Genomic DNA, 57,671 nt, shown 5'->3' with positions numbered 1-57,671 from the left:
TACACTGATGGTTACAGAGATTGCCATTGGCCGGAAAACCGGTCTGAGCGCAGTCGGAGCTTTCAGAAAGCTGGACAAACGATTTGGTTTCGTCGGATATCTGGCCTGTATCGTTCCGTTTATCATCACACCTTACTACTGTGTTATCGGCGGATGGGTGATCAAATACCTGATCACTTTTGTCAGCGGCAATGTATCTGCTGCTGCCGGGGATGACTATTTTACCGGATTTATTACCCAGGCCGGTTCACCGGTGCTGTGGTTTGCAATTTTCGTTCTGCTGACTTCCATTGTCGTGATCGCCGGCGTGGAAAAAGGAATCGAAAAAGCCAGCAGGATTCTGATGCCTGTGCTGATCATACTGACACTGGGCATTTCTGTCTTCTGTATCACAAGACCGGGTGCAGGTGCAGGTGTGAAATACTATCTGCTGCCTGATTTCAGCCGTTTCTCAGCTACCACAGTGCTGGCTGCCATGGGACAGTTATTCTACTCCATGTCACTGGCTATGGGTATTATGATCACATACGGTTCCTATATGAAGAAGGACAACAGCCTGGAAAAATCTGTCCGCCAGATTGAAATATTCGATACCGGAATCGCCTTTTTGGCAGGTCTTATGATCATTCCGTCCGTATTCGCATTCTCCGGCGGCAATGAAGAGGCGCTGAGCAAGGGGCCATCCCTGATGTTCATCACTCTGCCTAAGGTATTTGACAACATGACACTGGGCGGACTGATCGGTGCAGTCTTCTTCCTTCTGGTGCTGTTCGCGGCACTGACCTCCTCCATCTCACTAATGGAGACCAATGTGTCTATCATCCGCGACAAACTGGGCTGGAGCAGAAGGAAAACTACCATTGTGGTCACCATATATGTACTGCTTCTGGGCGCGCTGGTATCCCTCGGTTTCGGACCGCTGGATTTCGTCCAGATCATCGGACTGGGACTTCTGGATTTCTTCGACTTCCTGAGCAACAGTGTGCTGATGCCGATCGTAGCCATTCTGACCTGTATCAGTATCGGTTTCTTCATCAAACCAAAAGCTGTGTGTGATGAAGTGGAGCTGAACGGACCGTTCAAAATGAAAAAATTCTATACAATAATGCTGAAATGGATCGCACCTATCTGCCTGATCATGATTCTGATCTTTGCAGTTTCTGAGGCAATGGGCTGGATCAAAGTCTGAGTAAAAGAGAGCCATACCTGTGAATTTCTCCACAGGTACGGCTCTTTTTCATATCTTATCGTTTTTCAAAGCTTCCGCATTTTGTCTCGTCACAGCGACAGGCACTTCCGCCTGTGATGGTGATCTTGTCTGCATGGCATTTCTCTTCTTTGTTGAAGGTACAGGTACATGCGCGGCAGTCCACATCAATGGTACGGCATCCGCAGCTTTCAGCAGCGGCTGAATTGGATGCAGATTCTCCTCTCTCCTCAAAGCTGCGGCAGCAGGTCTCGTCTGCAACCTTTGCATCGCTTCCATCTACCAGAATGTCTCCCTTGGAACAGTATTCATCTTTGTTATAAATACAGGTTCTTGCAGTACAGCTTAATAATGGCATAGTCATTTCCTCCTTTAAATTTCGTCGGAAATAGTATGCGTCCGGCTGTACTTTTTTATACCATTGATTTTTTTATAAATTTATTTCTGCTCTTCTGCTTTCACTTCACGGATTTCCCTGCTTTTGATCTCTTCTTTGATGGCTGTGATAAATCCGCCCAGGTCTTTTTGTCCCTCATCGCCCAGGAAACGGCTTCTCACGGACACAAGGCCCTCCTCCTCTTCTTTGGCGCCTACAACCAGCATGTACGGAATCTTTTCCAGTCTGGCCTCACGGATCTTGTATCCGATCTTCTCAGCCCTTGTATCCATATCCGCACGGATTCCCGCCTCCTGAAGCTCTGCCAGGACTTTTTTGCCGTAATCCATATATTTGTCGGAGATTGCCAGAACACGCACCTGGATTGGTGATAACCAGGTCGGGAATGCACCTGCAAAGTGCTCAATCAAAATACCGATGAAACGCTCAATGGAGCCGAATGCGACCCTGTGGATCATGATAGGACGGTGCTTTTCCCCGTCAGCGCCAATGTATTCCAGCTCAAAACGAAGGGGCAGCTGGAAGTCAAGCTGAATCGTTCCGCACTGCCAGGTTCTGCCGATAGAGTCCTCCAGATGGAAGTCGATCTTCGGTCCGTAGAAGGCACCATCCCCCTCATTTACCACATAGTCAAGTCCCAGGTCATCCAGAGCGCCCCGCAGAGCCTCTGTTGCCATCTCCCAGTCCTCATCGCTTCCCATGGAGTCCTCAGGGCGTGTGGACAGCTCCACATGGTATTTGAATCCGAACAGGCTGTAAACCTGGTCAATGAGACTGGCAACACCCTTGATCTCATCCCTGATCTGGTCCGGTGTCATGAAAATGTGGGCATCGTCCTGTGTAAAACAGCGCACACGCATGAGTCCGTGAAGCTGGCCTGATTTTTCATGGCGGTGTACCAGTCCCAGTTCGCCCATGCGCAGGGGCAGGTCGCGGTAGGAACGCGGTTCAGACTGGTAAGCTAGAATGCCGCCCGGGCAGTTCATGGGCTTAATGGCAAAATCCTGTTCGTCAATGACGGTTGTGTACATATTCTCTTTATAGTGATCCCAGTGACCTGAGGTTTCCCACAGATGGCGGCTCAGCATGATCGGAGTGGAAATCTCCACATAGCCGGCTTTTGTGTGGATCTCTCTCCAATAATCCAGAAGGGTATTTTTCAGCACCATGCCTTTTGGCAGGAAGAAGGGGAATCCGGGTCCCTCATCCCGCATCATGAACAGGCCCAGCTCTTTGCCCAGCTTTCTGTGGTCACGCTTTTTGGCCTCCTCGATCCTTGCCAGATGTTCCTCCAGATCTGCTTTCTTAGTAAATGCCGTGCCGTAGATTCTGGTGAGCATTTTATTTTTCTCGCTGCCTCTCCAGTAGGCACCTGCAAGGCTTGTGAGCTTGAATGCCTTCACCGGTTTTGTAGTCATGAGGTGGGGGCCTGCGCACAGGTCTGTAAATTCTCCCTGTCTGTAGAAGCTGATCACAGCATCCTTTGGCAGGTCTTCGATCAGTTCTACTTTGTAAGGCTCCTCCTTTTCTTTCATGAAGGCAATGGCTTCCTCTCTCGGAAGTTCAAAGCGTTCCAGGGGCAGGCCTTCCTTCACGATCTTCTTCATTTCCGCTTCGATCTTTTCCAAATCCTCCGCTGTCAGGGGGATTTCCCTGTCAATATCATAATAGAAGCCGTCGGAAACGGATGGTCCGATCGCCAGCTTGGCATCCGGATACAGGCGCTTGATCGCCTGGGCCATGATATGGGATGCGGTGTGGCGGAATGCTGCCTTGCCTCCCTCATCCTGAAAGGTCAGAATGCTCAGCTCACAGTCGCTGTCCACAACTGTTCTCAAATCCACTGCCTGTCCGTCCATTTCTCCGGCACAAGCCATTCTTGCCAGACCTTCGCTGATATCAGAAGCGATATCAATCACAGACATGGCATGATCATATTCTTTCTTTGACCCGTCTTTTAATGTGATAATCATAATTCCTCTGCTTCTCCTTTTCTCTCTGCATTTGCTGGTTCCTGCGATGACGGCGGACTCCTTTGCCGCTTTCCCGCGCAGCAAAAAACCCGTCCCATGCAGCCATTTCTGACTGCAAGGGACGGGTAACTGTCATTACTCGCGGTTCCACCCTTGTTGTACACTGTCTTCTTCTCAGAAGACCGGTTCACCACTCATTTGATGATAACGGAATCACCGGGCCGGATCGGGGCCGCTCGGAGGTAGTTTTCAAATGCTTCCTGAACAGGCTGCTTCCAGCATACGCAGCCCTCTCTGGGAACTTCCGCATTTTACTCGTCTCGTCATCGCGTTTTCTGTATGAATCTACTTTTCATTATAACGGCAGAAATATTTTTGTCAACCATTTTTCTCTGAGAGAACACAGGGACTCTGCCCGCATCCGGCACTATTTTAGCAGCTCCAGAAGATCCTCCCTGCTGATCCTGTGGTCTGCCACTGCCTGCCCTTCCATAACGTTTTCCGCAAGGCGGGCCTTCTTTTCCTGGAGAGACAGAATCTTCTCCTCTATGGTATTCTTCACCACTATTTTCATGACTGTTACAATATTCTCCTGTCCGATGCGGTGGGTCCTGTCTGTAGCCTGGTTCTGGGCTGCCACGTTCCACCACGGGTCATAGTGGATGACAACGTCCGCCTTTGTGAGATTCAGCCCCGTTCCCCCTGCTTTCAGGGAAATAAGGAAGACCTGGGCATCCCCGTTCTGGAACTTTTTCACCATCTCCCGGCGCTGTTCTTTTGTATTCTTCCCTGAAAGATAGAGATAGGAAATTCCCGCCTTGTCAAATTCCGCTGCAAGCAGTTCCAGCATGGTGGTAAACTGGGAAAACAGCAGAATCTTGTGTTCCGCCTGTACTAAATCCTGTACCAGCTCCACACAGCTTTCCTGTTTTGCGGAGCCGCCTCTGTAATTCTCGTAGCAGAGCAGGGGGGAGCAGCAGATCTGCCGCAGCCCTGTCAGCTCTGCCAGATATTTCATGCGCTGGCTCTGGTAATCCTCCTCGCTCTGGCCTGACAGCTCCATCTGCACTCTGGCAACCCTGGCGTCGTAGAGCTTTCTCTGCTCCTCCTCCATCTTCACATAGATGGTCTTCTCCAGCTTGTCCGGCAGGTCTTTTAACACATCCTGTTTCTTTCTGCGCAGAATAAAGGGGTTCACCATCCGTTTCAGCCGCTCCATGGCGTTCCTGTCCTCATTCTGGACAATGGGCTGTTCCAGCTCTTCCCTGAATTTTTTGTAGCTGTACAGATACCCCGGCATAATGAAGTCAAAAATACTCCACAGATCGCTGAGCCGGTTCTCAATAGGGGTTCCCGTCAGTGCCAGACGGTGTACCGCCGGTATCTCCTTCACAGCTTTTGCAGCCTGGGTGGCCGGATTTTTGATGTACTGTGCCTCATCTATGACCATATATGGAAAGACCTTCTCTTTGTACAGATCCAGATCACGTTTCAGAAGATCATAGGAGGTCACCAATATATCTTCTTTAGACGCATGTTCTATGATTTCTTCCCTCTGCCGACTGTTTCCAACCGCCACTTTTACTGTCAGGTCAGGCGCAAACCGGAGGATTTCGCTTTCCCAGTTATAGACCAGGGAGGCAGGACAGACGATCAGCGCGCCCTCCTTCTTCATTTCCAGCAGTGTGATGACCTGCAGTGTCTTGCCAAGCCCCATATCATCCGCCAGAATGCCGCCGAAACCCCACTGGGACAGCATAGCCAGCCAGCGGAATCCGTTCTTCTGATATTCTCTCAGTTCCGCGTTCAATTCTCCGGGGATTTCAAAATCACTGTCCTGATAGCTGTTCATATCTCGGATGAGCTGTTTGAATTCCGTGCTTCGTCTGGCATCCACTTTGCCGGAATGTGTTTTCAGGGTTTCCGCTATATAGGAAGCCCGGTATTTTGGAGCCTGGAAACTGCCTTCCCCAAACTCTTTCTCGTCAAAGGAAAGTCCCTGGGAGAGTTCGGATACCAGGGAAAGGCCATTGTCTTCCAGGCTGATAAAATCACCGCTTTTCAGACGGTAATACTTTTTCCGTCTGCGGTATCCCCGAAGGATATGTTCCATTTCTCCCGGATCCATGTCCTCCACCCGGATATCCAGATTCAGCAGATCTCCGGACAGACCAATGCCCACATTGACCTTCGGAGAAGGGAGAATGCGCATTCCACGGATCTTATCATCTACAAAAAGCGCTGCCAGTTCACGGATTTCATGGAATCCCATGTCCAGAAGCTCATACATTTTCTCTTCTGAGGTACACAGGCCGCAGTGTTCCCCTGTACCTTTACAGATGTCAAAATACTTTTCTAGGCATCTTTTCAGGTCCCCCTCCCTCTGCATATCGCGGTACTGGCTGGAGGGGTCCACGTCGTCAAAAAGATCATAGACCGTGGTTCCGTAAGCGGCTTGTGCACGCATACAGATGGCGTCCCGGATCTTCTCATCCACACTGAGGTAGACGCTGCACTCTGCCTCCTGGGGCTGGTATTCGTCAAAATCAATGTCATTCATCTGGATATCCGCATACTGTTCCAATATAGGGAGCAAAGCTGCGCAGAACGCGGTATAATCCTCCCGATTGAGAAAAATGGTGCGGTCCCTGTGCTGATATTGGTAATACTGTATACTGTCCGTATTCAGCGCTTTGATGATGGGCATCATATCCCTGGAAAACTCCGGCGTACACTGATAGATCGTATCCTCTGTCTGCAGATAGTCATGGACCGTACCCCTGATCCACTTTGGAGAATGCAGGTAAATACTGGCGCCCTCCTCCTCTGTCTTTACGATTTCCATTCTGATCACCGGATTGCCGCAGATGACCTGATAAGGCTTTCCGTCTATCTCTATGGTTCCGCCTGTATATTTCTGCAGGACCCTGTCCATGCCGTAATTGCTCAGACCGATTTTACGGAAATTGGAACTGTATACCTGGCTGCTGAACTCCATGTTGTGAAACTGCGTCTTCAGGCAGTCGGTCAGCAGGTCGATCCAGGAAAGAGCCTCCGGAGTAAAGGCAGAGCGGTCGTGGATAAAGCCCAGGTTCTTTCCATAGGAATCATATTTTCCCTTTTCCACGCAGTCCAGCATTTTACAGATATTTTTTAAGACATACAGCTTGCCGGCACCTATTTTAAATTCAATGTGAAACTGGTTATAAGAAGAGGTGATGATCGGTTCCAGGCGTACCTGTCCGTAATACTCCCCCAGCAGATACGCATTGTTCCTCACCGCGTATTTTGCAATGGTATCCTTCAGGGTATCAGATGTCCTGCGGTTTGCGGGGGTTTTTGAAGGAAAATCAACGGTACCAAGAGAATCTGCCGGCATCTGGGTCTCCCGGTAGGCAAGCGCCACTGCCACGCAGTGTTTGCACATACCCAAATACGCTCCGGCTGCCGGACAGCTGCAGATATAATCCGTGATCTCATCCTCTGCATCAAAGACAACTGTTGTCTCATACCATTTGCCTTCGCTTCCCTTCACCTGGGCACTGACTTCTTTGTCGTCTTCCAGATAGTCCTCAACCAAAAAACTCTTATAGGCTTTTTTGTCAAAAAGTGCTTTCCCACGTTGATACATGGCAGGAAAACAATTATCTTTGATCGTACTGATTTTTAACATTTCTTCTTCTCCGATTGCTGAAAATTAACGTTTTTACTGCCTCTTACATATTTCCCACTGCTTTGTCCTTCAGGACCCCGAAAAATTCTCTCACAAGATAATTCACCTGTAAAAACGCGTTGCTTTTTGCCGGGATTCCTTCCACATGCCTGCATCCCAGCTTTTTCCCAAGGCTGACACCTCTGTACACATGAAAATTGTTGGTAACTACCCCGATGGATGCCTCTTTTCCTCTGTTGTCTTCCTTTTTATCAATGATCTCCAGAGAAAATTTCAGATTCTCGCTGGTGTTTGTGGAATGCTCCTCTTTCAGAAGGCGTTCCGGGGAGATGCCCTTTTTCTCCAGATAGCGGTACATGGCCTCAGCTTCTGTGATATCCTCCCCTGTTCCCTTTCCCCCGGAGAGGACTGCTTTTGTTTCAGGGTTTTCCTCCAGATACTCCCCGGCACGCTCCACCCGGAGTCTCAGGGAGTTGCTCAGCTTTGTACCGTTTACCTGGGCGCCCAGCACGACCAGGTAGTCCAGATTTTCCGAAGGATGATGGAACATCCCCGTAAATATCAGAGCCTCCACTGTCAAAAAGACAAGGATGCAGAGGGCTGCCAGAACAATCAGACTGTTTTTTATAACCGGCGGAAGTGAAAATCCGGCCAGCACGCCGTGTCTGCTGTTCAGATGGAGAAGTACGGCGATTCCATAGAAGAAAACACCGCCTGCTGCCCAGATGCAGGGAAACAGGGAGGACAGGCCCGCATAGACTGTGATTCCTATAAAATAGAGGGAACAAAGGCTCCCCAGGATCATGCATAAAGTCTTCATTCGTATCCTTTCTAAACACAAAGGGGCGGTTCTCCACCGCCCCTCTGAAAATACTGCATCTTATTTGATTATTTATTTCTGCCGCAGCAGTGTTTATATTTTTTACCGCTTCCGCATGGACATGGATCATTACGTCCGATTTTCGGTCCTTTTACGACGGTACCGGATTTCTTCTGCTCCTTGTACAGCTCTTTTTTCTGCTCCTCTGTGAAGATCTCGTCCCACTGGGGAAGCTCATACAGCCAGTCTGCTTTTGCGTCTACCATATTCTTGTAGAGCATTTCCTTATCGAATCCCAGGTTTACCTCGGTATTCTCGTCCATCTCCTCAATCGGGTTCTGTACTTTCAGACTGTCATTGATGCCGTCCAGGAATCCGACCATGGTCATAACGTCAACTTCAAATTTATCAGCCAGGTCTTTCACTGTGCCGCGAACTACTTCGTCCGGATTGGTCAGAAGTTTCTCATAGATTCCTTTTTCGATCAGAAAATAGTTGGTCCAGAATTTCTGCAGCTGCGCTTTGTCTGCTTCCTGAGAATAAGCAACATCTCTCCATTCCTGTAATAATGCCATGTATCTTTACCACCTTTTACTTATTATCGTATTTTTGAGGCGTCCCGAAACGCCTGACAGATATAGTATATACGATATGGCGGATTTTTTCAATCCTTACTTTTATCAGGCGTATTCGCGGTTTTCCCCTGCCAGGATCCATTTTCCATTTGTAAAGTCAGGAATTGCCACGGGATGTCCGCCAAGGGCAATGGACTCTTCTGCAAGGGCAGTGACGGACATCCACGCCGCTGCATCGTACACATCAATGGGGCATGGTCTGTGATTTCTCACACTGTCAAAGAATGCTTCAAACTCCAGCCAGTCCATGCCGTCATGACTGCCCTTTATACCCTCTGCGAGAAATTTTTTCCATGTGGGATGCTCGTAATCTTTTTCATATTCAGCGGCATTACCCCATTTTTCTTTCCATTTAAAATCATACGCCGCGTCTATTTTATCCAGAAAAACGGAATCTGTCGCTTCCTCATACATGCCCTTTGTCCCCCAGACTGTGAAATCGCGGCTGTAGAATCTGGGCAGGGTGGTGTTGAGTGTGAGAAGAATGGTTTCACCTCCGGCACATTTTATTACGGTGTTCACCACGTCTCCCTGAGCAAATGCGGATGTGCTGTCTGATAAATATTCCCTAAGGCCTTCCGCTTTGGATACTGTTGAAGTGAGGGTAAGCATCCGATTGCCTCTGTTGATATTCAGGATCTGGGCAATGGGACCTAATTCGTGGGTCGGATAGTTCTCCGCGTTTCTGTGTATGTAATTTCTCAAGCGGTAATGACGGTTTTCTTTTCCTCCGGCAATCTCTTCCCGCAGGTCGTGGAGATAGCCGCCTTTGCAGTGGATGATCTTCCCGAATATTCCTTTTTTTACCATGTTCATGGCCATCATTTCTCTTCTGCCATAGCAGCAGTTTTCCAGAAGCATAAAGGGAACCTTTGTGGCTTCCCAGACATCCACCAGATCCCAGCACTGTTTTACACTGTAGGCACCGCCTACCTCCATGCCCACTGCCTTCCCGGCATGCATGGCTCTCACCGCAATGGGAATGTGGCTTTCCCAGGCAGAAGCTATAACCACAGCGTCAACCAGGGGGCTGTCAAGTACCTCCTGCACATCAACTGCCGCCAGGGGCGGCTTACCGCCTACTTCCTCTGCAAGTTTTGACGCTGCCAGTACTCTGTCCTTATATTCATCGCAGACTGCAGTCACCTCCACATCCTGCATTCTGAGAATGACATCCCGCATAAGGCTGTATCCTCTGCATCCTAATCCTATGATTCCGACTCTCAGTTTCTCCATTTGACCGGCTCCTTTTCTGTCTGTGTGATGTATTTTGCTATAGAGTGTTTTAAATTTTTAATATGTTTTAGTTGTAACATAGCCGAATACAAATTTCTATAGGTATTTGGGGATATTATATTTGATATCGGATAACATTTTGTGCAGATATATTCTGTTGAATTTTTCCGCGGCTTTTTTGCTGCTGTTTTCTCAGATAGTTTGCGGGAGATTCCCCGGTAGTGCGTTTGAAAACTGTGCTGAAATAGTTCCTGTCACAGAAGCCCAGAACTTCCGCGGTTTCATTGATGCCGCATCCTTCTTTCAGCAGCTCCATGGCACGGCGTATCTTCATCTGTGTAAAATATGTCATGATGCCGATCCCGGCGTATTTTGAAAATGTTTTTTTCAGAGATGCCGGGCTCATATTGCAGAGTCCTGCAATGTCTGCCTGGGTGAGATGCTCTGTAATATGTTTTTCCAAAGTGCGGACAATGGATCGGTAATTGTCTGCACTGACGGAAACATAGGCATCCATCCCGGGAGTTTTTTCGGTGAGAACGGACAGAAGAAAACTCTCAAAGGTATTAAAAAAGATCTGGGACTCCGCCTCTTTTCCGGAATGGACCCCTTTTACAAGAATTTCCCGGTCTCTGTTAAAAATACTGCCCGCTCTTTCCATAAGGCCGGATATGCTGTTGTATTCTTCTTCGGTCAACTGAAACTGCTTTTCTTTTATCTGAGGCATAACATCCGCGGCAAAAGAGATCACACAGATATGAGGCTCTGTCTTTTTTTCCGACCAGAGACGGTGGAATTCCATGGGACGGTGCAGAACGGACTGGCCTCTTTCCAGAATACATACATCTTCCCCGGCCGTCACGCCCAGTGAGCCGTCCAGTACACAGACAAATTCCCAGAAGTCGTGGGATTCGCCGTCAAAATAATAGGTATCTTCAAAGATTTTTTCGTATATGGTGAATACGGATGTGATGTTGACATACTTGTTCACTGCACATCCCTGGAAGTATTTTTTCATGATTTTGCTCCCTGGATAAAAAAAAATAATTTTTTTCATTTCTTTTGTATAGCTTGTTTGATACCGGTCATACTATAAGTAGTCCACGGAGGGAAGGCACAAAGATGTGACGCTCTTCGAGGATTACAAAAGAAAAAGTAGAAATACTTATCCTCCCCTTTGAAGCCTCTGTAACCAGAAGAAGCCCACTGGTTACAGGGGTTTTACATAATGTGAAGTGGTAAAGCGGGGCTGAAACCCATGACTTCAGATACATCGCTGATGGCAATACCTTCTGTATGGTCTGCCATAGGCACATCACGATTTAATCTCATCTTTCCAAATTCAGTTCCCTGTATCTGTTTTCTAAAACATCCATAGTATTTGTCATATGTGGTGTCTTCTTTCACTTTTTTTAGTTTAACTCATAAAGAGGGGTTATGGTATCACAAAACTTTCTGCCAATAAAAAACAGCTAAATCACTAAAAGAATCAGCTGTATTTCAAACAGTAAATTTTTACTTTTAAGAGTTTCACTTTTCGCTCTGCCGTCAGACTGTTGTCATCATCAATAACTCCAACTTTCACGCGGCCCTTTTATTATAGTCAGTAACAAACACTTCACTCGCCAACTCTTTTGCTTTATTTACAATAATTTCTAATCGTTCCATAACCTCATCACTGTAATATTTTTCTCCACACTGCTCGCATTCTTCACATGGAACATTCCGTACTAAAATAACACACATACCATAGGTTACCACATGGGTAGCAAAACTTGGAATTGTCGTATTACATTTGCAATAAAAACACATAATTAATGCTCCTTTCTGGTTTTCATATCTTCCTGAAATTTATTTATATCATCTGCTCAGCCTATACCTCTCTCTCGGATTCTCATTGTAACATGAGCAGACCGCTGTACCTATATCCTTAACTTCTCCTTAAAAGTATGTCTTATCCTACTATGATTTTATCACTTCCACAATCTTTCAGCAATGTGCGGTTCTAAAAGTTCTATAAATCCTGTTCTGCCATTTACATTTTATAAGGATATGGTAACTTTTACTATCTAAAGGAACTAATTTTAATAGAATTCAGCACAAGAAAAAACAGCGGCAATTTCACCAATAAGGAGGTACATTGTCACTGTTTTTCCCATATTTGCACTGCCTGACTAAAGATTATGATACCGTTGCATTACGCCGCCTATAGCAATCCCTCAAATCCACGTCCTCTCATCCCCTGATTGCATCGCCAGGCAATCACCGGGTCCACGGAAAGAGGATATGTGGTATTAACCACAGGCTGAAAACCCACGGCCTATTATGTAACTACATACCACACCGAGACAAGCTTAGGCGTTTTTACCTGCTTTACGTTCTGCAATTTCCCTGATAAACTGCGGATTCTTCTTTTCAACATCCAGCATAAGAATATCAATCAAAAGGATAATGGCAACAACCAGCGGACCGTATTTAAAGAATGCATCGATACCGGAAATGGTGCCTGCAGCCTGAACTGTCAGGGAACCGTCATAAGCGATAGCTGAGAGGACGAAACCGAATGCCGCGGTCAGCGCACCCTGGCCGACTTTCGCCCCAACTGAAGCTGCGGAGAAGAGAACGGACTGAACGCGCACTCCTGTTTTCCATTCACCGTAATCGATGGTATCACCAATCAAAGCACCTGCTATTCCCATAGCAAAGCCCATACCAATGCCTCGAAGCAATGCGGTAAGGAAAAGCATGGTCGTCGTAAACGGCATGAAGATAAATGCAATTTGTGCAGCAAGCATACATCCTGCACCAAAAATGACCATCTGCTGTTTCGTAAATTTATTGAGCAGAAACGGGGCAACTGCTGAAATGATCACACCCGGAAGGTTGGAACAGGCAACAAACGTGCCCATCAAAGCGATATTGCCAACAACGTCCTTCAAATAGTACAAGGATACCGAAAGGTTGAAAGTCAGGATAAAGTTTGCCATCAAATTGACAATAAACGCCATCCACCAGTATTTATTAACAACTGCACATTTCACACCAATCAAAATGTTTTCTGCCGGAGCGTCATTTTCCACTCGCTCTTTCACAAAAAAGACGTTCAGCGCAATCGGAATCAAACCGATAACACCGAATACCATGATGGCTTTGATCCATGCAGATTGCATCTGCTGACCGCCAAAGTATTCCACCATGGGAATCATAACCGATGCCATGATGGTCTGGGTAGCGGCTGCAAACATCATCTTAAAAATGAGCATCTGGGAACGGTCCTTGGAATCATTCGTGACATACGATGCAAGCGACCCATGGGCCATACCGACATAAGTGTATAATATCGTGTTAAAAAGGTTGTAAGTTATAAAAATGTAAGCAACACGAAGCCCTACACTTCCATCCGGCACGGTAAATACCAGAATAACGGAAAGTACCATCGGAATTGCCCATTTCATCAAAACCGGAATACAGTGACCGTATTTATTTTTGTGTTTGTCAATCAACTGACCTGCGATCAAATCAGAAATACCGTCGAAAATTTTTGAAATCATGATCACGGTACCGATCAATGCAGCATTTATCATCAATACGTCCGTATAGAACATTAAAACATAGGAGCTGAATAAAGTATACATTGCATTCAGACCCACATCACCGGATCCATAGATTAGTTTTTCAAATAAGCTGATTTTTTTCATTTCTGTAGCCATTTCAATATCCTTCTTTCCTTTTTATAGGTCCCTCAGTATAACAGTTCAGACAGGTCTGTGCATTTACTGCGCTGACCGTATGAAAACGTACCGGAGACAGACATCCAGCCCATCGTGAAGCGATTCTTAATGGCTGGATGTATTCTGACTATCGCACTGCCTTTTGGATGAAGTCCTCCATGATGTCCAGAACCTGTTCCATCCAGAATTCGTTGCCGCTGTGGTCCGCTCCTTCTATCAAATACAGCTTTACATCCTTTCCGCATGCTTTCATGCGCCGATAAAGAATCACGCTGCCTTCACAGTTTACAACACGGTCTTTTGTACCATGAAATATGATCGTCGGCGGGATCACACTGTCTTTCTCTATGTTGCATTCCACAGAAAGCCTGCGGCGCAGCTCCTCGCTTTCGCGCAGGTCCACATGCCCCATCACCATACCTTCCGGACTGTCCGGCTGACAGTGGAGAAGCTGGGTTGGATTTGAATCTTCCTTCATGACACTGCAGCTTCCGTAGAAATTCAGAATACCCTTAACCTCCGCAGAAATACCCGGGAAGAGATTATTTTCCACATCATCGTGGATCATGCCGGCAAACATGGCAGTGTGCCCACCGGAAGAGTCGCCTGCAACAACGATTTTTTCAGGATCGATCCCGTATTCTTCCGCATGTACACGCATAAAGCGTACGGCATTTCTGGTATCCATAATTTGTGCGGGGAAAGGTGCAATGCCTGAATGACGATATTCCACCACAGCCACTACATAACCACGTTCCGCAAGCTTTGCCACTCGCGGAAGCTGTATATATACGTCCTGCTTAAACCATGCGGAACCCTGTACAAACACTACGCATGGACAGATCATGTTCGGCCGGTTTCGGGTCAGCGGGCGTAAAATCTGCAGATGCAGTTTTTCACCGTCAATCTCCGCGTACTCCACATCATGTTGATAAAAAACCCCGATTTCGTCGCCGGTGGTCGGAATCCTTTCCGCTCCTTCCACCTCTTCTGCAAATTCCGGAAACTCTTCATAGGTCCATTCTTTTACTTCCATAAGATCACCTCGTTCAGTTATTGTTTTACAAATTGTATCATACGTTTTGCCCGGCTTTCTCTTGATTCCTCCGCAGGTTTTATTCATTTTTCGCCCACATTTTTTGAAAAAATGACATTCACAGATCTTTTATCATGAAATAAATCGTGATTTATTGTACTGTAAATCGTGATTTTTGACAGCAAAAAGGGAAATGCCGAACATTTCAGCATTTCCCACTAAATAATCACTTTGCTATTTTCCTTAACGCTTTTCCAGCAATATCAGCCGCACTTCATGTTCATCCAGTACGGTGGACAGATTGAAGCTCCCGCTTTTTCCGATCAGGACATTTTCATAAAGAGCGCCATAGGTACTGATCTTCGTCAGATACAGCTTTTGTGTACGGTTCTGCAAATCCGGCGCGCCCATTGTCATCCATTGGTCATAACTGCTCCCATGCTCACGGTTTACGGAAAAGCTGCGTTTCAAATAATTGCCGGGGATCATATTTTGCAGATGAAGGGCAAAGCTGCGTGTTCCTTTCTGCACAAATCCCATATAGCGGTCAATTGTTCGCTGTTCCTCCAGCGGAATCCATTCCGTCAGATGATTTTGTTCATCATAGTGACAGTAATGGTACAGCAGAATCTGCAGTTTCCTGCCCTCCCCGGAACGAGTAACTATATATCCGTCCCCCTCAGCAAGAATTATATCGCCGTGGTTCTTTAAAAGCGTCAGAAACATCATGGCATAATAGGCCGCCTTTGGTATCCCGTAATAGTTTAAAATACCATAACCGCCATGATAGGGATTAGAGTTCATGACACGGCGTTCCGAGTTATCTGTCAAATGTGCCATTGCCATTGCAGTGACCAGATTACGACTCTCCAGGCAGTGCTTCACTACTGCGGCTGCCTTAAAACAGGTATCATTCCCCAAATCATTCTGCCACAATGTGGTATTCCAACCGAAAACAGAGATCGGCAGATCCGAATACCCATACTCATCCAGACAGGAACGGAGTTTCTGCAGACGGTGCTGCAGTACACTTTCATCAGCACTGATCGGCGCCGGCTCCCCCGGCTGTTGGTCCATCTTTGCCTGAATACGATTCTCGGTGACGGCACGGTCATATTTGGCATGATCCATGCAGAAACTCTGTACACTCAGCTGGGTGGGAAGGCAGCTCTTTTGTCTGCAGTAGTCTAAAAATCGATAAAGAATGTCAAATCCATCCACAGATAAAAAATCAATATCGAACACAGGTGCCTTCCACATGACCCCCGGTAGCTGCTTCTGCAATATCTTCCAGGTGGTTTCGTAATAATAAAAATAGTCCTCCAAGGAGAAAACACCATACTGTACAAACAGGAGCTGTTCCGGTGTGAAACTCCACAGCGAAACCAACTCTATTCCATAACGGTAAACAAGATGCTCTAAAAAACCACTCACTAAAAATTTCCACTTTTCCAGATTATCCGGAAGCCCAATACAGGAATTCCCAAAAACATGCTGACGATCTTTGGTCAAAAGTTTCGGGGTATAACCCAGTTGGATCTGCAGGGTAATATTAAGATCCACCAAAAAGTCCAGAATTAAATCAATATAGGTAAAACTCAGCCATGGCCTGCCGTTTTTGTCCTCATGATAAAAGTCCAGAGAATCGTCAAAAATACCGAAAAACAATACACTCTGAAAGCCGATTGTTTTCACAGAATCGCGGACTGCATCACGGACCTCCTCGTGCAAGAGCTGTTCTGCCCAGCCAAGTGACGTGGAATCGTTGTGATGAAGCTGCAATTTACCAAGATTTTCCCGGGCATCAATTTCAATACGGGTTGGCAGAGTGCTGCGTTTGTTTAACGGCAGCACTGCTTCTTCTTTTGCCGCATATTTTAAAAGATTCATATAAGACAGTGTACCGGAAATAGCGGCGATTCCCTCCTGCGGCTGCGGGGATGCCTGTTTTTCATAACATCGGCGATAGTTTCCGGGCGTAATGTGGTATTGCTGCCGAAAGTTCAATATAAAAGTGTTGGTATTGGAGAAACCGCATTCCAATGCAATGTCCGTCACGCTCTGCCGTTTCGTGCGCAAAAGATACTCTGCTTTATTTAAACGCAGCTGGCGCAGATAATCTGAAAATGAGATGCGCAGTATTTTATGAAAATCACGGGACAACTGGCTTTTGGAGAGATGCACCAGATCCGAAACCGTCTGTAAACTCAATTCCTCTGAAAAATGTTGTCCGATATAGATCAGGACTTTCTGTATTCGTTCTATTTCCTGTGTCGGGTGCAGTTCGTATGACTCCGGTAACTCAAACTGTGATTTCAGGATAGCCAGCAGTCCGAAAAGGTGACTTAAGATCTGCAGCCGGCGCAGATCAGGCGAATCGGTAACCTCTTTGAACACCACCGCCAGGTTCATGCGAATCATGGAAAGATAATCGGCTTGATCCGGCTGCAATTTACTGCAGCACTTAACACGTCCTAAATTTGCCTGCTGTAAAATCGGCAGCGAAATATATGCCGAAACAGTATGCGCACCCGCTTCGCGATAAATCTCATGGTGTTCATACGGGTTATATACAGCAAAGTCCTCACTGCTCAAAAGATAATTGTTTTTTGCCGTCATCACAGCACACCGGCCGGTCAGCACATAAAGTATTTCCAGCTCCCCATGAAAATGCGGAACGGATGTGTCGCAGTCAAATTCAAAACGAATTTCATCCATGTGAAATCACCCCTTTTTTAATTATACCGATAAAAAAGGTATCTGTCGAATTCTTTTTCAGACAGTGGGCGATACCACATTGACATTCCTGCGAAGCAATCAGCGGACTCCGTACTGTTCCATATGTCTGAGCATCCTTTCTTTCTGAGCATACGGACGGGTAAATCCCTGGTATAATCCCTTTGCTCCAATCTCTTTTGCGATTGCCGCGAAGTCAGTTTCATCTCCCAGAATCTGCATATTTTTTCCGGATTTACGGATACTCCTATAGACATCCATCCATTCTTTGCAGCTTGGCGCCATATCTCCCGGACACCACTGGATTGCTCCCAGAGATTCGATCGCCATCAGCTGTGGAAGATGATTTAACTGTCCTTTTCCATCCAGATGATATAATGTATTAGTCATAGTATTACATAGGTTTGTCAAATCATCTACTACAAATTCCTCAAACATATCCGGTCCGATCATATAGGCAAAATCATCCTGTACAACATAGGATGGCTGGCTGCTGTAAAGACCGCTCCAGTCTGAATATCCGGGGTTCACAGGCTGTAAAACCTCTTCCAGTTCTCTGTAATAACGGATCCATAAATCCTGAATCTCTTTACTTACGCGCTTTACTTCATCTGGTTCATCATAAAGATCCAGTAACAGATCATTTGCACCTCTGACACAGGAAAGAATATCCATGACACCGCCAAGATCCGGCATACCCATCAGCACATTTCCCTTCCATTTTTTGTGAGCTGCATTGTAAATATCCTTGATGCGGTTGAGCCATACGTTATCTTTTTGGTATTCAAAATGCATATCCTTCAGTTCCAGTTTTTCCGGAAACGCCAGCCATACTTTTCCTGTGGAATTATCCAGTTCTGCACCTAAAAATGCGCCCACCAGACCAGGACCGAAAACGTCAAAATTGAACATTGGGAATGCATCGCCATAATACTCCTGATTTTCAAGATCCAGATTGATTCTTTCCACAACATCTTCTGCGCTGATATCAAGGCGGTGACAATTGTCCTGTGCCAGCAGAGGAATGTTTCCGCTGTAGCTGTATTCTTTCTGTAAGGTAAGTTTGATCACCGGACGGTCCAATTCTTTGCTCCACCACTTATCATAGGTTTCTCCGATTCTTGCCCAGTCTTCACTTGTAAATTTTATTCCCATATTCTTATACCTCTGTCTTTCTGTTTTATTATAATATTTTATTCGATTTATTTCTCCATCTGGAATTCCGAAGGGGAACATCCATAATACAGCTTGAACCGTTTGCTGAAATAATACTGGTCACAGTAACCAGTCATTTCTGCAATATCGCTGTTTTTATAATGCTTCTCCATCAACAGCTGTTTTGCTTTCTCCATCCGGATTTCTTCCAGCCTTTGAATGATGGTTTTATGAGTCTGCAGTTTATATACCCTTCTTATATAACTGTTCTCAAAAAATAATTCATCTGCTATCTGATTTACAGACAGCGATTTTTCGGTATAGTGATCCTGCAGATATTTTTCTATTTTTGCTACAAGCAATTCTTTTTTATTTCCCACCCGCACATTGATGCAGTCACTGAATACTTCATAAACGTAGTTTCTTACGATTTCCAGTATCTGATGAACATCAGAACACAGTCCGATTTCAGTAATCAGATTATTCTGGTTTCCCATAAGCTGAGTCAGATCATTATCTTCCTTATAATGATAATAACTGTAAATACCGGTTACCAGTGAGTAATAAGCCGCGATCACATATTGAAAAGAAAGCATCTTATTTTGAGATAATCCAAACATCTTTTCAATTATGGAGTCAGCTGTATCATATTCCTTCATCTCAAACGCTTTAATAAGGAGACTTACATCGCTGCTGTTAAAAAATGTAACATCCTTATCCAACTGCTGAATGTCGTCATAACCGCAGATTTTTCCTGTTGTTCTGATTCTGTTTTCCCGGACAAGCTGGGCATTCTGATATGTATTCTGAAGATTATCAATGCCATCTACCACATTTCCAATGGCCACCCATTGAAATTCTTCCTCCGGATGATCCGCCAGCAGCTTTTTGTACCGGCTCTTGATAGCTGCAAGAGGAATCTGCTCTTGCATCATCGCATGAATGACAATTCCATACCCCTTCTGGTTTCCCAGGAAATAGCTTTCTATTCCCATCGGATAGAAGTAATCAGACAAAAGGCTTCTGATTCTCTCCCTCTCGCTAAAAGGAACTTCCGTCTTTCTTCCAAACAGCACTGCCAGAAAATGATAATTGGAAATCATCTGCTCCATCTGTTCCCGCTCTTTCCCGGGCATTCCGGAGTCTAAGAGTCCTTTCAGAAATGTCTCTTCCTGGTTTTTCTCATAGTTTCGCTCTTTCCTGATTTCAGCGATGCACTTTTTCAAAGCCTTAGACAGTTCCTCCTCATCAAATGGTTTTAAAAGATAGTCAAATACATTCAGCCGGATTGCTCTGTGGGCAAAGGAAAATTCATTGTATGCAGTCATGATGATCACTTTCACGCTGCTTTTCCTGTCCTGAAGCACTTCACAGGCGTCCAATCCATCCATCTGAGACATATTGATGTCCATAAAAACAATATCAGGGGTTTTCTCTTCCACCATCTGTATGGCTTCTTCTCCATTTTGGGCACATCCACAAATCTCGCAGTCCATGGATTCCCAGTTAATCATCTTTTGCAAATAATCCAGATAGATTTTCTCATCATCTACCAACAGTACCTGATATTTCAACTTTATTTTCACCTTCTTTTAATCTGAAACCCACAGGATTCTTTTTCCTTCAGGCTTACTTTTAGAATAATACTGGTTCCCATGTCCGTATCAGCCAATTCAACCTTCGTACCTTCTCCATAGAACAGCCGCAGCCGTTCCGTCACACTTCTTACGCCAAAACTTTCCCCATCTGTTGATTCCCGTTCACCAGTCAGAATTTCATCAAAGACCTGCCTTGTCATACCCACTCCATCATCCGTCACAGACAGAAGGATACCATCCTTACACAGCTCGCCAGTTATCCATATATGGCCTTTTCGACCACTTGGTTTGATTCCATGATAAATAGCATTTTCCACCAAGGGCTGCAGGGTCATCTTCGGTATTTGAAATCCGTACAGTTCTTCATCCACCTGAACACTGTAGCTAAGCCATTCATTATAACGTACAGACTGGATATCCAGATATTTTTCCAGAGCGTCCAATTCCTGTGACAGACTGATCCACTCAGCACCGTGATTGAGCACCAGACGGTAATATCCTGCCAGCTGCTTGATCACATAGCTGGCATCCTTATGAAGACCCATCTGATTCAGGCAGAAAGCGGTATCCAGCGTATTGTACAGAAAATGAGGTTTGATCTGATTTTGAAGCAATGCCAGCTCCAGATATCTTTTTTCTTCCTCATTCTGGGCCACTCTCTGAATCAGGCGTGAGTTCGTCTCTACCATCTGATTAAAGCTGGAAACTAAAAGCCCCACCTCATCCTTACTGTCTTTTTCAGGTATTTTCTGAATCTGGTTTTCTCCTGTCTTTCTCATATGATTTGCCAATTCCACCACCGGATAGAGTATCCTTTTTTGCATCCGCCAGGTTATAATGAAGAAAAATACCATCAAAATCAAACTGACAATAATAATATTTCCGGTAATCATACGAAGTCCCTGCATACCTTTTTTTACGTCCAGAACTGATACCACAGTCCATCCCGTATCAGTCTCATACTCCATCACATGATAATCCGGATTCCATTTTCGTTCCTGTACCTGCTGCCAGTAAAGTTTTTGGGAGGCTTCTGTCCGTTTATCCAGATCAATTTCTTTGTAAATCCGATTCACCGATTCTCTCTGACTGGAGGACAACAGGGAATCATTTTTGTCAAACACATATAGCTCCACCGGTGTTTCTTCCCTCTGATTTCGGTAGTTCCGAAAGATGGCCTCCTCATTTAGTTTCAGGAGAATATATCCCACCTTGGAATTTATCTGGATACTTCGAAACACCTTCACAAAATACACAGCAGGTTCTTCACATTTCTGATAGTACCAGGCTCCTCTGGTATCCACATTAGTCTTCTCAAATTCTTCCAAAAGTTCAAAGTTGTCTTCCGAAAATGAGTATGTCCGTCCAGCATCCTTGGTATATAAATTCCCATTGTTATACAGAACAGATATCTGACTGATATCCGGAAACAGAAGAAAATTATTCTCCATTACCGCAACCAACTTTTCTTTTATCCTCTGATCATACATCTCCGGCTTATCAATGATTCCGGCCTTTGTGTCTATGGTCAGGTTCAGATTGATGATCAGATTGTTGCAGCAGCTTTCCACATTCTGGGAAAGCTGTTCCATCTGATTTACGATCATCTCATCCTCGTAGTGCACTTTTTGAATTAATTCCTGGTGGATCTGCTTCCGATATACATAATGAAGCACAACAATTATGCAGAGCAGAAGCACCAGAAAGCATCCGAGGAACAGACAGCTGTTCTTTTTTTGAATTGACATATCCCGTATTTTTTTCATATTCAGCCCTATCCCCCTGATACTTATATCTTTCTATCTCTGTAACATATTGTAGCATGAGGAATTAATTTTTCATACCGGAAATCGCCATCGCATCGCTAACCTGATTGCTGAAAAACAGATACATGACTATGACCGGTAAGCTGGCTAAAACCATTGCAGCCCCAACAGGCCCCCAATCTGTAGAGAACTGTCCATAGAAGCCTGCCAGGCCAAGGGGCAGTGTCTTCAATTCGTCCTTTGTTATCAGGATCAGTGCCAGACTGAATTCATTCCAGTGGGACATGAATTGGTAAATAATCAATACAGAGACAACGGATTTCATCTGAGGCAGGATAATGCTGAAATATGTTTTGAAAAATCCTGCTCCTTCCATATACGCCGACTCCTCCAGCTCAATGGGAAGGCTTCTGTAGAAGCCATAAAGTACCATGACAGCAAAAGGAAAGCTAAGAGCTACATAGGGCACGATCAGTGACCATCTGGTATTGCTCAGATGGAGATTCTTGACCATGACTACCAGTGGCGTCATAACTGCCTGAATCGGTATGAACATTCCGGCCATGACGAATACATGAAGGAATTTCGTAGTTTTAGTTCTGACTCTTGCTATAACATATGTAAACATCAAACAGAACAAAATCCCAAAAAACATGGCTGCTATGGATACGATCAGACTGTTTTTAAAATATGTTAAAATATCAAACTGTTCTACTGTCTCAGCATAATTGGACCACTGGGGTTTAAGCGGCGGGCCAAATGGATTTGTCACAAAAATCTCTTCGTTATTCTTTAAAGAGTAAAATCCCATCCAGATAAACGGATACAAACAGATAATCCCGAATAATACCATAATCATAAAAACTATGACTCTCGACACGGACCATTTTTTCATTTTTCTCCCCCCTTTCAATATTGCTCATCCAGCCGTGCGGTTGCCTTGTTGATGATCATCATCAGGCCTACACAGATGACCACGATAACTATGGCGATAGCACTGCCGTATCCATATTTTTGCAGTTTAAACAGTGCGCTGTACATCATGATCGGGAGAGTATGTGAAAAGTTTCCGGGTCCTCCGCCTGTCATAAGGAAAATCATCTCGAATGCACGAAAACCGTAGGTGATGCACATAACAACACATACCTTGATGGTAGAAGCACTAAGAGGCAGAGTAATATTGAAGAACTGCTGTTTCTTATTTGCTCCGTCAATATATGAGGCTTCGTAGTATACACTGGGTACATTTCTCATGGCAGCATAAATGATCAGCATATGATACCCCACACCCTTCCAGCTTTCTGCCAGGGCGATTGCAATAATTCCCCTGACCGGCTCATTCAGCCAGTTCTGCTGCCAGTCTGATCCAAAGGTCTTACTCAGCTGGTTGATCAGTCCGAAGTCTCCGTTATATATAGAAATCCACAGCTGTGCAACTACGGATACAGACAGCAGCACCGGGAAGAAATAAACATTTCTGAAAAATATTTTTGAACGGAACTCAAAATTCGTTATTACATATGCCAAAAAGGTCCCAAGTCCTACCTGACATACCGTCAGAACTACAGAGAACAGAATACTGTTTCTGAGGGAGACGGCCAAATCTCTGCTTCCAAACAGCTTCTTGTAATTATCAAGTCCGATGAAGGCTGCCTCATTGACCCCATCCCATTCGGTAAAGCTCATCATAGCTGATTCAATCAGCGGAGCAGCAATGATCAGACAAAATAAAATGACCACCGGTGCCACAAATACTATCATGGCGCCTTTCTTTTTTTTGAATATGGTATTCATCTCAATCTCCTTTTCTATTCCGGAACTATCTTCGTAACAGTACAGGCAGGTCTGCGCATTTACTGCGCTGACCGTATGAAACCGTACCAGAGGCCGGCATCCAGCTCTTCCTCATCAGGAATGGGAAAAGGAGCCTACCAGATTCAGTAAAGCTCCTTTCCGCCTCTCCTTATTCGCCTAACAGTTCTGGAATCTGCTCTTTCAGAGTATCCATGAAATCAGCTGCTGTATAGCTTCCTGTATTCAAAAGTTCACTTGCATCTTCCAGCGCAACCAGCACTTCACGATTGTCCAGTGACCATTCGAATTTTGTTGTAGATTTGAAATCTGGTATATGATCTACATAATCCTGGAAACATTCAGGCCTTTCTTTTAATGGTTTGACTTCTTCCTTTAACGCTGTAACTGCTCCATTTTCTGCCGCCACTACCTGCCTTATGTATACCCAATCCATGACAAACTTGCTGCAGAATTCTGCATATTCACCTTTTGCACTGACACCATATCCATCGGGCATTCCTGTTCCGCCAGACATATGCCACTGCGTCTCTTCCTCTTTGCCCGCATCTGTAAACGGATTGTATCGGAAGTAGTCGAGATTGTCGTATCCTTTATTAACCACTTCATCAAAGAACCAATTACCACTGATCAGCATACCTGCCTGGCCTGCGGCAAGATATTCATATGCCTGGCTGGCATTCGTGTTCAAAGCGCTTTTTCCAACGAGTCCGAGAGAAACAAGCTCTTCGATTTTCTTTGCCGCTTCTTCATATGCCGGGTCTGTAATCTTTGTTGTACCATCATCCAGACCAGTGATTCCTTCATATGCACCCTGACCAATCGATGCAATATCAAACATCATTAATCCGGGCCATTTCTCCTGCCCAAACAGAGCCATCGGGATAACACCGCTGTCTGCCAGTGCTTTTACAACTTCTTTAAATTCATCATAATTCTTAGGTTCTTCCAGATTCAGATTCTTAAATACATCTTTGTTGTAATAGATCAGACAAGCCTGTGGAGCCGTAGAATCAATTGCATAAAAATGTCCGTCCTCAGATTTCTTGGCATCGCAGCTGCCATCAATAAATTTAGAAAGGATTCCGCTTTCCTCTACCGCATCATCAAGTATTACTAAATCCTTTGATTTCTTAAACACATCTACCAGGGTTCCCGGACATTCGAAGATGTCTGGCAGTTCACCCACAGAAGCTCTTGTCTTAAGAACTGTTCCATCAGAGTCGGTACGGTGTTCAATGTTTACGGTTGTATCCGGATAAATCTCTTTTAACCGTTTAAGCGTCTCGTCCACTTCGGTAATAGCATTTTCTGCATAGTAGGTATAAAGTGTGATTTCCTCAGGGACCTTCATCTCTCCTTTTTCCTCACTGCCCTCTTCTGCTGCTGCATCTGCCGCTGACCCTTTCCCTGTATCTGCAGATTCATTTTTAGAACCGCCGCAGCCTGCCAGCATGCTTGCCGCCATCATCAGTGACAGAGCCATTGCAACTACTCTTTTTTTCATTTCTTTCCCTCCTGCTTTTGTGCATCAGCAACTCTCAAATCCCCTCTTCGGATAATGGCTGATGTTCGTTTGATTTAACTTGTAGGTTCATTCTAGCAGTTAAAGGCTAAAAATAAAATGAATCAAATGTGTTTGCTTTGTATTATCCGTGTTTTTTCTTTTTATACAAAGAAGCGCAAATGCATCCCCAGAGCGGACAGTAGGAAAGGCGTAAAAAAGGCTGCCGCCCAGCTAAATGTTTAGCCGGAACAGCAGCCTTCTGCTTTGTCACTTTACTATATTTTAAAAATCTACAGACGGAGTTGCTCTGCCCACTGCAGGGCAGCCAGTTTCTCCGATGGGATGGTGCTGTAAATCGGACCGGTATCCGGCGCCCCGTATTTACACTAAATTCTTCTGATCTATACTCAGAATCATTTCTATATGCGGAATGCCGTCTTCCATAAATTCCTCACTGCTTTGTTTGAAACCGATATTTTCATACAAAGACCTCACATATGTCTGTGCCGCAATTCTGATCTTTGACGCGTGCATCCGAGACTTTGCCGCTTCGATGCCGGCATAGACTATTTCGGTTCCCAATCCGCAGCGCCGCTTTTTTGACAATACCCTTCCTATTGCCGCATCTTCCCCTGCTTTACCTGGTTCAATCACCCGTAAATAAGCCTGAATTCCGTCATCATCGCGTAAAAATACATGTACTGCGCATTGATCAAAATCATCCATGTCCTGATATACACAATGCTGTTCTACAACAAAGACCTCGGCGCGGACTTTTAATATTTCATATAACTCATCCAATGTGAGCTCCTGGTATTTTTTAATAACTAATTCCATAAACAGCATCCTCCGAATTTCATGTTTCTTCTATTATAACAGAGGTTTGCATCTTAACATAGAAAAACCAGGCTTACCTGTCTCTTTTTCACCCTTTTCATCAATTTACCCGGAGGATTCACCTCCGTTTAAACTGCCATTTTTTTATAAATATAACAATTCTGATGATTATGATCAAGCTGTAATGCTTCATCAAAGTATTCGGAAGCTTTTTGTTTTTCTCCCATCCCAAGCTTTGCAAGGCCCATCAGATAAAAGCAATGTGCCTTATTCCTCACATTCATATCCTCTTCAAAAATAAGGAAATCCGGTAATGATACTGCGAAAAAGTCATCCTTCATCTCATCATTTAAATGTCTTTCTCCGTAATCCATCAGCTTATTAAAGCACGCATATGCTTCTTTTGTATTTCCAAGCTCCAGATTTGCCAGACCCTTGTAAAGAATCATGTCTGCGGGCTGGTCGTAATAGTATAAAACGCCTGCAGGTTCATTTTCACCGATCCGGGCTTTTTCAAAGCACTCTGCTGCTTCTGCTTGGCTGCCAAGCATCTTTTTCACAATTCCCAGATAGTAGTACAGGTGATTATCCTTTGTGCCTTCCAGTTTTCCTTCGCCCAGATTATGGGGATAGATCATTGCTTTCTGAAGTAATTCCTCTGCCTGTTTGTACTGGGACTGAGCAATTTTTTCTTTTGCCATTTCCAGCAGTGCGATCTTATACTGGCCGGAGATTCTCCCCTCCGCGCCTTCCCACGGGCGGAATGTATGGGACATAATGGTATCATATGCTTTTTTATGCATACCCGTCAGATTGTAAAGGGTGACAAATTCCAGCATCACATCATCCCGCTCTGCCACAATGTCCATATGTTTTTCATATCTCTCTAAACGCTCTGTAAACGGCACTCCCAGTTTCTTGTATAACTGGTCTAACTCCAAAAATACTCTTGAATCTGTTTCATCCAAAGCAAAAGCCTTTTCCATCTCTGTTTTTGCTTTCTGCAGATTTCCCTGCTTATTATAATAAGCAATTGACAGATTTCTGTGTACTGTGGGATAACTATTATCCAGTGCTGTGGATTTTTCCCAAAGCCCGATTGCCTGCTCAAACTGCAGCTTATCATAATAGAGATTGCCGAGATAGTAATAAGCTTTTGCACCTTTTGGCAGTACACGGATCGCCTCTTTTAATACGGCAATGTCCTCTAATTTATTGGGGAAACAATAGATAGGGTTACATGCATCCGCTTCTTTGTACTCACTGATACATTTTTCCGTATTCCCCAGTTTTGCATAATAGTAACCTTTATAATAGGACAAAAGCGGATATGCCTTTGTGCACTGTTCCAGAATGGAAATTGCCTCCTCATAACATCCGGCATCTGCATAATCTCTCGCAGTCATCAGATAATTTTCCTGGAAATTGCGCATAAAACAATTCATCTCTGAAAGTATTTCTGTATTATCCTCTTCTGATAACACCAGTTCAAATCTGGACATATAATCAAATGCATCAACCTTTAAGTTTTCCGCGATCCAGTCTTTTGCCTCCTCTAATCTTCCCAATTTCCGAAGAATGACTGCTTTTAGAGCTCTTGCCTTTATATTGTGACTGTTCTTTATGAGTCCCTTTTCTACCAGCTCTAAAGCTTCCTCATAATTTTCTCTTCCAGCCTCAATAGCCGCCAGATAATAGAAAGACATTTCCTGCTGCTCATTGCTCCAGGTTGCCTTGTAAAATGCATCGAAGGCTTCATCCTTCCGGTCCTGATAAAACAGAGCCAGACCCAGATTGTAATAAGCCTCACTGTTAAAAGGATTCGGGCTTCGAAACGTCAGCCTCTTGATCGCCGCGCGGAAATGTTTTTCTGCCTCTGTAAAATTACCTCTTCTGAAAAGCAGCATACCGTAAGCATTGTTGATCCTGCTGTCGCCCGGATCTCTTTTCAGACCTTCCAGATAATACGGGTCAGGAAGATAGGTGGCATGGCGGTGCTGTTCTATATGCTGGGCTGTCAATAGAAGCTCCTCATTGGTCATGATCTCTTCCGGATTTTTAGCTGCCTCTGCCGGTTTTCCAAGTTCCGGTATTTCTTCCTTTTCCGGCTGATAAGATACCAGCAGTTTTTTTCCATGATATACAGAAACACAGATATCTTCTTTCTTTTTGACATCTGCCGGGATAGCTGCCTCAAAGATATCTGTTGGAGACAGAAAACCTTTTTTACGATAAATCTCCTGCCCGGCATTTGTCACAACTACTTCTGCGTCCTCATATCTCTGTGTCCCATATATGGTAACCCTGATTGTCTCACGGTCTATCTCTGCACCAAGTGCTGCATGGATCGTAGCATTCTTTACTGCGCCTACCTTTTTGTAAGGCATGAAATATTGTTTAAAGGTCTTTTCCTCAAATGGTTTCAGCCATGTAAAATCCGGCTGGTTTTCTGTATAAACGCCTGTCATCAATTCAATGTAAGGCCCGTCTTCGTCTGTCAGGCTTCTGTCCCATGCTTTTCCGAACTCCCCGCAGCCCCACGTCCACTGTTTCTTACCCGGTGAAAAATGGTGGTCCGCTACATGAAGCAGCCCTGCCTCTTTCTGATAATCGTAACCGCCCACAAAATCATATTTTGATGTCTCAGCCATATAGGATGTGGGTACCGGTATGTTCTTATATCTGGAGATATCCACACCTTCACTGTAGTCATGTTTGTAATATACACCTTTTGCAATGGGGAAACGTGATACATCCCTCTTGCCGTGATCATATACCGTATGAACATCCGGCGGAAAAACAGACTGTGTATGATCGTTGACCGGAACTGCCGGATTGGCCCACCATAAAAAGGTCTGCGGCATGGCAGTCCGGTTATAAAGCTGTCCCCGGATTTCAATATATGCTTTTCCCGGATACAGAGTAAAGGATGCGATTCCTTTTGTCCCATACATCTGGTCCACATCATTTACCATAAGTGTCTTACTTCCGTCTTCATGTTCACTGATCACATGGTCAACCGGCATATAAGTAGTCGGCCTGTGATGCTGGGGCCAGTTAAATTCAATCCCGCCTGAGATCCATGGGCCGGCAAGACCTACAAGAGCCGGTTTGATCACATGATTATAGTATACAAAATCATAGTCGTTTGTCTTGTCATAGGCTCTCTGAATACGGCCACCCAGTTCGGGAAGGATCATAACCTTCAGGTATTCATTCTCCAGATAGACTGCATGCCATGTCTTATCTTTCTTTTCATGGCTGATGATCTCTGTGGTAGGATAGGGATATACCTTTCCTGAACTGCCCTGATAAACCCTTTTCTCCAAAAACATTGGGTTCTTATCCGGTGCTCCCACCTCATATGTAGGAATCACAACTGATTCTTCCCATATTCTAACTGTATCCATCCTCTTATTCTCCTTTATTTCTGTCTTTCTTTCTGCCTTTCTTTGCGAAAACGCCCAGCGCTGCAATACCTGACGCTGTCATCAGACAAAGATAAATACCTGTCTGTGTCTCATCCCCCGTCTTAGCCGCCTTCGCAGACTTATTCTGCAGATTACTGCTGTTTCCCGGTTTGGTTTTATTACCTGCGCCGGCTGTATTGCCCGGTTTCTGTATAGCACCCGGCTTTGATGTATGATCCGGCTTTGGTTTATCATCCTGGTTTGGCGTACTATCCGGTTTTGGCGTATCATCCGGGTTCGATGTATCGTCCGGTTTCAGCGTATCATCCGGATTCGGCATATCATCCGAGTTCGGCGTATCGTCCGGCTTTGGTTTATCATCCGGGTCCGGCGTATCATCCGGCTTTGGCGTTTCCTCTTTTACAAACACCGCCGCAAAACTCCGGTCCTCATTAAGCACAGTCATATAATCCGGATTGGTGGAAATCACAATCTCTTCCTCATTGCCGTCCACCCATTTTACAAAACGGTATCCTTCTGCCGGACTTGCAATCAGGTGCCAGTCTGCGGTTCCCTTCTCCTCATCTGCCCCCATCAGGACAGCCTCCACGCTTCCGCCCTCCTGTGGGATTGCCCTCACATCTGCTTTCGGTGCTGTAAAATCCGGCTTCTCATCCGGTTCTTCATAGCTGGGTTCATACTGTCTCAGATACCCTAATTCCACCTGGTCCGCAACAGCCCAGTCCGAACCGGCTGTATCTGCGTAGAATCCAATACTGCACACCTCTTCCTCCAGTGAAAAGACAAGACTGACCGGGCTATAACCGCCGCTGGGCTGAATTGTCGTACTGCCGATGATCTCTCCCGAACTATCCTTCGCATACAGACAGAAATCCTGACTGATTCCTGAGTACACATATGCCCGCAGAAGGTAATTTCCCGGTTCCAGACCGCTCATCTGCTGGCTGACATCCCCCGCAAAGGCTTCATCCAGCCAAAACGAAAGTCCGTATTGTCCCTCAAAAGCACCTCCAAATGTACTTCTGTCCTGCCTGATCACACTGGAACCACTGGCCTCATTGGATGTCGCTTCGATTTCCCAGCCGGCCGGTACTTTATCCCATTCATCTTCCGGGTTTGCCGGAAGCTCAAAGCCCGGGTTCTGTACCTCTATCTTATCCGGCAGAACCAATACATCTGCTTTTGTCTGCTCTCCATACACAATCTCCATAGTCAGGGCAGCACTTTTCATATATCCTTCTTTTTCCGCCTGCACGGTATAGGTCCCGGATGTCATTTCCGCAATACTGTAACATCCGTTTTCATCTGTTACAGCCTCATAGGTATCTGTACCGCTGATGGCAATAGTCACCCCTTCGGCCGGCATTCCGTTGGAATCCATCACTTTTCCGCGCACGGATCCCATGTCTTTTTTCAGTACAACATTCTCTGCCTGTGTACTCTGTCCAAGCAGTACCTCTGCCTCGTACTCCTGTTCCACATACCCTGCTTTCGATATGTTGAGTTTATATATTTTGGCCGCATCTTTTTCCGTTTTCAGATGAGAGAGGGTGTAAACTCCATTCTCGTCTGTAAATGTCAAAACCGTGATATCATCTGCCATGGCGCTCACTCTGACATCTGCCAGGGGATTCTCCTCCTGATCCAGTACCTTGCCGGTAATACTTCCTGAATTTAATATTATCTGAAAATCCACATGGGAAAGAGTCTCTCCTAAAGCCAGTGTTTTCTCTGTTTTTTCCGACGCATCATATCCTGCTGCCTCTGCCCAGATTTCCCATGTACCTGCAGGAATATCCTGCATGGTGTAGCCGCCTTCTGCATCTGTAACCGTTTCAAAGACATGCGTTCCATCAGACGCATAGACTGCCGCATTCTCCACACCGGTTCCGGAATCATCCAGCACCTTTCCTGACAGGACAGCACCCTTTAACTCCAGACTGCATACCGTGTTTTTTCCCTTTTCAATTTCCAGGCTTTCCAGATTCCCTGCATATTCCATTCCATCCACCAAAAGCTCTATGTTGTAAGAGCCTTCCGGTATATTTCCCAGGTAAAAGTATCCGTAGGCATCTGTCTGAATATGGTGGTCAATACCGTTCAGTCTGAGCAATCCCTCAATCCTGTTCACACCTTCTGTATTTTGTCCCGCTTTTACAAGCCTTCCGGAAATACCGCCTTCTGCATAGCCTGCCTGGCTGTCCCGGTACACCTGCCCTACCGGCAGAAGCTTATGCTCAAAGTCAAACAGCGTTGTATTGGAGATCACATTGATATCCGGTTCGTCCGTAGCCTCCAGCATTGCCCAGCCTACGCCTCTCTGTTCCACCATGACCGGATCCCAATACAAGTCTCCCAGGCAGCGCCCGTCTATTACACTTTTCAGTCCGTTGAACAGATCTGCCATAAAGTTTTTCTGTCCCTCCGGTGTACTTCCATAAGTTCCTTCCTGGCTGTAACATCCGTTATCCGATAACTGCCCCGGCTGGCCGTTTGGCAGCACCGGATTAAAATTATACCCTGTTTCCATGATCATGATGTCTTTATCATACCGCTCCACCATATCATTGCAGAACGCCACAATGGTATCTACATCACAGTCTGTCCAAAACGGATAATAAGAAGGTCCGATGATATCATAGGGAACTCCAAAGGATTCACAATTATCAAAAAAGCCTGTATATTTTGAGCTGTCACCTGCACCATCCAGATGGATAATAACCTTTGTTTCCGGCGATGCCGCTTTCACGGCATTGCTTCCGCTGGTCAAAAAGCGGGCAAGATACTTCCAGTTTTCCGAAGATGCCTTTCCGTAAGGGAATAACATGCCACTCTGTATCTCATTTCCGAGAGACACAAAAGCCGGCACGGTTCCCTGGCTTTCCATTTCTTTCATGACTTCATAGGTATAGTCATACACAAGACTGCAGAGTTTATCAACCGCATCTTCTTCTGACATACCTTCAATCTGTTCCTGCCATTCTTTCGGTATATTCTGGGTCTCACCATTGCTCCAGTAATCGCTGTAATGGAAAGAGAGTTCCAATTCCATTCCCTTATCCGAAGCTCTTTTGGCCAGAGATAAGATATCCGGCAGATCCTGATACCCTTCTTTACAGTAGTAGGTTCCGTTTCCCTTACCTTTTCCCGGTGCATTGTAAAGCCTCAGCCTTGCAAAATTGAAACCACTGTCCGCCAATATCTGAAGTGCGTCTTTTGGGCTTCCGTTCTCATCATAAAAGACAGCCCCTGAATCTTCCAGCCAGGTCAGTTCCGAGATATCTCCGCCTTTTAAAAATTCATAAGGCGTTTCCTGGTTTGTTTCTCTGACCAGATTCAGATTATCCAGCTTCATCCAGTTTCCGGCATATGCGTCTGTGCGAAGTCCAATCCTAAGTGCACCGTCTTCTTTCACCTCAATGCCCCGGACCGTGACACCCCGCCATCCTTTCGTAACCCCGCCTTCACTTACAGGTATCATAGTAGAGGCATAAGACTGTCCGCTTCCGCCTGCGTAAAGACTGCAGGACTTCTGGCCGCCGCCATTTTGTGCATAGGCGGTCAGATAATAATAGCCCGGCTCAAGCCCCTTAACATCCTGATAAATGTCCACATGATAATCGCTTTCTGCCCAACAGGCCAGGTTGTAATTTCCATCCTGCGCATCGTTTTCACTCCACGCCGGCTTTACTGCCCCGGCGGTGGTATCCGCACTTTTTGTCCAGCCGTCCAGTCCTTCGCCGGTCTCCCATATTTCAAAGGAAGGATTTATGATTTCCCCTGTTTCCCCCGCATGGACAGCCACTCCCCTCATACAGCCTATGAGTATCAGGCTCATTATAAGAAATACTTTTATTTTTCTCATAGAATGGTCTCCTGTCTATGACTTTATCGTTATCATCCGCCGCACCTTTATCTCAGAACGAATTCATACACCGGGCATAATTCCACACGCTCCAATTCCCCAATGTATGCCTCTGCATTCTCCATGCGGGCTGCCATTGCAGATTCCACGTTGACATTCGCCCCCACCCTAAGCGGGGTAATGGTAAGTGTAAGCGGATGTTCTTTCAGCTCTTCTTCAAAGGTCCTCACTCCAAATTCCCACACATCTCCATTGCAGAAATTGTCATTCACCATGGTTCCGTTGATAAATAAATGGCCGATATCTCCCTGATAGCGAATCTGCACCAGTAAATCTTTAAGACCGTCCATGAAATTCTCCGGAAGTTTTACCGTAAACCTGGTGGCTGCTGTCTGAACGACTTTGGCTGAAAGTTCCCTTTCCTGCGTATCCGCTTTCCAGATATCAAAAACAGGATCTGTCTCATCTGCCCTCACCACGTTTTCATTGCCGCAAAAACCATCCTTCGGATAAGAATACATTCTGTTTGCAGCCATTCTCGACTCAAGGCGGATTCCATCTTCTGTTTCCATAATGGCCCCATGGGCAAACAGCAGGGTCTGGTCTTTCAGAAGATACATCTGATTTGCCATATCCCGTTTCAGGCAGAGGATATTTAAGACTCTGTCGCCTTTGGCAATCCGGAACAGTTCCGCTGCCTGATCTTCCTCACACCTCAGCACACCATCTGCCCCCGGATTCCCGCCGCATATCTGAACACCCTCCTCAAAATAAAAGGCAGCCTTCATCCCTTCCGGTTTCAGGAATACATAGGTAATATCCCCGCCCCTTTCCAGTCTGGTTATTGGCTGGGCTGTGGCTTTTTTCAGCAAAATGCCATCCATATCCATGTGAAACGGCAGAATACAATTTTCTTCCCCGGCCAGGTCCAGATGGTCAAACACGATTTCCCCGTCTTTTGTCTGGATCGTGACTGTCTCATTTTGTTTTGGCTTTGCAGTCTCGTGATCCTGGAAATTATTGATAAACAGGAACCCTTTTTCCCCATCTGTACGGACTGCAAACCTGAGCGTATCCAAATCCTTCGCTTCTATGAAAGACGCTCCCTTTGGCAGAACGGTTTCCATCTGACACAGCGTTTCTCCAAATGTTCTGCAGAAAAAATGCATGGTCTTTAATCTCTCATAGGATTCCCTGATCTGTCCGAACTCTCCAAGTGCCGCCTGATAATCATAAGACATCTTCGGTACCTGGGATTCATTCATAAAGGTACCGTGTTTTCCCAGCGGGTTTGTGCCGCCCTGAAATACATAATATCCAAGGAAATTACAGCCGGATGCAATCTTAATATTGGCCATGGCATCCACACTCTTATATGGCAGTATAAAACGGTAGTTGTAAGTACACATCATGCCGCCGCCCATTTCACAGCATGCATATGGTCTGGTCTCCGGTTCGTAAGCCGGTTTAAAATCGCTGGTGACCACTGCACCATTGTGATGGAAATCCTGATAGACATACTCTTCTGTGCTGGGATGTTCTCCCCTGTCCCCGTAAAACAGCCATGGACGGTATGCGTACCCGCCCCACAGAGGCATCATGACAGATGGCGTAATGGCACCACCCCATCCTGTACAGGTGTAAAAGGGAGTGATGATCCCGCATTTCTTCGCTTCTTCCTGAAGCGTGAGCATATAAGTCTCTCCCTCATCTCCCCCGAATACCCACTCTTCGGAAATACCTGTGGTGATTTCCCAGGGTGCGGATGAATGCATATATTCATTATCAATCTGTGCCGCAATAATGGGTCCTCCATCTTTATAAAGAAGTCCCTGAATCTGCTCAGATATTTCTCCGTATAACCGTCTTACATAGAACAGGAAACCTTCACTTAATTTCCGAACTTCAAAGGGTTTACCGTACATCCAGTCCGGGATTCCCCCGTTTCTCACCTCACCGTGGTCAAACGGTCCGATACGCAGGATCACATAGATTCCGTGTTTCCCGCAGAGTTCAATAAATTTTCTCAGATTTCTGCACCCTTCAAAGTCGAAGATACCCTCCTCCTCCTCATGGTGAATCCAGAAAACATAAGTGGCGATCACATTGATCCCGCACATTTTCATTTTAATGATCTCGTCTTCCCAGCGGCTCTCATGACATCTGCTGAAATGAAACTCACCGCTTATGCCAAAAAACGGTTTCCCGTCCACTTTCATATAATAATTTGTAAATGAGATCTGCTCTCCGGATGGGTTTTCTCCCTGGAAATTTTCCCCCAGAGAGTAAAATTCTTTTTTGTCAAACTCTGCAATCGATACGTGATGATTCATTTCTTTCTCTCCTTCTATTCCTTCACAGCCGCTCCGCTCAAAGAGGTGATCAGGGTTTTCTGTGTCACGATAAAATAAATAATAAATGGTATTGCAATGATCAGAGAACCGGCTGAAAATGTTGCAAACATATTTTTCTTTTCTGTGACAAATCCAAATAATCCCTGTGCAATGGTCTGCACATTGGACGACCGGAGCACCAATTTCGGAAAAATAAAATCCATCCAGGGCGCAATAAAGCTTGTGATCGTCAGCAATACGATGATGGGCCTTGACACCGGCAGGATCACTTTTGCAAAAATCTGGAAATGCCCGGCTCCGTCAATTCTCGCCGCCTCATCCAGGCTTTTGGAAACCGTATCCATATAACTCTTTACCATCCAGGTATTATAGGGAATATTCCCCGCCAGATAAACCAGCACCAGCCCCCATAATGTATTCAGACCCCCGATTCTTAACAGGATCACATAGATTGCAACCATCCCCACAAAGGATGGGAATATCTGTAAGATCAAGAGCGACATCATAAGTGATTTCTTAAACACAAAACGGAATCTGGAAAATACATAGGCGCTTAATGCACAGATAAATACTGTGCTGACTGTTGTTGCCACCGCTACAATAAGCGTGTTGCGAAACCAAAGCGGAAAATCCGTTTTTTGAAATAAGTAAATAAAATTTTTCATCGTCACCCCATTCCCAAATGGAATAATACTCAGGGATGCGATATTCTGCTGCGGTGAAAAGGCTGCTGCCGCCACATAAACCAGAGGATACACCACAAACAGGCTGGTACCGATCAGAAACACCCATACAAGTACGGAAGTAAATATTTTTCCACTCTTTCCCATTACAGTTCTCCCTCCTTATATGACTTTGTCTGTCTGAAGCTCAGTATAGCGAAAGGTGCCATAACCACAAAGATAACAACCGCCAGCACTGCCGCGTAGTTATATTTCTGCAGGTCCATGGTCAGATTATAGATCCATGTCACAAGGATATCCGTGGAGCCAGCCGATGTCACGGCACTGTCTGCTGCCTCGGGAAGTCCGCTTGTAAGGAAATAGATGGCACCGAAGTTATTGATATTGTGCGTAAATCCCATAATGATAAGCGGCATGGTCTGAAACAGCACTAAGGGAAATGTGATCTTCCTGAACATATAGAGGGGTGAGGCCCCGTCAATTTTGGCTGCTTCATATATATCACCGGAAATCGCAGTCATATTGCCCATTGTCAGCAGCATGAAGTAAGAAAAACCTGCCCACAGGTTCACCAGCACACATATAAACCTGCAAAGTCCCGCATCACTCAGCCATGGGATTGGATTATTGATCAGTCCTATTTCCATCAGGGTCCTGTTCACAATACCAAAAGACCCGTTCAACAGATTCTTCCACACCAGCATACTTACAATAGCCGGAACTGCATAAGGCAAGATAAAAATGGAACGGAACACCGGTTTTATCCTGATCCGGCACTCATTGAGCACTGCCGCCAAAACGAAACCGCCAAAGAAACAGGTTGCCGTGGCAAGCACTGCCCAGATAAGCGTCCACACAGCCACACGGCCGAAAGCGCCTGTCCATGCAGCATTACCGCCGAACATATCCGTAAAGTTCGTAAATCCTACCCAGTCTACCAGATTATTCGGCGGAATATGTTCCGGTGAAGCATAGTTTGTAAAAGCCACACATGCTGAAAACACCAGGGGAACAACCACGAATACAAGCATCAGTATTATAGCCGGGGCAAGTCCTGCAATGGGAAATGCTTTTCCCGATATGAATGCCTTTTTCCTATTCAGACTGCCATTTCTGCAGAACTCCTTATATTCCGCCATTGCACCTTTTACTGACACTACATAGACAGCAATCACAATAAGCAGGACCGCGATCACCAGGATTCCGTCTATCATCATAAACATGGAATTGTCACGCTGCTTGACCGGCAGTTCCGGATGAGGGCTTCCCAAAGTGATCAGCCCGTAAATTTTATTTGCCCAAAAAGGAATGAGACAAAGTGTTACAAGTTCTATCAGGGCATAGATACTGCCCTTCAAATATTCTTTGAAATACAAGATATGGCCAAGCCCCATAAAAAGTATGGCTGTTGCTCTTACCTTTTTTTCAGAACTGCCATCCGTTTTTAATTCCATCACAGTTTTCCTCCTCCTGGATTCTGCGTGTTATTTTTTCACTGCAATCCTGTCGTTGACTGCATCCAGTTCTTTCTGTACCTCTGCACCGTCCCAGATATTTGCACACGCACTGTCCATTGTTTCGTACCAATCCTGAGCCTCCGGAATGGATGGTGCCGGATAAGCGTACTGAAGCTGTTCGATCAGGCCATTTACATATTCACTGTCCACCTCAATATCTCCTGCAGGTACTTCCCCTGTGATCTCATAGCGCAGTTTCTGCATTTCGGGAGTAACAAGGAATTTTGCAAACGCTTCCGCCTCTGCAGGATGTTCTGTATACGCTGACACTACCATGGTTCTTGCGTTGGAAAATGACGGGCAGGGATGATTCTCTCCCGGTAAAGCCGGTAAAGTAGTCACACCAAAATTCAGTCCTGCATCTTCACAGTTGGAGATATTCCACGCACCGGTTACATACATAGCGGCTTTTCCCTCGGTAAATGCTGCAAGGCATACGGAATCATCTGAAATATCGGCTGCCGGTACATCTAAATACTTACGGAAGGACTGGAAATATTTCATGCCTTCCACTGCGTCTTTATTATTCATATATGTATCTGTTGCATCGGTCCCATCCGGTCCAAACAGTTTATTTCCGTTTAATCCGTTAAACATGACGGAATAGTAGCCGGATGCCACGTTGAAGATCATCCCATATTTTCCGCTTCCGTTATAGGAGGCACAGAATTTCTCCACATCCTCCCAGGTCTTTGGTGCTTCCTCTATCAGGTCTTTGTTGTAGAACAACGCATAGGTATCTGCTGAGAATGGATACCCATAACATTTTCCGTCATACGTCACAGCATCTATACCCGACTGGGGAATATTCGCTTTCAGTGTCTCTGCGTCTGTAATCTCTGTGATATGCCCGCCTGCAACCAGATTTCCGATCACGTTATTGGGAATCGCAAAACAGTCAGCGCCGACTCCTGCCGGTCCGTCAAGCGCGATCTGTCCGTTAGCGTCACCAAGTTCCACATTCTCATATTCTATGGTTATGTTGGGATGTTCTTCTGTAAATGCGGCTCCTGCCTGCTCTATGAACTCCTGCGCCACACCTGAGGACTCCCACACTTTTAAAGTTACATCCTCTGTGGCAAGACCATCCTCTCCCGCCGGATTCTCTGCTGCCTCCGCTTTTTTGTCACTTCCGCATCCCCCTGTCACTGCCGCTGTCAGTACACAACACAGTAGTACGCTTACAATCCTTTTTTTCATGTTCTTCTTCTCCTTTTCTTTCATTTTATAATGTCATTGTTTTTATTGCTTTTATCTCTTTACGGCTTCATTCTATCATCGCATGCTCATTTCCCATACATGACAAACTTTAGAATTTGTTTGCATTTTATAGAACTGATAAAACGGAATCCTATGCGTAACTGTGAGAGTACCGAACAGTGACTTCTATGCAAGATAAAAGCCGGTATCCTCATCAGATACCGGCCTGCTGCCACTGCTCTTATACATGGTCCGCACAGTAAATGCGCTGACCTGACGGATAGTCTTATCCTACTCTATCTTATAATCCGGCAGTTCCTCCTTCAAATAGTCCTTCAGATACTGCAGCGCATCCTGGGATGTTATTTCAGGGTCTTTGCGCAGGGATACATTGATCAGATTTAATCCCTCATGGATCACACTGTCATTTACAGATATTTTCCTGCCCCGGATATTTGGTACGATCTCGTTCAAAAAGTAATCCCCTATATCCTGGCTGCCGAACCATGGGCTCTTATAACTTCCCAGATCTGGATTCTCTTCATATGGCCTGATGGCAGTGGTCAGAAGCCCTAAGGTGTTCAGGGCCTCTGCCCCTTCTGTCGACAGCGTGGCAAACTTGATAAATTCCCATGCCAGCCGTTTATCCTTACAGGTCTTGGTAATCCCCATGGTCGTACCGCCCCAGAGAATATTCCCCTCCGGTGCGCTCATAAGGCCCCAGTGCCCCTTGTCTTTTCCTTCAGGGTCATACTGCTCGATTTCAAATGCCACTGACCACGTGGCGCATCCTGTAAAGATATGGGTGCCCTTCCCCAACGCTTCATACCATTTCGGCGTCCATGCCTCCAGCGTATCAGAAGTGTGGCTGTCCCTGAACTTGCAGACTATGTCCAGGGAATGCTTGAGCGTATCCGTGACACGAATAGTATCCCCCTCAATCCAGGGAATCCCTTGCTGTTCTCTGATAAACTGCTGCGCATCTGCCAGTCCCGGCCACAGATACACAGTCCCATTGCTGTTATCATAGACTTCTTTTCCCTTTTCTATAAAAGACTGCCAGTCCGGGAACATTGCTTCCAGTTCCTTCGGATCATCTGTACCCAGATATTCCTCTGCCAAATCCCTTCGATATGCAAGACCTGCCGCTGCAAGAGTCTGTTCAATACCGCATACATCCCTTTTGCTGTTCATCATCTGCGGGCGGACGCATTCGTGGACCTGTGAAATGTCAAACCCATATGGCTCTTGATTCAATGGTTCCCACATGTCCAGTTCAAAAATTTCCGCCCGATAGGCCATGACCGCCCAGCCAATATCCGGCAATTCCCCGCCTGTGATCAGTGCTGTTTTATATTTTTGTATTAAATCTCCATTTTCCACGGGCGTATACTCAAACTTCACATTTGGATATTTTTTCCGGAAAGCCTCTGTGACCGTTTTAAAATATGCGTCATCCCATCCCCACATGGATAATGTGCCTTCATAATCTGCGGGAAGTGGTTCATCATAACTTTCCTGCCAATCAATATTCTCATGGTTTTGCCCGTCCGCCTTTGGTATCTTCTCTGTCACTTCCGGTTCACGCTGGTTCTTCCCGCATCCCACAAGGGAAAGAAGGCTTATTACGACCAAAAAACAACACACTTTTTTCACTTTACTCACCATCCTGCAAGACCGGAAGGCGCATCATGACTTCCGTGCCTCCTTCCTTTCGTCTCCTGATTTTCATCTCATATGGCTCTCCATAGAGATATTCAATCCTGTCCCGGATATTACTGATGCCGATATGTTTTCTGCCATTCTTTTCATAGACGATCTGCTCTCTGTTCCGGAATTTAAGAAGCCGGTCATCTGCAATCCCCTGCCCGCTGTCTCTTACCATCACTATAATATTCCCTTCCGCTTCTTCTATTGTGACAGTTATCTTCCCCTTGCTTTCCGTTGGCAGAATCCCATGTAACAAAGCATTTTCCACTAAGGGCTGAATGCTTGTCTTCAGTATGCGGTACCCTTTCAATGATTCCGGACAGCTTATCTCTGTTTCAAACATATCCGGGTAACGGTACTCCTGAATCTGCAGATAACATTTTGTCAGTTCCAATTCTTTTTCGATTGTTGTCTCCACCCTGCCTTCCCCCAGATTCAGCGTTTCCTGGAGTGTGTAGATCAGTGCGTTGACGATTTTAACGATTCGCTTATTTTTTTCTGCCGCGGCAAGATATACGACGGTATTCAGCACATTATAGAGATAATGGGGATTCACCTGTGACAGCATGATATCGAATTCCATTTCTTTTTTCTGCTTCTCATAGGTGATCCGCTCCTCGATTCCCCGTTGTATTTCCCCTATCATTGCCTGATAGCACTCATATAAGGTTTGTATTTCATCCCCGGTGTGAACGATTTCCACTGAATCCATGGAATCATACTGCGTGTTCCCCATCTGCTGAGACAAATATGTAATAGGTTTGATCCGTTTTTCCAGCGTCCTTGAGGTAAATACAAGAACAAGGCCCAGGGACAGCACAAAGGAGATTGCAAAGAAGTTCAATACAAAATAGCTCTGCCTCCAGAGATAACCATCTGTGATCAGCGTATACAATTCCCAGCCGGTATACCCTACGGCATGGCAGATCAGATAGCCGTTTTCTGTCCTGAGGCTTAAATTTTCTTTTATTGTACCCTGTTTTTTTATGTATTCCTGAATCTTTTTATCCTTATCATTCTGAAATAAAACTTCCCCGCTGCTTCCTGCCAGGCATACATTTTCATACTCCTGCCCGTAAACTTCCATCTGGTCAATAAAATAGTTCAGGTAGACCTCTATGTAAAGCGTTCCCTGCTGCTTTCCGAAATCCTCCTGACTCCATATTTTCACACGATAACATACCACCGGGGACGTGACCCTGGATTCCAGCCCAATATACGGTTTAGAATACTGTAAGGAATCATCCTTTTTAAATTCCACAAATTCCCGGATTCCAAATTTCCGTTCCAGATAGTCCTCCTCACTTGCCCCAAAACCGCTGCCGTATCTGCCCCCGTTTTCCAACTCTAAAAATGAACTGGCTACATAGGTTTTTAGGCTGTTGTAAAATGCCAGCCTTTTGCTGATTCTGTCTTTCTTTCTGGACAGCTCAAACTCACTTAACTGTTCCTCTTCCTCCAGGGCCATCTGCAGTGTTTCGTCGATAATAACGCTTTTGGCAAAATTATCAATATCCTCTGTCATAAACTGCATCTGGTTCACGATCTGCTGCTGCTTGACCTCCTCATCTGAAATCTTCTGCTCCCTCACAATACGGACAAAATACAGATAGCCTGCCAGGGCACTGAATGCCATGGAGACAGCAATAAAAATCGTGATACTTTTCAGTATCTTCCACTTCAATCCGCCTTTTCTCAATTCTTTTCGTTCCATTTCTTATACTCCTGAGGCTTCATGCCCACATTCTTTTGGAATATCTGGCTGAAATACTGGCTTGTCTTGTATCCTGACAGTTCTGCCACTTCTGACACATTGTACTGTCCGCTCTCCAATAATGCCTTCGCAGCATCCATCCTGCACGTTGTCAGATATTTTAGAAACGTCATGCCCACTTCCTTTTTAAAGACCTGCCCCAAATAAACACCGTTCATATGGAAGACATCCCCCATCACATCCAGGCTTAACTCTTTCTTATAATTTTTACGAATGTAGCGCATCATCTCCAAAACAATATTGGAATATTTCGTCCCCTCACCCTCGTGGATCTTCCCGTTCAGACAGAGAAAGCGTTCTGTATAATACTGCCGTATGTCCTTTACTTTATACACATTTTCTTTTTCATCCGGACCCGTGACGCTTTCTTTTTCTTTTATTTTCCTATAAGTCATTTCCAGTAAATGTACCAATTCTTTTAAGGATTTCAGCTTAAACTGAGGATAAGTCACCAGGTCAAAGAGGTAATCCAGCATCTCCTTAATATCCCGGCTTTCTTTATAGACAGCACTTTCCAGGTCCATCCTCTCATCTCCCCAGACAACGCTGTCCTGGTTTTCTATTTCAGCCATCTGTTCCAGTGCAAGACATGCCCCGGCCTCCCAAAATACCGCAAACCGAATCTGCCGTGACATTTTCTGGAACGTAAAACTAATCTCACTTTTCCTGATCTCGTAACTGTAAAGTACATTGATTTCCTTTCCTACGGTTTCTTTCAATACCTCGGCAAGCTGTCTGCTCTTCTCCTCGATCAGATGGTTGATCTTATACTTGCTCACTTCCTTTTCGATCTGATACAGTATGATCTGATGGCTTTCGTTCATCTTAGCATCCGCAACATAAGATACGGTTTCTTCCAAAGGGGCTTCCATTACATTCCTGATTGTTTCATAGTTCTCTATGCAAAGGCTCTGTCCGGTAAAAACCCCGTTCTGAAAAATATCTTCTCTATGCAGCATGATCATAAACAGGCGGTTCCCTAAATCCATCTCCTCAAGCCCCGGCATGGCATCCTGTTGATAGATCAACTGCTTCATAAAATATTCCTGGTATATTTTTTCCTTTTTTGACTGTTTTGCCAGCTCGGCTTTGATATGCGTAAGCTCGGCCAGCAATGACTCTTCACTCAGCTCATGCTTCAGCAGATAATTGGATACTCCGTACTGTATCCCTTTTTGGGCATACTCAAAATCTTTATATGCGGATAAAAGGACGACAATCGCTGCAGGATTCTTTTCCTTGATCTTTCCGGCCAGCTCCAGTCCGTCCATTCCGATCATCCGAATGTCAGAAATAACAATCTCCGGCTTATATTTCTCATATAACGCCCATGCCTTCTTCCCGCCTGTTGCACGCCCAACCACCTGGAATCCTTCTGACTCCCAGTCAATCAGGCTTTCCAGATAATCCAATGCCAATACTTCATCATCCACAAGAATCACTTTGATCATGGGACACCCTCCTCACTTTTCTAACTATAAAATATCACATTTATTATTATTTTACTGTATAAATTCTAAATATTTTGTTTAAATTCTATAGCGGGCTCAGAAATTAAAAATAGGATGACATAATGCCATCCTAATCTGTAACTACTCTTATGCACAGTCAGTACAGTAACTGCACAGACCTGACTGAACCGTTATTATCATCTTATATTTTCCCGTTTTTCCCTCTGCTTCTGTCATTTCCAGAAGATAACAATCATCAGGACTGCATTTCGGATAGCAGTATCTGCAATAAATAGCTCAGGCTTTCTATTCAAAACATTCGCTATAATACATCTGCAAAATGCAGTTTCAGACGCTTGAATATTCCGGAACCTAAAATAAATATTATTATCGTCACAACCCAGAAATAGATTCCCCACTTCCAATGAGCAGTAAGCCATGTCTGCCCTAATATAGAATCTCTGTATCCAGATACAATATAATACATAGGGTTAAGCTTAAATATTTTCATCAGCATGGGATGTCCGCTCAATCTATTTATATCCCACATAATAGGGGTCATCCAAATCCCTACCTGAAGAAAGATATTAATGATCTGTGTCAAATCCCGAAAAAAAGCCACAATAGCACTGGTGGCATACACAAGAGCCAATACGAAAACAAACGTACAGCCAGTATAATAAAAGATCTGCAGTGTATGAAGAGTAGGCGTATACCCGTTAAATGAGCAGATAATAAGTGCAAATACTACAAAAAACGCATGTACAAACAATGCGGATAATACCTTCACAATGGGAAGAATACTGATTTTGAAAACCACTTTCTTAACCAGATAATTATACTCCATCAATGCATTCGTTCCGCCATTCAGCGCATCCTGGAAAAAGAACCAGGGAATAATTCCTGAAATCAGATAAAGAACAAAGGGATATTCCGCCATATCACCAGCTTTCAGTCCAATGGTAAAAACAAACCAGTACACCATGATCGTGACAACCGGCTGAATAAATGCCCATACAATTCCCAAATAAGAACCTGCATACTTTGTCTTAAAATCATTTCTGGATAATGACAAAATAAGCCTTTTATTATGATATAATTCCATTGGCAGTCCTAACATTTTTTCTTTCATATTCTGTTCCTGTTTATTTACTTTCCATATATTCTTTTGTTACATTCCGCTTATGATCTTCTTCAGAATATGAAGCAGCTTCAGGGAAAATAATTGCGATATAAAAATATTCCTTGTCCTGTCTGACTTCACAGATCCCATTCATCTTTTCCATCATATTCTTAACACTCGGTATCCCTACGTGGGTGCTTTCCACTGTTTCCTCCAACTGTTTTACCGCATTTCTGAAAGAGAATCCGATTTTGTTCCCATTGCAGACAGAGCATATCTCAACTGCTTTTTGGGGATCGGCATATTTTATAATATTTGATGATATATTATCCATGATACGCCATATATAATCCGTACAAATCCTAAGTTTCTTATCTACCCACTCCATACTGAACTCTATAGTAAATCCCTTCTGTCGAAGATAGCTGCAGGTTTCCGAGAACAAGTCATAAAACAGGACTTCATAATATTCCGGTTCCTCCAACACCATTTCCGTTGTTCCGGTTACCAGCGTATATTCATATAGATGTTCTGTAAGCTGTTTCATTCTATGTGCTTTCTTGTCTATCTTCTCAATATATTCTTTTAAATGCACTTCATCTTTATATTTTCCTGTCTTTATAATTTCAGTATATAACATAATAGAGGTGACCGGTGTCCTGATGTCATGAGACATCTCCGTAATCACCTTTTGATTTTCCCGCACGATATCCGCTTCCCGTTTAATCAGGCTGCGAAAAGATAAACGCATATTGTCCAGGCCCTCCGCCAGCGCAGTAAGCTCGTCTTTTCCTTTTACCGTAATCTTATAGTCCAGGCTCCCGCCTTCCAGTAGTTCAATCTCTTCACTTAACTTTAAAATATAATTCATTTTCCTGCGGATTCCCAAAAGAACCAATATTAAAAACAAGATAAAGGAAAACATGATCTCTATGATTAATGCATAATTGTAAAACTGATATGCATATAACCCCCAAATGTATGCCTGTGCTTCCCCATCAACAAATTTTACCGAATAATAGTTCTCCCATTCATAATCACCGGCGGCAATTTCCTCTTCCCATAATTCCTGCTGAGGATACTCTGAATCAAATACCTGAATACCGTCCTTATAAATCCTTATGGTAAGGATTCTCTGCTTTTTCACCCATGAATCCAGTGACTCCGCATCTCTTGATGTAAGCTGATTCCGTTCAATATACTGCTGTAGTTTTCTGATATAGTTTTCATCCTGCTGTCTTTCATATCCGGTATGATCATAATAGCAATTAATCACATATTCCATCGAATAATTCATCACCCAAAAAACAAGTCCTGCCGCGATTGCTGAAAAAACCAAAAGCCGCAGAAGCTGGAAATAGATAGAATTTTTTTTATTCACTGCCTGCGTCAAACTTATACCCCTTTCCCCATTCAGTACGTATATATCTTGGATTTTTAGGATCCGGCTCTATCTTTACTCTTAGATTCCGAATATGTACCATGATGGTACTGTTACAAGAATAAAAATATGGTTCCTGCCACACACTTTCATAAAGATTCTGCGCCGAGAATATCTTCCCCGGATACTGCATCATCAGCAGCAGGATGTGATACTCAATATCTGTTATCTCCTTTTCTTCTCCCTTTACATAAACCTCATTAAATGATTGATGTATCCGTATACCGCCCATTTCCAGATAGGTTTCGGCATCACCTCCCGCGTTCTTTCCCATGTACACCTTATATCTGCGCAGTAGAGCTTTTATCCTTCCCAGGAGCTCTGCGTAGGAAAAGGGTTTAGGCAGATAATCATCCCCACCCGCCATCAGCCCGATCAGCTTATCAGATTCCTGAACCTTTGCTGTCAAAAAAAGAATCGGAACATTGGAAACCTTTCGTATTTCTCTGCATGTATATATTCCTGACATTCCCGGCATCATGACATCCAAAATGACCAAATCTGTCTTGTCATTTAAGATCTCCAGCCCCTGTCTTCCGCTCGCCGCCTCCTTCACTTCATAGTTCTCACTTTCCAAAAGAATACGTACTCCTTCACGAATATCGGCCTCATCTTCTACAATTAAAACCTGCTCCCTGTCCATACTTTGCTCCTTTCCAACTGCGGATACCCATTTTTAATGAGAATTTATTCTTTTATTTTATACTTCCATTCCCAATCCCATCAGCAATACAATAAATTCAATCAATCCTGCAGTAACAAGCCCTATTTTACCAAAAAGATATGGTTTTTTAATCTTTATCGGAAGCACAAATGCAGCTGCCATCAGCATCGAAATTGTTATGACCATTCCTCCTGCAGCCGGTCCCCTGCCATTCTCCATGGCATAAAAAGCCGGCAGGATCAATGCAGAGGAGGTCACAGGAAGTCCCAGATACCACTGACGTTTTTCGGTTTCTCCCTGCTGCCTTTCTTCCTCCAGGACATTAAAATAAGCCAGCCGTATCAATGCACATAACAAATAAAGGCACCCTGCCAACAGGCCGGAATACCTCTTCCCGCTGATGTTATACGTAAATAATGCAGGAAGCACCCCAAAACAGATCAGGTCGCTCAAGGAATCAATCTGAATTCCGAACCTTTTCTCTCTGACACTCCTTTGCTTTGTAGCTGCCACTGTACCGTCAAACATGTCGCATACCCCCGCGGTCATAAGACAGAGGACTGCCTGCCTGTATGCCCCTTCCATCGTATACGTAATACCTACAAATCCTATCAGCATTCCCAGATAGGTCAACACGACTGTATAATTATAATAGCCGCATAACCGTTTCTTTTCCTCCATTTTTCCACCTCTTTCATTCCTTATGATACAACCGTTGAGAATATCAGACTATATGCCAGGATACACCACGGCTTGCCAAATATGATAATCGCAGTAAATTTGCGGGCAGTCATTCTTGTTATACCGGTAAAATAACAAAAAAAATCATCTGGAAATAATGGCAGTACCATACCGAGAAACAGCACAATTGTATAGAATCTGCTCTCCGCTGCCCAAGTGGCCCATTTTTCATATCGTTTTCCGGGAAACATCCGGGAAACCAAATCTTTGCCATATTTTCTGGCCAGCCAGAAAGCGATGACAGAACCTGCGGATATTCCGATATAGTTACACCAGAACCCTCCCATCCATCCAAAAAGAACTGCGCCTACAATACACCCCAAGAATCCGGGCAATACTGGCAGCACCACCTGTACCGCCTGAATCCCGGTCAATATAACGGGACCCAGAAGCCCAAAACCTGCAATATACCGCTGCAGCGTTTCTACAGAATGAAACCTGCCGTCCAGATAAGCTTTAAAAAGGGCAGCACAGAAAGCCAGACACATCAGGAGCAGAAAAGCGGTTATCCATTTCTTCTTACCGCTTGAATCATCTATATTCATTTTTGTGCATCACCTCCATTTTGGATATTTCTTTCTTAATGTATTAAGGATGAAATGGGCTGTACACTCCTGTACAGCCCATCATGTTTCCTTTTAATTATTACTTTTGTCCTTTACAAAATCATTTTTATTTGCTATGTTCGATTTTTTCGTATCGCTATTCTTTTTATCCTTATCTTGTTTTGACTGTGTTTTTTTCTTTGTTTCAGTATCTTTCTCCCTGTCCTTCTGTACACCGGTACTGTTTTTTTTCTGTGGTGTTTTCTTGTTATCCTGTTCCTTTTCGTCAGCAGACGAATTGGACCTGTTCTTTGTCTCCGGCTGGGCGGACTCGTTCTTTACTCCCGGCTGAGGGGGTGCTGCATTTTTATCCTTTCCCCCGCAGGCTACCATACCAAGTGCCATGATACATACTACACTGAGTACAAGTCCTCTCTTTAAGATTCCATTCCTTGCTTTTTTGCTGTCATTCATTTGTTTTGCTCCTTTCGCATTGGATTTTATGATATGTAACTGTGTTTCGTTACTATCTTAAGTATCATCAAAAAATCTTAACCATTCCTAAAAAACTTCTTAATAAATCTAAAGTTACATTTATCATTGAATATGGTTTTTATGATTTGAAACTGTTCTCCGATTTTTCATAGATAATTTCTTCAGTCTTCGCAAATCATATAGAATTAATGATTGGATACTCAATCGCTGGATGTTACGCATCCAGAAATTATAACGCTGGGTTTCGCAGTAACTGCGAAGATACAGCAGCATTTCATACAGGATCATCTTTTCACGGTCCCCGGATGTAAGGATGAGCGGTCGTTTGCTCACCTCATTGTAGCCAGCTATAAAATCCGTCTCTTTTTCCACATCATCGTATATAAACAAAGCAGATACAAAAGCAGCCAATGGATCACCAAAAAAGCTTCGTTCAAAATCAATGATCGCGGAAATGGAAGACGTCCGCTTTTGACTCAGAAACACGTTTCCTGCCCACATATCGAAATTCACTAACACGGGAGTTTTTACCGTATCTAACAATTCCCTTCTGGAATATATTGCTGACCTTATTTCCTTGTAAGGCAGTTTTCCCCCCTGCTTACTGATCTCGTACAAAACATCATCTACCATAAAGGTAAAAGCCTTGCCCCATGTAGAGAAGCGTCCTGCAAAAGCATGGTTTATATCTCCGAACCAATCATATTCCACACTATGTATTCTCGCTGTGTAACGTCCAAGTGCCCTCATAAGTTCCGGATTTTTCCCGGGCCAGAGTTCATACCAGGACTTTCCTTTTATCCGTTCCATAATAAAATAATCACAGGGAATAACTTTCCTGGAAAAGTCGTAGACATATATCTTTGGAATCGGGATTTTCACATGTTTCAATAATTGATAGGCATAGATCTCAGCACGCAAAATATCCTTCTCATGATTCGGAACCCCAACAGATTCTATGGGGCTTGTTTTTAAGACCACTCCTTTTTCAAGGCCGCCGGTTCCTTCGATCTGATAAAGGGTATTAAATGTACCGCCTTTTAATGTCCTGACTGAAGTGATCTCCGCACCGGGAAAATGCTTATTGACCAGTCTGCGAATCTGCTCTCTTGTGAATACGTTCTTCGTCACAGTCTTCACTAATCTTCAACCTCCAACTTATTTTATCCCTTTTAAACCCATGCATGATCGGCTTAATCCTGATACAGATGCTGCACCCTCTCTTCTTTATTTGATCCTCAGTTTTATCGGCACTGTAAAATATCTTTTTTCATATTTCCTGCCGATTATATCTAATATTACAAGTGCAGCAATTACTACAGCACCCAACTTTAACAAACTGTACTTTTTCTTATTGTCAACAAACTTCATAACAACACCTCCGCTGCTTTGCATAGTCACTTGCTGCATCCATAGGATTTCAAACTTTAAACGTTACCTCCATCCTCATTCGCTTCTCTTTAACCCGGAGTGATAGGAATAATATTCCTGACCTGCCTTCGACTGTCCGGCTGCTTCTGCTGTGGCATTTACCCAGTCAAGATCTTCGGACTCCACTGTGTCTGAAACCAACTCTTTAAAAAATGAATAGGCGGCAAATCCAAGAGCGGTGATCCCTGCTCCGATCAATAACATTTTGGTACTCTTTTTCATGATAAACATCCTTTCTGCTATTACATATAATGGTATTTCTTTCTTTCCCTGATCAAAAAGAAAAGTGAGATTACAAACGCAAAAATTTCCGCTGTGACATCCGCCCACCATATGCCGTCCAGACCAAGTAAAACAGGCAGAAACAATACCGCGGCAAGCTTGAAGATAAATGTCCGCAGGAAAGAAATCGCTGCCGACACACCACCGTTGTTGAGGGCAGTAAAGAAGGAAGACGCAAAAATATTAAATCCCACGATCAGAAATGATATGGTGGAAATCCGAAGGGCATGAACCGTCATCTTAAAGAGTGTCATATCGTATCCCACAAAGATATCGGAAAGCGGAAGGGCAAAAATCTGCGCCGCCACGACCATACCTCCCCCAATCGCCCCCATCAGGATGATGCTTTTTCGGAACAGATTCTTTAGTTCTGCATGGTTATCAGCGCCATAGTGATAGCTGATGACCGGCGCGCATCCCATAGAATATCCAATAAAGACAGCGGCAAAAATAAATTGAACATACATGAGAACACCGTAAGCGGCGACGCCATTTTCTCCGGCATATTTCAGCAGCTGAAAATTATAGAAGATACCCACGACGGATGAAGTAACACTCGATACCATTTCGGATGCGCCGTTCGCACAGGCTTTGACGATAGGAACTGCCTCCAACTTGGTTCTTGTCAGGCGGAGAAGGCTGGTATTGGGCCGCAGGAAATAAATGAGTGGGATCAGGCCCCCCACACATTGACTCAGCCCTGTGGCAATAGCCGCACCTGCTACTCCCCATTTGAAACCAACGATAAACAGGGCATCCAATGCCATATTAGTCACACCTGCCGCTACGGTCGCCGCCAGACCGAGATTTGGTTTCTCCGCCGTGATCAGAAATCCCTGAAGCGCGTTCTGGAGCATAAAGGAAATGCTGAAGCCCATCATGATCCTGCCGTAGAGTACACAATTGGGAAGCATACCTCCGTCTGCCCCTAACCAGACTGCTACCGGACGCATGACTGCGATTCCGATTATGGAGAGAACAGCGCCTGAGATGACTGTTATCCAGACCATCATGGTAAAATAACGGTTTGCTTTTTCCCGTTTTTGTTCTCCCAGTGTTTTGGCAACCAGAGCGCTTCCGCCTGTCCCCAGCATAAAACCGACACCACCAAAGATCATATCAACCGGCATGATCAGATTTATAGCGGCAAAAGCAGTCTTTCCGACAAAATTGGATACAAACAGACCGTCCACCACACCGTAAATAGAGGTAAATACCATCATAATGATAGATGGAAATACAAATTTTAATAATTTTTTATAATCAAAATGATCAGATAATTGAATCGCCATGATCTTTCCTTTCAAACCAGATTTTTACAAAAGCCGCCAGGTGCGGCACAATTTGGGGGATATCAAGACCAGTGGTATTGACACAGAGATGATAAGCTCTCTTATCCCCCCACGGGTACCCGGAAACAAGGTCATAGCTTGCCGCCCGGGCTTTATCTATCTGCCTGATCCTGCGTTCAAGTTCGCGCTCAGACAGTGTTTTGCCCGGAGATGCCCGATTCCGGCAGCGTTCCTTTTTTGCAGCCATATCCGCATATACAAAAATGTTGTATGGCCCCATATCATGAAGTACAGCGTCTGCGCCTCTGCCTACGATCACGCAGTCTTCCCTTTTTGCAAGGGTACGGATAATTTTGTGCTGTTCTACCAGCATATCCACTACCTGATTCATGGCATAAAACGGTGTGCTGAAACTACACCGAAAGGTATACGGAAAGTTCACAGTAAAATCTCTTTCCAGATGGTTTTCGATATACTGTTCATCCAGCTTAAGGTTTTCCGCAATTTTGCTGATGATCTCTTTGTCATAATAAGCGACACCGAGAACATCTGCCAGACGTTTTCCCAGTTCCCTGCCGCCGCTTCCAAACTCACGGCTCACTGTTATTGTTTTCATATTATTTCCTCCTGTGTTCAGTTTATTTAATAAAAGCAATCATCCCTTTTTCATTTAACCGGTATAAAAATGCAAAAAACAGCGGTACACCAAGCATACCTAAAAATCCGAAATATTTTAAACCGAGCAGCATACCTGCAAAGGTAACCATAGGATGCAGACCCATCTGTTTTCCCACAAGTTTTGGCTCTATGGTATTTCTTACGATAGCTATAACGAGATAGAGTAGAAGGATACCTGTTCCGATTCCATAATCCCCCATGACCAATGAAAGAACTCCCCACGGCAGCAGTACAGTCCCTGTTCCTAAAACCGGTAAAATATCCACAACGGCAACCAGTGCGGCAAGCAGAATGGCATGTGGGATTCTCAGAAACGTAAATCCCAACGCAAGCTCCAGAAAAGTGATGCCAAAGATTGCTATATAAGAGACCAGGCATTTTAAAATCGTTCCGCCAAAAAAAGAACGTGCCTCTTTGAAAACCTGACGTTTGCTGTCCGGAATCTGGCGTATGATAAATGTTTTTATCCTTTCAAAATCAATCGTAAGGAAAACAGTGGCAATGATCGTTATGATCGTCTTTAAAAATAAGGATGGGATTACAGATGCAGCTCCCGTAATCATTTTAAAAAGAAAACCCGATGCAGCCGTGATCCCTTTTCCCATTGACTGCATAAGGACAGAAAAAATCTCTCCTGCATCCGGACCAGGCACTGCCAGCAGTCCATCCAGTTTATCTGCTGCGGCCTCTAAAAACGGAAAAACGACTTCCGTAAACAGCGATGGCAGAGCGTCTGCAGTTTCTTTCATTCCCTCCACAATTTTACCTCCTGCGGCTCCAAACAAAATCCCTATGATTATGAAAAACAGTACCACAACAGGAATGCAGATAAAGGGTCTTTTCAGATGCGTTTTTTCTGACAGCATACAGATCGGGCGGTTTAAAATACAAGCTATGATTCCCGCGATCAAAAACGGAGATAAAACGGGTAATGCATATTTTATGATACCGTATGTAATTATGGCTATGATTGCCCAATAAACGAATTTCGTTATGAACCCCCGCTGTTGTTCCGTCTGCTGACGGTCATTCCTCTGTTCTTTCAATAAGCACGCTCCTTTCCGTCCATAAAACTCCATTCGCAAAATCTTTTTTCCATTTTATTGTCATCATATGTCTCATCAATAACCCGCTCCACACGGTTTTTTGGCGTTATCCCTTCATGGCGGTCTCTCCAGCGGACCAGGCACATGGCTGTCAGGGAAAGATTAACAGCCATAAATACACTCATGAAGATACAGGCCGCTTTCCAAAATTTCGCCTGCATCCTATCAAACATCTTATCGATCACCGGCACTAACCATCGTGAGAAAACAATTCCCAGTGCCCCCCACAAAACAGTCATTTTAAGACTTACCCGGCCTTCGATATTCAGAAAATGCCTGCTGTAATCCCAGGCTTTCATATGGAGCCAATATTCCAGAACCCAGCTGCAGGCATACTCAAACACAGCGGCAATCAGGGAAAATACCAGAAACTGCGTTATCCGGCTTTTATTTTTTAACCGGACAGATCCCAGATAAAGCCCGACTGCTCCAAAACCATAGATAATACAAAACGGTCCCCACATGGAAACCACATGGGTCTCCCAATGTCCCGCCCGGATCAGACACCAGATACCTTCCAGAATCACGCCTAAGACACTGCCGATCATAAACAGCCAAAACATATTCTCATAAGCAATAGGTTTTGTCATGGTATTCTGCTTCATAAAAACGCCTCCTTTCCTGTTTTTTGTACCCTCTGTCCGCCTGACGGGCAGCCATCATGCTCGGATATATTTTCCGCATATGCGCATCATCACCTATCCAAAGCTCCTAAACGGATTGTGCGGCAAACTGACTTTGATACAGTTCAGCGTAAAAGCCATTGCGGGCGAGCAGCTCCTCATGGGTGCCCTGCTCGATGATCGTTCCTTCCCGCATCACTAAAATAAGGTCCGCATCCCGGATAGTGGACAAGCGGTGTGCAATGACAAAGCTGGTCCGCCCTTTCATCAGATGATTCATGGCTTTCTGGATCTCAACCTCTGTCCGTGTATCCACGCTGGATGTTGCTTCATCCAAAATTAAAATGGCCGGGTTGGCAAGAATCACCCTTGCAATTGTCATCAGCTGTTTCTGGCCCACAGAGATGCCCGTCAGTTCATCATCTAAAATGGTCTGATAACCCTGGGGCAGAGTACGGATAAAATGATCGATTCTGGCCGCCTTCGCAGCCCCTATGATTTCTTCCATCGAAGCATCCTCATATCCATAGGCTATATTCTCGGCGATCGTGCCATTAAACAGCCAGGTATCCTGCAATACCATTCCAAGAATAGAACGCAGCTCTTTTCGGTTCATGTCCCTGATGTTGACACCATCAATGGTGATCCTGCCGCCCTGCAATTCATAGAACCGCATCAGCAGATTGACAAGCGTTGTTTTTCCAGCTCCCGTCGGTCCCACAACAGCGATCTGACTGCCTGCCTGTATCCGGAAATCAATATTTTTCATCAGGATTTTGTCATCGCTGTATCCAAACCGTACCTGCTCAAAAGAAACATTTCCCCGAGGGGTCGGAAGCAAGACCTCGTTGGTTGCATCCGGTAATTCCTCCAGCTCGTCTTCGATCTGATAAACCCGCTCTACGGAAGCGATTGCTGCCTGCAGGCTGTTGAGTGTATAGGACATCTCCGTGACCGGTTCGGATATCTGGTTTATATATTGGAAAATAGCCTGTACTTCACCAATAGAGATTGTGCCGCTGATCACGGACATGGCTCCGCGGACAGCTATGACCACATAACCAATCTGTCCCAACAGGCGGATCAGAGGGTTGATGGCATAGGTAATAAATTGCGCGTTCAAAGAAGTCTTCCTCAATTTTTCATTCAGCTCATCATTGTTCTTTATCATCTCTTCCTGCAGATTAAATGCCTTGATCAGGCTGTTGCCTGTAAAAGATTCCTCGATATTGGCATTCAATTCCCCAAGTGCAGACTGATTTTTTGCGTAATAGCGGTTTGTCTTCATGGAGATCAAAACGGCAGCCGTCATGCTCACAATTATGGTGAGTAATGCAACCAGTGTTAAAGAAGGACTGATCGAAAGCATCATTACGAATGCGCCGGTGATCGTGATCACCGCAGAGATAAACTGTGTCAGCCCTTCCTGCAGTGTATCCGCCACTTTTTCAAGGTCACTGGTCACACGGCTCAGAATATCGCCTTTTTTGTGCGTGTCATAATACCGAAGCGGAAGCCGGTTCAGTTTCCCGCTTATGGATTCCCGCAGAGAGAGTGTCAGTTTTTGCGATACGCCGGCTAAGATATACTGTGGAATGTAGTTAAAAAGCGCCCCAAGCAGATACAATACCAGGATGGCGAACATAATGTTGCCCATGGATATAAGGTTTACTGTAAATATCCCGCCAATGGCCCTTGCATTCTGCACTCCGTCAAAAATCCGGTTAATCGCCCGGCCAATCAGTGTCGGTGTTAAAATCGTACACACAGCGGAAACAGCCAGACAGATAAATGTGAAAATAATCTTTCCCTTCTGCTTCATCAAATCCTTGAAGAAACGTTTTAATGTACCCTTGATATTTTGCGCACGGTCTGCTGTCATTCCTTCTCCCAGGGAATCGGTATTGTTCTGTACGTCCATAGCTCCTTTTTCTTCTATCATGCCAATTCCTCCTCACTCATCTGTGACCTGGCTATCTGCTGATAAACCGGGCAGTTCTCAAGTAATTCTTTATGTGTACCCTTGCCGACGATCTTTCCTTCATCCAACACAATGATCTGATCGGCATCCAGGATCGTACTGATCCGCTGGGCCACAATGATGACCGCACTTTCTGATACATCCTGTTTCAGTGCCTTACGCAGACGGGCATCCGTTTTAAAATCCAACGCTGAAAAACTGTCATCAAAAATAAAAATCTCCGGTTTCCTTATGAGTGCTCTTGCAATAGAAAGCCGCTGCTTCTGCCCTCCGGAAAAGTTACTCCCAGCCTGAGAGACCGGAGATTCCAACCCTTTTTCCAGATTTGTGATAAAGTCGTCGATCTGAGCGGTCTTCACAGCATGGTACATTTCCTTTTCTGTTGCGTCTTTTTTTCCATGACGCAGATTATCCGCGATCGTCCCGCTGAAAAGAAAGGCTTTCTGCGGCACGTAACCGATTTTGTCACGCAGCCCCTCCTGCGGATATTCACGCACATCTTTTCCGTCGATCAAAATATTCCCGTTCTCAATATCATAAAACCGCATCAGAAGGCAGGCGATCGTAGATTTTCCCGAACCGGTACTGCCTATAACTGCTGTTGTCTTTCCTTTTTCTACAGTGAAGTTTATATCCTGCAGTACCACTTCCTCTGCTCCCGCGTAACGGAATGTCACATTTCTGAATTCCACAGCCGCGTCTGCTTCTCCCTCGCTAATCTGCACAATACTTGCTGCCGGCTCCGGTCTGTTTTCCAATACCTCAGTGATACGGTTCGCACAGATCTGGGCGCGGGGAATGAAGATAAATACGGCAACTCCCATCAGCAGATACATAAGTGTCAGCATAGCATATTCAATGATCGCCATAATATCTCCGATCTCCATACCGCCTCTCGCCACCTGACTGCCGCCGACCCAGATGATCACCAGTGTACAGACATTCATAAGCACCATGACGAATGGTATCATGACTGCAAATATCTTATTTGCTTTAATAGCTGTTGCGGCATACTCCTGGAAAGTTTTATCCGTGCGCATTTTTTCATATCCGGTGCGGTTAAAAGCACGAATCACCCTGACCCCGATAATACTTTCTCTGACAGTCCGGTTGATCTTATCCAGCAGGACCTGCAGACTGTCAAATATAGGGATGACTTTTTTAC

At 44.8% G+C, this 57,671-nt stretch carries 43 protein-coding genes (2 of these 43 only partly in view); 1 reads left to right on the top strand and 42 read right to left on the bottom strand.

The annotated features are described in order from the left end of the window. Positions 1 to 1,189, top strand: the 3' portion of a protein-coding gene (locus WMO65_RS04775; RefSeq protein WP_103732171.1) for a sodium-dependent transporter. Its footprint begins 167 nt before the window's first position; only the last 1,189 of its 1,356 coding nucleotides appear in the window; its start codon lies off the left edge, out of view; it ends in the stop codon at positions 1,187 to 1,189. Between the two features lie 55 nt (positions 1,190 to 1,244). On the opposite strand, the gene WMO65_RS04770 is transcribed toward WMO65_RS04775, so the two are convergent. From WMO65_RS04770 to WMO65_RS04565, 42 genes are all read right to left on the bottom strand, one after another. Then, a complete protein-coding gene (locus WMO65_RS04770; RefSeq protein ID WP_033139417.1) occupies positions 1,245 to 1,565 on the bottom strand; it encodes a DUF1540 domain-containing protein in 321 nt (106 codons plus the stop codon). Between the two features lie 80 nt (positions 1,566 to 1,645). Further along, the gene (gene thrS, locus WMO65_RS04765; protein ID WP_033139449.1) at positions 1,646 to 3,577 is read right to left on the bottom strand and encodes a threonine--tRNA ligase; all 1,932 of its coding nucleotides are present in this window, start codon (positions 3,575 to 3,577) and stop codon (positions 1,646 to 1,648) included. A gap of 427 nt (positions 3,578 to 4,004) precedes the next feature. Next, the gene (locus tag WMO65_RS04760) at positions 4,005 to 7,250 is read right to left on the bottom strand and encodes an SNF2-related protein (RefSeq protein ID WP_148392577.1); all 3,246 of its coding nucleotides are present in this window, start codon (positions 7,248 to 7,250) and stop codon (positions 4,005 to 4,007) included. Positions 7,251 to 7,293: 43 nt separating this feature from the next. Further along, a complete protein-coding gene (locus tag WMO65_RS04755; protein WP_225305374.1) occupies positions 7,294 to 8,070 on the bottom strand; it encodes a YdcF family protein in 777 nt (258 codons plus the stop codon). Between the two features lie 68 nt (positions 8,071 to 8,138). Beyond that, positions 8,139 to 8,645, bottom strand: coding sequence for an SEC-C metal-binding domain-containing protein (locus WMO65_RS04750; protein ID WP_033139414.1), 507 nt, complete (start codon positions 8,643 to 8,645; stop codon positions 8,139 to 8,141). Positions 8,646 to 8,750: 105 nt separating this feature from the next. After that, positions 8,751 to 9,941: a Gfo/Idh/MocA family protein gene (locus WMO65_RS04745; protein WP_148392578.1), complete on the bottom strand. Its 1,191-nt coding sequence runs from the start codon at positions 9,939 to 9,941 to the stop codon at positions 8,751 to 8,753. Positions 9,942 to 10,056: 115 nt separating this feature from the next. Then, a complete protein-coding gene (locus WMO65_RS04740; RefSeq protein ID WP_148392579.1) occupies positions 10,057 to 10,959 on the bottom strand; it encodes a helix-turn-helix domain-containing protein in 903 nt (300 codons plus the stop codon). 563 nt (positions 10,960 to 11,522) lie between these two features. Continuing rightward, positions 11,523 to 11,753: a type II toxin-antitoxin system MqsA family antitoxin gene (locus WMO65_RS04735; RefSeq protein WP_148392580.1), complete on the bottom strand. Its 231-nt coding sequence runs from the start codon at positions 11,751 to 11,753 to the stop codon at positions 11,523 to 11,525. A gap of 542 nt (positions 11,754 to 12,295) precedes the next feature. Further along, complete coding sequence (locus WMO65_RS04730; protein ID WP_148392581.1) at positions 12,296 to 13,651, bottom strand: MFS transporter; 1,356 nt, start codon at positions 13,649 to 13,651, stop codon at positions 12,296 to 12,298. A 148-nt stretch (positions 13,652 to 13,799) separates the two neighbouring features. Continuing rightward, on the bottom strand, positions 13,800 to 14,708 hold the full coding sequence (locus WMO65_RS04725) for an alpha/beta hydrolase (protein ID WP_148392582.1): 909 nt from the start codon (positions 14,706 to 14,708) through the stop codon (positions 13,800 to 13,802). Positions 14,709 to 14,951: 243 nt separating this feature from the next. After that, the gene (locus WMO65_RS04720) at positions 14,952 to 17,426 is read right to left on the bottom strand and encodes a GH39 family glycosyl hydrolase (RefSeq protein WP_148392583.1); all 2,475 of its coding nucleotides are present in this window, start codon (positions 17,424 to 17,426) and stop codon (positions 14,952 to 14,954) included. A gap of 99 nt (positions 17,427 to 17,525) precedes the next feature. After that, positions 17,526 to 18,599, bottom strand: a complete 1,074-nt coding sequence (locus tag WMO65_RS04715; protein ID WP_148392584.1) for a uroporphyrinogen decarboxylase/cobalamine-independent methonine synthase family protein — start codon at positions 18,597 to 18,599, stop codon at positions 17,526 to 17,528. 47 nt (positions 18,600 to 18,646) lie between these two features. Beyond that, positions 18,647 to 20,173 (bottom strand): response regulator transcription factor, encoded by a 1,527-nt coding sequence (locus WMO65_RS04710; RefSeq protein WP_187370588.1) that lies wholly within the window; start codon positions 20,171 to 20,173, stop codon positions 18,647 to 18,649. Positions 20,174 to 20,181: 8 nt separating this feature from the next. Next, positions 20,182 to 21,963, bottom strand: coding sequence for a cache domain-containing sensor histidine kinase (locus tag WMO65_RS04705; protein ID WP_148392586.1), 1,782 nt, complete (start codon positions 21,961 to 21,963; stop codon positions 20,182 to 20,184). A 64-nt stretch (positions 21,964 to 22,027) separates the two neighbouring features. Beyond that, on the bottom strand, positions 22,028 to 22,858 hold the full coding sequence (locus tag WMO65_RS04700; protein ID WP_148392587.1) for a carbohydrate ABC transporter permease: 831 nt from the start codon (positions 22,856 to 22,858) through the stop codon (positions 22,028 to 22,030). Between the two features lie 14 nt (positions 22,859 to 22,872). Beyond that, positions 22,873 to 23,757 carry a carbohydrate ABC transporter permease gene (locus tag WMO65_RS04695; RefSeq protein WP_148392588.1) on the bottom strand — a complete coding sequence of 295 codons (885 nt, stop codon included), beginning with the start codon at positions 23,755 to 23,757 and terminating at the stop codon, positions 22,873 to 22,875. A 169-nt stretch (positions 23,758 to 23,926) separates the two neighbouring features. Continuing rightward, on the bottom strand, positions 23,927 to 25,282 hold the full coding sequence (locus WMO65_RS04690; protein WP_349063738.1) for an ABC transporter substrate-binding protein: 1,356 nt from the start codon (positions 25,280 to 25,282) through the stop codon (positions 23,927 to 23,929). A 381-nt stretch (positions 25,283 to 25,663) separates the two neighbouring features. After that, a complete protein-coding gene (locus WMO65_RS04685) occupies positions 25,664 to 26,128 on the bottom strand; it encodes a GNAT family N-acetyltransferase (RefSeq protein ID WP_256138882.1) in 465 nt (154 codons plus the stop codon). Between the two features lie 119 nt (positions 26,129 to 26,247). Continuing rightward, complete coding sequence (locus WMO65_RS04680) at positions 26,248 to 29,529, bottom strand: DUF5107 domain-containing protein (RefSeq protein WP_148392591.1); 3,282 nt, start codon at positions 29,527 to 29,529, stop codon at positions 26,248 to 26,250. A 4-nt stretch (positions 29,530 to 29,533) separates the two neighbouring features. Beyond that, positions 29,534 to 33,415 carry a glycosyl hydrolase 53 family protein gene (locus WMO65_RS04675; RefSeq protein ID WP_148392592.1) on the bottom strand — a complete coding sequence of 1,294 codons (3,882 nt, stop codon included), beginning with the start codon at positions 33,413 to 33,415 and terminating at the stop codon, positions 29,534 to 29,536. Between the two features lie 47 nt (positions 33,416 to 33,462). Further along, positions 33,463 to 35,748 (bottom strand): beta-galactosidase, encoded by a 2,286-nt coding sequence (locus tag WMO65_RS04670; protein ID WP_148392593.1) that lies wholly within the window; start codon positions 35,746 to 35,748, stop codon positions 33,463 to 33,465. Positions 35,749 to 35,762: 14 nt separating this feature from the next. Further along, complete coding sequence (locus WMO65_RS04665) at positions 35,763 to 36,599, bottom strand: sugar ABC transporter permease (protein WP_148392594.1); 837 nt, start codon at positions 36,597 to 36,599, stop codon at positions 35,763 to 35,765. After that, positions 36,599 to 37,906, bottom strand: coding sequence for a carbohydrate ABC transporter permease (locus WMO65_RS04660; protein ID WP_148392595.1), 1,308 nt, complete (start codon positions 37,904 to 37,906; stop codon positions 36,599 to 36,601). The genes WMO65_RS04665 and WMO65_RS04660 overlap by 1 nt, the downstream gene beginning before the upstream one ends. Before the next feature lie 30 nt (positions 37,907 to 37,936). Further along, on the bottom strand, positions 37,937 to 39,169 hold the full coding sequence (locus WMO65_RS04655; RefSeq protein ID WP_033139442.1) for a sugar ABC transporter substrate-binding protein: 1,233 nt from the start codon (positions 39,167 to 39,169) through the stop codon (positions 37,937 to 37,939). Positions 39,170 to 39,460: 291 nt separating this feature from the next. After that, a complete protein-coding gene (locus tag WMO65_RS04650; RefSeq protein ID WP_187370589.1) occupies positions 39,461 to 40,825 on the bottom strand; it encodes an ABC transporter substrate-binding protein in 1,365 nt (454 codons plus the stop codon). Between the two features lies 1 nt (position 40,826). Then, positions 40,827 to 42,593: a sensor histidine kinase gene (locus WMO65_RS04645; RefSeq protein WP_033139374.1), complete on the bottom strand. Its 1,767-nt coding sequence runs from the start codon at positions 42,591 to 42,593 to the stop codon at positions 40,827 to 40,829. Continuing rightward, the gene (locus WMO65_RS04640; RefSeq protein WP_148392597.1) at positions 42,575 to 44,104 is read right to left on the bottom strand and encodes a response regulator; all 1,530 of its coding nucleotides are present in this window, start codon (positions 44,102 to 44,104) and stop codon (positions 42,575 to 42,577) included. Before WMO65_RS04640 ends, WMO65_RS04645 begins: the two co-directional genes overlap by 19 nt. 322 nt (positions 44,105 to 44,426) lie before the next feature. Continuing rightward, on the bottom strand, positions 44,427 to 45,236 hold the full coding sequence (locus WMO65_RS04635) for an ABC transporter permease (RefSeq protein ID WP_033139441.1): 810 nt from the start codon (positions 45,234 to 45,236) through the stop codon (positions 44,427 to 44,429). A 13-nt stretch (positions 45,237 to 45,249) separates the two neighbouring features. Continuing rightward, complete coding sequence (locus WMO65_RS04630; RefSeq protein ID WP_148392598.1) at positions 45,250 to 46,620, bottom strand: sensor histidine kinase; 1,371 nt, start codon at positions 46,618 to 46,620, stop codon at positions 45,250 to 45,252. Further along, entirely contained in the window at positions 46,601 to 47,311 is a 711-nt protein-coding gene (locus WMO65_RS04625) for a response regulator transcription factor (RefSeq protein WP_054352159.1), read from the bottom strand. The genes WMO65_RS04630 and WMO65_RS04625 overlap by 20 nt, the downstream gene beginning before the upstream one ends. A 57-nt stretch (positions 47,312 to 47,368) precedes the next feature. Further along, complete coding sequence (locus WMO65_RS04620; protein ID WP_103731795.1) at positions 47,369 to 48,013, bottom strand: CDP-alcohol phosphatidyltransferase family protein; 645 nt, start codon at positions 48,011 to 48,013, stop codon at positions 47,369 to 47,371. A 20-nt stretch (positions 48,014 to 48,033) separates the two neighbouring features. Further along, positions 48,034 to 48,618 carry a TVP38/TMEM64 family protein gene (locus WMO65_RS04615; RefSeq protein WP_033139370.1) on the bottom strand — a complete coding sequence of 195 codons (585 nt, stop codon included), beginning with the start codon at positions 48,616 to 48,618 and terminating at the stop codon, positions 48,034 to 48,036. A gap of 93 nt (positions 48,619 to 48,711) precedes the next feature. Then, entirely contained in the window at positions 48,712 to 49,092 is a 381-nt protein-coding gene (locus tag WMO65_RS04610) for a hypothetical protein (RefSeq protein ID WP_148392599.1), read from the bottom strand. A gap of 123 nt (positions 49,093 to 49,215) precedes the next feature. Then, a complete protein-coding gene (locus WMO65_RS04605) occupies positions 49,216 to 50,253 on the bottom strand; it encodes a phosphotransferase family protein (RefSeq protein WP_052098861.1) in 1,038 nt (345 codons plus the stop codon). An 87-nt stretch (positions 50,254 to 50,340) separates the two neighbouring features. Beyond that, entirely contained in the window at positions 50,341 to 50,484 is a 144-nt protein-coding gene (locus WMO65_RS04600) for a hypothetical protein (protein WP_156120799.1), read from the bottom strand. 75 nt (positions 50,485 to 50,559) lie between these two features. Further along, the gene (locus WMO65_RS04595; RefSeq protein WP_146051685.1) at positions 50,560 to 50,766 is read right to left on the bottom strand and encodes a hypothetical protein; all 207 of its coding nucleotides are present in this window, start codon (positions 50,764 to 50,766) and stop codon (positions 50,560 to 50,562) included. Between the two features lie 20 nt (positions 50,767 to 50,786). Further along, the gene (locus WMO65_RS04590) at positions 50,787 to 52,118 is read right to left on the bottom strand and encodes an MATE family efflux transporter (protein ID WP_033139367.1); all 1,332 of its coding nucleotides are present in this window, start codon (positions 52,116 to 52,118) and stop codon (positions 50,787 to 50,789) included. Continuing rightward, positions 52,099 to 52,734: a cytidylate kinase-like family protein gene (locus tag WMO65_RS04585; protein WP_148392600.1), complete on the bottom strand. Its 636-nt coding sequence runs from the start codon at positions 52,732 to 52,734 to the stop codon at positions 52,099 to 52,101. Before WMO65_RS04585 ends, WMO65_RS04590 begins: the two co-directional genes overlap by 20 nt. Positions 52,735 to 52,756: 22 nt before the next feature. After that, entirely contained in the window at positions 52,757 to 53,842 is a 1,086-nt protein-coding gene (ytvI, locus tag WMO65_RS04580) for a sporulation integral membrane protein YtvI (protein WP_158587217.1), read from the bottom strand. After that, positions 53,839 to 54,507 (bottom strand): putative ABC transporter permease, encoded by a 669-nt coding sequence (locus tag WMO65_RS04575; RefSeq protein ID WP_052098859.1) that lies wholly within the window; start codon positions 54,505 to 54,507, stop codon positions 53,839 to 53,841. The genes ytvI and WMO65_RS04575 overlap by 4 nt, the downstream gene beginning before the upstream one ends. Before the next feature lie 106 nt (positions 54,508 to 54,613). Next, entirely contained in the window at positions 54,614 to 56,467 is a 1,854-nt protein-coding gene (locus WMO65_RS04570; protein WP_148392601.1) for an ABC transporter ATP-binding protein, read from the bottom strand. Beyond that, a protein-coding gene (locus tag WMO65_RS04565) for an ABC transporter ATP-binding protein (RefSeq protein ID WP_148392602.1) crosses the window boundary here: on the bottom strand, positions 56,464 to 57,671 show its 3' portion. 520 nt of this gene lie beyond the right edge of the window; 1,208 of the gene's 1,728 nt are visible here — the last part of the coding sequence; its start codon lies off the right edge, out of view; it ends in the stop codon at positions 56,464 to 56,466. Before WMO65_RS04565 ends, WMO65_RS04570 begins: the two co-directional genes overlap by 4 nt.

The sequence above is a fragment of the Blautia caccae genome (assembly GCF_040095955.1).
GTDB classification, from domain to species: Bacteria; Bacillota; Clostridia; order Lachnospirales; family Lachnospiraceae; genus Blautia; species Blautia celeris.
The sequence above is the reverse complement of the archived record's forward strand: the minus strand, read 5'-3'. Positions and strand labels throughout refer to the sequence as shown.

Coding starts and splice junctions, on each gene's coding strand:
- WMO65_RS04770 (WP_033139417.1), bottom strand. CDS start 1,565: ATGCCATTATTAAGCTGTACTGCAAGAACCTGTATTTATAACAAAGAT.
- thrS (WP_033139449.1), bottom strand. CDS start 3,577: ATGATTATCACATTAAAAGACGGGTCAAAGAAAGAATATGATCATGCC.
- WMO65_RS04760 (WP_148392577.1), bottom strand. CDS start 7,250: ATGTTAAAAATCAGTACGATCAAAGATAATTGTTTTCCTGCCATGTAT.
- WMO65_RS04755 (WP_225305374.1), bottom strand. CDS start 8,070: ATGAAGACTTTATGCATGATCCTGGGGAGCCTTTGTTCCCTCTATTTT.
- WMO65_RS04750 (WP_033139414.1), bottom strand. CDS start 8,645: ATGGCATTATTACAGGAATGGAGAGATGTTGCTTATTCTCAGGAAGCA.
- WMO65_RS04745 (WP_148392578.1), bottom strand. CDS start 9,941: ATGGAGAAACTGAGAGTCGGAATCATAGGATTAGGATGCAGAGGATAC.
- WMO65_RS04740 (WP_148392579.1), bottom strand. CDS start 10,959: ATGAAAAAATACTTCCAGGGATGTGCAGTGAACAAGTATGTCAACATC.
- WMO65_RS04735 (WP_148392580.1), bottom strand. CDS start 11,753: ATGTGTTTTTATTGCAAATGTAATACGACAATTCCAAGTTTTGCTACC.
- WMO65_RS04730 (WP_148392581.1), bottom strand. CDS start 13,651: ATGGCTACAGAAATGAAAAAAATCAGCTTATTTGAAAAACTAATCTAT.
- WMO65_RS04725 (WP_148392582.1), bottom strand. CDS start 14,708: ATGGAAGTAAAAGAATGGACCTATGAAGAGTTTCCGGAATTTGCAGAA.
- WMO65_RS04720 (WP_148392583.1), bottom strand. CDS start 17,426: ATGGATGAAATTCGTTTTGAATTTGACTGCGACACATCCGTTCCGCAT.
- WMO65_RS04715 (WP_148392584.1), bottom strand. CDS start 18,599: ATGGGAATAAAATTTACAAGTGAAGACTGGGCAAGAATCGGAGAAACC.
- WMO65_RS04705 (WP_148392586.1), bottom strand. CDS start 21,963: ATGAAAAAAATACGGGATATGTCAATTCAAAAAAAGAACAGCTGTCTG.
- WMO65_RS04700 (WP_148392587.1), bottom strand. CDS start 22,858: ATGAAAAAATGGTCCGTGTCGAGAGTCATAGTTTTTATGATTATGGTA.
- WMO65_RS04695 (WP_148392588.1), bottom strand. CDS start 23,757: ATGAATACCATATTCAAAAAAAAGAAAGGCGCCATGATAGTATTTGTG.
- WMO65_RS04690 (WP_349063738.1), bottom strand. CDS start 25,282: ATGAAAAAAAGAGTAGTTGCAATGGCTCTGTCACTGATGATGGCGGCA.
- WMO65_RS04685 (WP_256138882.1), bottom strand. CDS start 26,128: ATGCTGTTTATGGAATTAGTTATTAAAAAATACCAGGAGCTCACATTG.
- WMO65_RS04680 (WP_148392591.1), bottom strand. CDS start 29,529: ATGGATACAGTTAGAATATGGGAAGAATCAGTTGTGATTCCTACATAT.
- WMO65_RS04675 (WP_148392592.1), bottom strand. CDS start 33,415: ATGAGAAAAATAAAAGTATTTCTTATAATGAGCCTGATACTCATAGGC.
- WMO65_RS04670 (WP_148392593.1), bottom strand. CDS start 35,748: ATGAATCATCACGTATCGATTGCAGAGTTTGACAAAAAAGAATTTTAC.
- WMO65_RS04665 (WP_148392594.1), bottom strand. CDS start 36,599: ATGGGAAAGAGTGGAAAAATATTTACTTCCGTACTTGTATGGGTGTTT.
- WMO65_RS04660 (WP_148392595.1), bottom strand. CDS start 37,906: ATGGAATTAAAAACGGATGGCAGTTCTGAAAAAAAGGTAAGAGCAACA.
- WMO65_RS04655 (WP_033139442.1), bottom strand. CDS start 39,169: ATGAAAAAAAGGATTGTAAGCGTACTACTGTGTTGTGTACTGACAGCG.
- WMO65_RS04645 (WP_033139374.1), bottom strand. CDS start 42,593: ATGGAACGAAAAGAATTGAGAAAAGGCGGATTGAAGTGGAAGATACTG.
- WMO65_RS04640 (WP_148392597.1), bottom strand. CDS start 44,104: ATGATCAAAGTGATTCTTGTGGATGATGAAGTATTGGCATTGGATTAT.
- WMO65_RS04635 (WP_033139441.1), bottom strand. CDS start 45,236: ATGAAAGAAAAAATGTTAGGACTGCCAATGGAATTATATCATAATAAA.
- WMO65_RS04625 (WP_054352159.1), bottom strand. CDS start 47,311: ATGGACAGGGAGCAGGTTTTAATTGTAGAAGATGAGGCCGATATTCGT.
- WMO65_RS04620 (WP_103731795.1), bottom strand. CDS start 48,013: ATGGAGGAAAAGAAACGGTTATGCGGCTATTATAATTATACAGTCGTG.
- WMO65_RS04615 (WP_033139370.1), bottom strand. CDS start 48,618: ATGAATATAGATGATTCAAGCGGTAAGAAGAAATGGATAACCGCTTTT.
- WMO65_RS04610 (WP_148392599.1), bottom strand. CDS start 49,092: ATGAATGACAGCAAAAAAGCAAGGAATGGAATCTTAAAGAGAGGACTT.
- WMO65_RS04600 (WP_156120799.1), bottom strand. CDS start 50,484: ATGAAGTTTGTTGACAATAAGAAAAAGTACAGTTTGTTAAAGTTGGGT.
- WMO65_RS04595 (WP_146051685.1), bottom strand. CDS start 50,766: ATGAAAAAGAGTACCAAAATGTTATTGATCGGAGCAGGGATCACCGCT.
- WMO65_RS04590 (WP_033139367.1), bottom strand. CDS start 52,118: ATGGCGATTCAATTATCTGATCATTTTGATTATAAAAAATTATTAAAA.
- WMO65_RS04585 (WP_148392600.1), bottom strand. CDS start 52,734: ATGAAAACAATAACAGTGAGCCGTGAGTTTGGAAGCGGCGGCAGGGAA.
- WMO65_RS04575 (WP_052098859.1), bottom strand. CDS start 54,507: ATGAAGCAGAATACCATGACAAAACCTATTGCTTATGAGAATATGTTT.
- WMO65_RS04570 (WP_148392601.1), bottom strand. CDS start 56,467: ATGATAGAAGAAAAAGGAGCTATGGACGTACAGAACAATACCGATTCC.